The organism is Cupriavidus phytohabitans (assembly GCF_000426345.1).
Lineage (GTDB): Bacteria > Pseudomonadota > Gammaproteobacteria > Burkholderiales > Burkholderiaceae > Cupriavidus.
Window position 1 is genome coordinate 55,676 of sequence record NZ_AUFE01000001.1, and the last position, 55,271, is coordinate 110,946.

The window sequence follows — 55,271 nt, forward strand, 5'->3', positions numbered from 1 at the left end:
CATTGCACAAGCCCGGTGCCCGGATTGGCACCACGCCTGTGCCCGCAGTGCAGCAAAACTCCAACCGTTTCGATCTGTCGCGACGCGGGATGCATCTCGTGTCCAATGCCGGTGCATCGGACCGGCAATGGGGCGCCTTCATGGCGGGCGTGCCCGATGTCTCGCTGTTCCCGCACGCGACCTGGGCGCGGCTGCTGAACAAGCACTGGCGCAATCCGCGCCCGGAGTTGCTGACCTACGCCCACCACGGCGGCTATATGCCGCTGCGGCGCGTGCTGGCCGAGCACCTGCGGCTGGCGCGCGCGGTACGCTGCGAGCCCGAGCAGATCATCCTGACCACCGGCATCCACCAGGCCATCGACCTGATCGCGCGCCTGCTGGCCGATCCGGGCGACAAGGCCTGGATGGAAGATCCCGGCTACTGGGGCACGCGCAGCCTGCTGACCAATGCGGGCGTCGATGTGATTCCCGTGCCGGTGGATGACGAAGGCATCGCGCCCGACGCCGCCACGCTGCAGGATCCGCCCCGCTTTATCTTTGCGACGCCCTCGCATCAGTACCCGCTTGGCACCGTGATGAGCCTGACGCGCCGGCGCATGCTGCTGGAATACGCGCGGCAGCGCGGCGCGTGGATCGTCGAGGACGACTACGACAGCGAGTTCCGCTTCGAGGGGCGGCCGCTGGCATCGCTGCAGGGCCTGGATGAGCACGACCGGGTGATCTACATGGGCACCTTCTCCAAGACGCTCTTTCCCGGGCTGCGCATGGGCTTCATGGTGCTGCCCAAGCCGCTGGCTCCGCATTTCGCCACCGGCCTGTCGGAACTGTTCCGCGAGGGACAGCTGATGCAGCAGGCGGTGCTGGCGGACTTTATCGAGGAAGGCCACTACGCCACGCACCTGCGCCGCATGCGCCAGCGCTATGCGCAGCGCCAGGGCCTGCTGCGCGAGGCCATCGCCAAGCGCTTCGGCCAGGACTGGCCCACCTCCACGCATGAGGCCGGGCTGCACCTGGTGATGCATCTGCCGCCGGGCGCCGACGATCTCGGCATCAGCATGGCGGCGCGAACGCAGGGCCTGTCGGCACGTCCGCTGTCGCGTTACTACAGCAACGAGCAGCGGGCGCGGCAGGGGCTGCTGCTGGGCTACGCCTGCGTGCCGGAGGACGACATCGGCCCCGCCTTCAACAAGCTGGCCGAAGTCATCGAGCCGGCCATGGAGCACCTGGCCCGCACGCGCCAGCCGCCACGCGAATTCAGCGCGCGCATCAACCACGAAGCATGGAGCGGTGCGTGACGAGGCAGGATGGCGCGCGGCGTGGTGCCACCGCGCCGGCGCCGATTGGCTCTTATCATCGTGCGCGGCCTTGCCCTAGCATTCGTGGCTGCGCATAAGCGCGCTGCCCGCTCTCTTTCGCTCCACCGACTCCCTTAACCGGAAAGACCCCGATGGCACCCGTGCAAGACCCCTCAGCCCTGCTGGCCGAACTGGCCGGCGTCCTCGATCCCGCCGGCCTGCAGGCTGGCGATGCCATCGAAACCCGCTTCCGCAAGGACTGGTATGCACCGCTGGATCCGCAGCCGCCAGTTGCGGTGGCACGGCCGCGCAGCACGGCCGAGGTGTCTGCGGTGCTGGCCATCTGCAATCGCCACCGGCAGCCGGTGGTACCGCAGGGTGGGCTGACCGGCCTGGCGGGCGCCGCCACGCCCGGCGGCGGTGAACTGGTGCTGTCGCTCGAGCGCATGCGCGGCGTGGAAGAGATCGACGCGCAGGCCGGCACCATGACCGTGCTGGCCGGCACCACGCTGCAGGCCGCGCAGGACGCCGCGCGCGCGGCGGACTGGCTCTTTCCGGTGGACCTGGGCGCGCGCGGCAGCTGCCAGATCGGCGGCAATATCGCCACCAACGCGGGCGGCAACCGTGTGATCCGCTACGGCATGATGCGCGAGCAGGTGCTTGGTCTGGAGGCGGTGCTGGCCGACGGCACCGTGGTCAGCTCGCTCAACAAGATGCAGAAGAACAACGCTGGCTACGATCTGCGCCAGCTCTTCATCGGCAGCGAAGGCACGCTCGGCGTGATTACGCGCGCGGTGCTGCGCCTGGCGCCGCTGCCGAGCTGCACGCAAACCGCGCTGTGCGCGCTGCGCAGCTACGAAGACGTGGTGGCGCTGCTGCGCCATGCGCAGCGCCGGCTGTCCGGCCGGGTCTCGGCGTTCGAGGCGATGTGGGCCGATTTCTATGAACTGGTCACGACGCGCGTGCCCGGCGTGCGTGCCCCGCTGCCGGCCGGCTCGCCGTTCTACGTGCTGGTCGACCTGCAGGGCAACGACGCCGAACAGGACGGCGCGGCCTTCGAGGCCATGCTGGAAACGGCCATGGAAGCCGGCCTGATCACCGACGCCGCGGTGGCATCCAGCGAGAAGGAAGCGGAAAGCTTCTGGAAGCTGCGCGATGCGGTCGCGGAGTTCCCGGTGATGTGGGCGCCCAATGCCGCCTACGACGTGAGCCTGCCGATCGGCCAGATCGGCCGCTTCGCCGAGAGCCTGCGCGCGGCGGTGCTGGCGCGCTGGCCGCACGCCGAGCTGGTCAACTTCGGGCATGTGGGCGACAGCAACCTGCATGTCAGTGTCTATCTCCCCGGCGCGACGGCCGAGGACTTTCCCGAGCATGAGATCAGCGAGGTGCTCTACCCCAAGGTGCGCGAGTTCGACGGCAGCATTTCCGCCGAGCATGGCATCGGCACGCACAAGAAGCCCTTCCTCGGGCATTCGCGCACGCCGGAGGCGCTGGGGCTGATGCGGCTGCTCAAGCGGTCGCTGGACCCGAACGGGATTCTTTGTCCGGGGCGGGTGATTGATGTGGAGTGACAAGCTTCATGTCACGCCTCAAGCCCTAAAATTTCCCGTTTGGGTGCTCCCTCTCCCGCTTGCGGGAGAGGGAGAAAACCAAGCGGATTGGCGTAGTCAAACCGCCAGCCGCCCCGCCACCCGCTCCCGCCTGACCACCCCCAGCGAGAACATCGACACCCCCGCGATCAGCGCCGGGACGCCGACCAGCACGAACAGCGCCGGCATCCCCAGCCCCATCGACAGCATGGTGGCGCCGCCCACAGAGCCCAGCACCGAGCCGATGCGCCCCACCCCGTTTGCCCAGCTCACGCCAGTGGCACGGCAATCAGTCGGATAGAAGCTGGCCGACAACGCATTGGCCCCCACCTGCGACCCGGAGATGCAGAACCCCGCGAGGAACACCGCAAGCCCCGCGGCAACCGGCTCGGACGCAAAACTGCCCACCGCCGCGATGCACACCGCTGCCAGCGAATAGCTGGAAGCCAGCACGTAGTGCGGATTGATCCGGTCCATCAGCCAGCCCAGCGCGATGGCGCCCACGGTGCCGCCGACCTGGAACATGGTGGTCACCAGTGCTGCCGTGCGCAGCGAATGCCCGGTGCCGCGCAGCAGCGTCGGCAGCCAGCTCGACAGCAGGTAGATCACCAGCAGGCTCATGAAGAACGTCAGCCAGAACAGCAGCGTGCCGCGCAGCAGCTCGGGGCGGAACAGGTGCCGCACGGGCGAGGTGGTGGCGCGCTGCTCGCTTACGGCGAAGGTGGCGCTGCTCAGGTCTTCATGCGGGGCGATCTTCTGCAGCGTGGCGACAATGCGCTCGCGCGACTTGCCAGTCATCACCAGGTAGCGCACCGATTCCGGCAGCATCCAGACCAATGCCACCGCCAGCAGCAGCGGCAGCACGCCGCCCGCCACCAGCACCGAGCGCCAGCCGAAGGCATCGATCAGACCGGCCGAGGCCAGGCCGCCGAAGGCGGAGCCCAGCGTGAAGCCGCAGAACATGGTGGTGACGAGGAAGGAGCGCCGCTTGTCGGGGCAGAATTCGGAGGTCAGCGTGATCGCGTTGGGCATGGCGCCGCCCAGGCCCAGGCCGGTCAGGAAGCGCAGCAGCACCAGCGTCCACAGATCTTGCGACCACGCCGAAGCCAGGCTGGCCGCGCCGAAGAACAGCACCGACAGCACCAGCACGCCCTTGCGGCCGAAGCGGTCGGCGAGCGGGCCGAACAGGAAGGCGCCGGCCATCAGGCCGCCCAGCCCGGCGCCGAACAGCGGCGCGAGCTGTGCCGGCGTCAGCTGCCATTCCGCGCGGATGGCGGGCGCGATAAAGCCGATCGCGGCGGTATCGAAGCCGTCGACCGCGACGATCAGGAAGCACAGTACGACGATGGTCACCTGGAACGCCGACAGCGGCTGGCGGTCGATGAACGCGGTGACGTTGAGCGGTTGGCTGGCAGGCATGGTGTCTCCTCCTTGTTGCCAGGATCAGGGGCGAGAGAGGGCCGGCGGCTTCGTCGGCCGCCAGCTCGCTATCAGGGTTTTCAGCGCGGAGAGAACGCCGCGCTCAGCGGCTTACAGCCACGGCGTGGGACTCAGGCAGTTCTGCGCGCGCCAGCCGTGCAGCCACTGCAGCGCGTCGTAGAACTGGGACTGGCTGCGGCCGGTCCACAGGCTGTTGCGCACCAGCCGGTCGACGCCCCTGGCGTGGTAGACGCGGCCCATGTCGCGCGCGGCGTAGAGCACGCGCGCGGTGCGCGGGATGCGGGCCTGCTCGTACAGCTTGAAGGCGGCGGCGTAGTCGCCATCCGCGGCTTTCACCGCCGCGCCCAGCGTCACCGCATCTTCCAGCGCCTGGCAGGCACCTTGTGCCACGTACTGGGTCATCGGGTGCGCGGCATCGCCGAGGATGGTGGCGCGGCCGAAGCTCCAGCGCTCGACCGGGTCGCGGTCGGCGGTGGCCCAGCGCTTCCATGAGGTCGGCCGGTCCAGCATCTGGTGCGGCAGCGGGTGAATGCCCTGGAAATACGACAGCACTTCTTCCTTGCTGCCGTCGCGCACGCCCCAAGTCTCCTGTTCGCGGCTGTGGAAGGTCACCACCAGGTTGTACTGCTGGCCGCCACGCAGCGGGTAATGCACCAGGTGGCAGTTCGGGCCGGCCCACACCACCGGGGCGTTGACCTGCAGGTCCTGCGGCATGTTGGCCACGTCGACCACCGCGCGGTAGACCACGTGCCCGGTCACGCGCACTTCATCGCCGATCAGCGCCTGGCGGATCGCGGACTTGACGCCGTCGCAGCCGATCACCGCATCGCCGCGGTGGTGCTCGCCATGCTGGTCGATCACGGTCACGCCGTTGTCGTCCTGCAGCAGTTGCTCCACGCGCGTGCTGGTGCGGAAGGTGATCAGCGGATGGTCCTGCACGGCTTCCAGAATCGACAGGTGGATGTCGGCGCGGTGGATCACCGCATACGGGTTGCCGAAGCGCTCGCGGTACGGCTGCCCGACATCCACTTGCGCGATGACGCTGGTGTCGATGGCGTCGCGCAGGCTGAGGTAGTCGGTAAAGACCGCGCGGCCGCGCGCGGCCTCGCCCACTCCCAGCGCATCGAGCGCGGCGAAGGCGTTGGCGGCCAGCTGGATGCCGGCGCCGATCTCGCCGATCTGCTCGGCCTGCTCCAGCAGTTCGATGCGGATGCCCTGGCGTGCCAGCGCCAGCGCCGCGGCCAGGCCGCCGATGCCGCCGCCGATGATGAGGACCTTGCCGGTCGCGTTGTTGGTCGCGTTGTTGGTCGCGTTGTTGGTCGCGTTGTTGGTGCTGCTCATGTCTGTCTCCTGGCCTGCGCCGCTGGCGTCAGGCGGTGTAGTCTGGCTGGCGCGCGGGCGCGGCCTGGGCGAAGGCGGGATGGGTGCTGGCGTGGGCGTAGACCGCCAGCGCGCGCTCGTAGCGGCCCAGGTCGCAGCCCATGCGCAGGGCATTGGCCACCTGCGGCACCAGCGCGACATCGGCCAGCGTGGGCGCATTGCCGAAGCACCAGTTGCCGTGGCCGTGACGTGCCAGCAGCCGTTCCACGCCGGCCATGCCTTCGTCGATCCAGTGGCGGTACCAGGCGTCCTTCTGCTCTGGCGTGGCCTTCAGCGTGTCCTGCAGGTAGCGCAGCACGCGCAGGTTGTTGACCGGGTGGATATCGCATCCGACCAGCATTGACAGCTCCAGCACGCGTGCGCGCTGCACAGGATCCTGAGGCAGCAGGCGCGGCTCGGGATGGCGCGCGTCCAGGTAGTCGATGATCGCGAACGACTGGCCCAGCGTGAAGTCGCCGTCGACCAGCGCGGGCACGGAAGCGGACGGGTTGATGCCATCGACATACTCCGCCTCGCGGTGCTGGCCGGTGCGGATATTGACGCCGAGGTAGTCGTACGGCAGGCCCTTGAGGGCCAGCGCGATGCGCACCCGGTAGGAAGTCGAGCTGTTGAAGAAACTGTAGAGCTGCATGGTTCGGAGTGCCTGTGTGCTGTGCGTGGCGCGGGATCAGACCACGCGCACGGTCAGTTCGCCCAGGCCGTCGACGCCGGTGACCATGGTGTCGCCGGCTTTGACCGCGCCCACGCCTTCAGGGGTGCCGGTGAAGATGACGTCGCCCGGCTCCAGGCGGAAGAACTGCGACAGGTAGGCCACGGTCTCGGCGACCGACCAGATCAGGTGCGCCACGGTACTGCGCTGCCTGGTCTCGCCGTTGACGGTCAGCCAGAGCCCGGCCTGCTGCGGATGACCGATGTCGCTGGCGCGGTGGATCGGGCCGACCGGCGCCGACGCATCGAAGGCCTTGCCGATTTCCCAGGGGCGGCCCATCTCGCGCATCTTCATCTGCAGGTCGCGGCGGGTCATGTCGAGGCCGACAGCGTAGCCCCACACGTGCTCGAGCGCCTGCTCGACGGGGATATCCGAGCCGCCCTTGCCGATCACGGCCACCAGCTCTGCCTCGTAGTGGTAGTTCTGCGTCTGCGCCGGATACGGCAGGTCGAGCGTGGTGCCGGCCTGCACCGGGACGATGGCGTCGGCCGGCTTGCAGAAGAAGAACGGCGGCTCGCGGTCGGGATCGAAGCCCATTTCGCGGGCGTGGGCGGCGTAGTTGCGGCCGACGCAGTAGACGCGGCGCACGGCGAACTGGTCATCGCTGCCGGCAACGGGGATGGCAACGGTGGCGGGGGGCGTGAAGACGTAGGACATGGTCAAGGCTTCCAGGGATTTGTCAGGTGAGCGGCGGCCCGGCGGTGCCGGCTGGCACCGCGCGCGGCGGCTGTTGTCAGGGGTTGGCGGGCTCAGGTGCGCGACTCAGGTGCGCGACTCAGGTGCGAGACTCGCGCAGCAGGTTCAGCGCGGACAGCACCGGCCGGTCGGAATAGCTGAACAGCACGGCGTCTTCCAGCGCGCCGAGCTGCACCGGCGCCCACGACGGCGCCACGAACACGTCGCGCGGCTCGAACTGGAACTGCGCATCGCCGATGCGCACGGTGCCGCGCCCTTCCACCACGCTGTACACGGTGGCATCGGTGCTGCGGTAGGTCTTGCCCTGGAAGCCCGCCGGCAGGTACTGCATGAAGGTAGCGATGGTCGGCATCGGCCAGCCGCCGGTGGCAGGGTTGACATAGCGCAGCTTGACGCCGTCCCAGGGATCGAGTTCGCCGTTGCGGTAAAGCTGGTCCAGCGCCTCGCGCGACCGGGCGTACGGGTAGCTGAAGATCGGCGAGGTGGGATCGGTCACGCGGTGCCGCACCGGCACCATGTTGTGCCCGAAGCGGGCAAAGCTGTCGCCTTCGGCGCGGGTCACGGGCTGCTGCGACTCGGGGTAGTTCTCGGCAAAGCCGGCGTCGAACTGCTGCACCAGCGGGATATCCAGGCCGTCGAGCCATACCACCGGCTCGCCGCCGTCCTCTGCGCTCGGATTGCCATGGTCATGCCAGGTCCACGACGGCGTGATGATGAAATCGCCGGGATGCATGGTGGTGCGTTCGCCGTTGACGGCGGTCCAGGCGCCCTTGCCTTCGACGATGAAGCGCAGTGCCGACTGCGTATGGCGGTGGCTGGGGGCGATCTCGCCCGGCAGGATCAGCTGCAGGCCGGCGTACAGCGTCGAAGTGATGCTGGACTTGCCGGGGATGCCCGGGTTCTCCAGCACCAGCACGCGGCGCACCGCTTCCTCGGCGCTGATGACACCGCCAGCCTGCATCACCAGCGGGCGGATCTGCGCGTACTTCCAGATGGCGGGAACGATCTGCGGCCGCGGCTGCGACGGGACCAGGGCGTGCAGCGACTCCCACAGCGGGGTCATGTGGCTGCGGCCGATTTCTTCGTAGTAGGCCACGCGGGCCGGGTCTGGGGTGTGCTCGGACATGCTGTCTCCGTAACTTCGTACAGGGCTTTCGAGAGCGCTTTGGGTGGGTGCCTGGATCACTGCGCACCGTCTGTGTTGTCGTTATACGCGGCGCCCTATAAGATTTGAAATGAACATTTCATCTTATCGATACGATTTACCGTATAGGTCACCCAATGGATTGGACCCAGAGACTGCGCCTGCGCAACCTGCAGATGCTCCTGAGCCTGGCCGAGACCGGCAACATGAGCCAGTCCGCCGCCATGCTGAACACCACCCAGCCCGGCCTCTCCAAGTGGCTGAAAGACCTTGAGGACGATATCGGCCTGCCGTTGTTCGAGCGCCAGGCACGTGGCCTGCGCCCCACGCCCTATGGCGAGTCGCTGATCGAGCACGCACGGCGGATCGAGGCCCAGCTCGATACCGCCCGCGACGACCTGCAGGCCATGCGCGACGGCGGCAGCGGGCTGGTGGTGGTAGGCACCTCCGGCGCCTCGGCGGCGGACACGGTACCGCTGGCCGCGCTGCAATTGCTGCAGCAGATGCCGCGCGCCAGCGTGCGGCTGCTGGAAACCACCATGGACCGGCTGATGGGGCAGCTCGCGCGCAGCGAGCTGGATATCGTGGTGGGCCGGTCGGCGCCGGAACTGCAGGATGCGCAAATGCGGACCGAATCGCTCTACATGGAGCCGATCCACTTCGTCGCCCGGCCGCGGCACCCGCTGCTGCAGGGCGGCAAGGTGGCCTGGGACGACCTGTACCGCCACCGCTGGGTGGTCTGGCCGCGCGGCACGCCGATCCGCAATGCGCTGGAAGGGGCACTGGCCAGCGCCGGGCGGGCGTTGCCGGCGGACTGCGTAGAAAGCAACTCGACCGTGCTCAACCTGACCCTGTTCAATAACAGCGACATGGTGGGGCTGGCCTCGCACCGCACCGCGCGGCGGCTCGAAGAGCTGGGCGCGCTGCGCATCGTGCCGCTGCGGCTGGCGGGGTTCGGCTCGGTGTCGATGTACTGGCGCGCGGATGGCGAGTCGCGCGCGGCGGTGGCGGCGATGCTGGATTGCCTGCGGCGGGCGGCCGGAGCGCAGCACGTGCCGGCGGAGGCGCCGCTGCCTTAGCGGCGGGGGGAAGTGCTCCCCTCTCCCTCTGGGAGAGGGGCGGGGGACAGGGCAGGCGCCCGCAGCATCAGGCGAGGCTTGAACGCGCCGGTCGCGTTTTATGGGCATCGGCATAGCGGGCTGTCACAGCTTTTGCGCGCGCTTGCCCTCTCCCCCCGGCCCCTCTCCCGCAAGCGGGAGAGGGGAGCAAACAAGCGGTCATTGGAGGCTTGTGGTTCCAGGCCTGACGACGGCCGGTCAGCGGCCCGAGGCGCGATGGACCGCCAGCGCGGCGGCCACCAGGGCTTCGGACGACTCCAGCGCGCGAGCGGATTCGTCGCGCTGGCGCACGCCGGCGGCACTGGTCGGGCGCGCGGCGTTGTCCGGGCTGGCTGACAGCTTCACCACAGTCAGGCCGATGCGCGGATTGATATAGATTTTCTGCCCGAAGCGCCCACTGGCCTCGATGCCGCCATCGCCGTCATTGCGATGGAACCAGTAGTTGCGGTAGCTGTAGCCCGCGCGGCCCGCCGCGAGGTTGCCTCGGGCAAAGCGCGCCTGGTTGCTGGCGGGCTGCAGTGCAATGCGCGCGGCGCCGGGCGAGATCCCGGCCGACGCATCCCCTGCCGCGGCCCGGCGCACCGCCTCCGCAAAGCGCGCCGCGTCGCGCAGCGTTGAATTCAGTCCGCCGCTGGCCATCTCGGTGCCTTGCCGGTCGATATGGGTGTACGCATCGTCCTCGGCAAAGCGGGACCAGAGCCGTTCGGTGACGAGCTGCGACCAGCTCTTGCCGGTGATGCGCCGAATGGCCCAGGCGACGGCTTCCGGCGATCCGTTCTGGTAATACCAGGTGCCGCCCTCGCCCCCGTCGCGGGTCGCATGGACCGTCTTCAGGAAGTCATAGATGTTGTCCGGCGCGTCCGCCTTGCGCGGCACCACGCCCACCGCGCCAAACAAGCCGAGGTCAGGGGGCAGCGACTCCGCGTAGCCGACCTGCACCTCCATGTCCAGGTTCTGCTGCACCGTGGCCTCGCCGAACGGGTTGCCCGCCAGTTCGGGCACATACTGCGCCAGTCGGGTCTGCGGATCGAGCTTACCCTCCTCCACCAGCATCGCCGCCAGCAGGCCTGTCACCGACTTGGTCATCGACGCCCAGATATGCGGCTGGTACGGCCCGAAGCCGCCGAAGTAGCGCTCGTACACGATGCGGCCCTGATGCAGCACGATAAAGCCATCGGTGTGGGTATCGCGCAGGTAGTCGGCCAGCCGCACGGTATTGCCCGCCACGCGGAACGTGGCGCCATCCAGGCCGTCGCCCGCCGCCCCGGCCAGCGCCATGGGGTGCGTGGCATGCCGGATGCCGGCCGTCGGCGACATCTCGCGCGCGTGGCTCAGAGCCCAGCGCATGAACGGCGGACGCAGGCCGTTGCCGCGGCTGACCTGCTTGTCGGGCGGCGGCGGGAAGCCTTGCATGATGCCGTCCCCGGCCGCGGCATGCTGCGCCAGCAACCCGCCCGAAGGCAGCGCCAGCGCCATCGCCGCCACCCATGCCCGACCCAGCCCGAATCCCGTCTTGCGCCATGCCGATTGCGCTCGCATGCTGTCTCCTGTCTTGTTGGGGCGTCCGCACGCACGGTCCGGCGCCGCTGTTTGCGTCGATACGGACCCGCGTGAGGCAATCCGCGGGCGCCATATTGCGCGCGGCAAGTCATGGCCACAATGACGTATCCGGCATAGCGCCATAACCCATTGGAATGTCGCCGGCGCCCAAGGTGCTCAAGGCGCTCAAGGTTGGCCGGCCAGGACCGTCATTGGGTGTTGGCGGCAGTTCCGTCCTGCCGTCTCCCCCAACCTTCATCAAGGAAACGCTTCATGGAAATTTCCAACGTCACCCCCCGCCTGGCGGGCGATCCGGGCGCCGATCCGGTGAGCCTGCTGATGCTGCGCAAGTCGCTGGACATGCAGGCACAAGGCGTGGCTGCACTGCTGCAGGCCATGCCCCAGCCGGTTGCGGCCAGCAACCCGCTGCACCTGGGCCAGACCATCGACATAAAGGTCTGATCTCGCGCGGCGCAAGGCCTGCCGTGACGGCAGCGCCCGCGCCGCCACGGCGGACACATGGGCCCCCGCCGACGCATAATGTCAGCACCTGCCTTCTCCGGTGTCCGCCATGCAGCTTCTCGACGCCCGCGTCCGCGACCTGCTCCGTCATCCGGGGCGCTTCCTGTGGCGCACGCTGGTCCAGTTTCGTGCCAACCAGGGCCTGCTGCTGGCCGGCGCGGTCGCGTATTACGCGCTGCTGTCGATCGTGCCGTTGCTGATCCTGATGGTCATCGGGCTGTCGCACGTGATCGACCCGCGGCTGTTGCTGTCGACGCTGGCGCGCTACCTGGAGTGGGTCGTGCCGGGACAGTCCAGGGCGCTGGTGCCCGAGCTGGCGTCGTTCCTGCGCAGCCGCGCCACGGTCGGCTGGGTGCTGCTGGGCACGATGTTGTTTTTCAGTTCGCTGGCGTTCACCGTGCTGGAAAACGCCATGTCAGTGATCTTCGTCCATCGCGTAGCAATCCGGCGCCGCCATTTCCTGATCTCGGCGGTGCTGCCTTACTGCTATATCGCGGTGCTGAGCGTGGGGCTGCTGCTGGTGACAGTGGTCTCGGGCGGGCTGATTGCCATTGGCGAGCGGCACGTGGAAGTGCTGGGCCATGACTGGTCGCTCGACCGGCTTTCCACCACGCTCCTTTACCTGCTCGGCTTCCTGGGCGAGATCCTGCTGCTGACGTCGATCTACATGGTGATGCCAGTCGGCCGGTTGTCTTTGCGGCATGCGCTGTGCGGCGCGGTGCTTGCCGCGGTGCTGTGGGAAATCTCGCGCCACGCGCTGGTGTGGTACTTCACCACGCTGTCGCAGGTGGGGCGCGTCTATGGCTCGCTGACCACCGCGATCGTGGTGCTGCTGAGCCTGGAGATCGCGGCAACGCTCTTGTTGCTCGGCGCGCAGGTGATCGCGGAATTCGAGCGCAGCGGCTGGGAGCAGCCACCTGCTTCGGACGGCCCCGCCGGCGAGTTCCATACCTGACGCTTGCCGCTTCAGGCCAGTGCGGACGCCATGCAGGCGCGGATGGAATCGGCCCCGGCGGCATCAAAGGCGCCGATGAAGACCAGCGCCGATTCGCCGGCCCCGCCGTGCGCCAGGGGCCGCATTCGCATCCTGCCCCCGACCACGTGTACCTCGTGCAGCCGCGGATCGGCCGCCAGCCGGACCAGTCCCTTGGCGCGCAGCAGGCGCACGGGCAGCGTCGACAGTGCATGCCGCAGCCGCGCCTTGTCGAAGCCGCGGCCGGTCTGGTAGGCGATGCTGCGGATGCCGGTGTGCGGCGTGGAACGATGCCAGCCTGAATGCGATTGCAGCAGGCCGGTGCCTGTCGGCGCCGGCATGGCTGCGTCGATAAAGACTGACAGCGGCATGTGGCCATCGCGCGCTGCCAGCACCGTGGCGCGCGGCGCAATCGTACCGACAGCCTCGGCTACTGCGGCTGCGCCGCCGGCATCGCAGAGATCAGTCTTGGTCACCGCCACCACCGAAGCCCCGGCGATCTGCTGCCGCACCATCTCGCCTACCAGCGGGTCGCGCAGGCTGTCGTGCACGGCAGCGGCATCCACCGCCACCAGCACCGCGTTGAGCCGGAACGCCGGGTCCAGCAATCCGATCTGCGCGATGCGCTGCGGATCCGACACGCCGCTGGCCTCGATCACCAGCAGGTCGGGCCGCGCGTCGCGGTCGGCGATCGCCACCAGGGCCTCTGCCAGCCGGCCGCCGATGGAACAGCACACGCAACCGTTCTCGAGCTGGATCACATCGTCGCTGCGGGCCCGAATCAGCGCGGCGTCGATATTGATCTCGCCGAAGTCGTTCACCAGCACGGCAATGCGCAGCCCCTGCGCATTGGCCAGCAGCCGGTTCAGCAGCGTGGTCTTGCCTGCGCCGAGGTAGCCGCCGACGACGACCAGCGGGATCGGAGGCCGGGCGTTCATCGGGAAGGCGCCTCGAACACGCGGCCGCCCAGCACCGTGCCCCACACGCGTACGTCCTTGAGCTGCGCCGGATCCACGGTGGCGGGATCGCCTTCCAGCACCGCGAAGTCGGCCAGCTTGCCGGGCGCGATGCTGCCGATGCGATGGTCGAGTCCGAGCGTGTAAGCCGCGCCCATCGTGACCGCATAAAGCGCGTCGGCCACCGTCAGCCGTTCGGCCTCGCCCATGTCACGGCCCGAGGCGCTCTGGCGCTGTACCGCGCACCAGGCGGTGAAGAGCGGGTTCAGCGGCGTGATCGGCGCATCGGAATGGATCGCGAACGGAATGCCGAGGCGCCGCGCGGTGCCCGCCGGGTTCATGCGCGCGGCACGCGCCGGGCCCACGGTCTGCGTGGCATGGGCATCGCCCCAATAGTAAAGATGGTTGGCGAAGAAGTTGATGCACAGCCCGAGGCGCTTCGCCCGCGCCAGCTGCGCCGCATCGGCGAGCTGGCAGTGCTGCAGCGTATGGCGATGATCGGCGCGCGGATGGCGCGACAGCAGCGCTTCCAGCGTGTCGAGCACCACCTCGGTGGCTTCGTCGCCGTTGGTGTGGATATGCAGCGGCAGGCCGGCGAGGTGGAACGGCGTGAACGCATCCAGCAACTGCTCGGGCGGGATCAGCCACAGGCCGTTGGGCTGGCCGCCGGCGTAGCCGGGCGCGCGCAGCCGCGCGGTAAACCCCTGGATCGAGCCGTCGACGATGAACTTGACCGGGCCGAAGTGGAGCTTGCCGGAGCCGGCCGCTGCAGCCTGCCGCACGCGCTCCGGCCCGCCCTGCGCGTCACGCTGCGGCGCGAACGCGGGCACGATGCGCAGCGGGAAGCTGTCGTCCGACGTCACGGCGTGCAGCGTTTCCAGCCCCCTGGCCGACAGGTCGTTGACCAGGTCGGTCGCCGTGGTCACGCCCGCCAGTTGCGCCACGCGCCCGAAGCGACGCACCGCCTCAGCGTCCTCCGCCGCAGCCAGCGACAGGCCGCGGCCGATCACGCGCTGCACCGGGAACATCGCCGCAAACTCCTGCAGCTCGCCGGTGGGCTTGCCATCCGCGTCCTTGTGCACGCCGTCGATGTCGGTGTCTTCATCGATGCCGGCCAGCGCCAGCATCGCCGAATTGACGTTCATCAGATGCACGCTGGCATGCATCACCACGACCGGCCGCGTCGCCGATACGCGATCCAGCTCGCGCACCGACAGCCGCGCGCTGCCGAAATAGATGGGATCGAAACCCCACGCCAGCAGCGGCGTGCAGGAGTCTTGCAGCTTGCCGGCGGCATCGGCAAGGCGCTCGATGACTTCGTCCATCGTGCGCAGCCCGCGCCAGAGCCTGCCATCGGGATCGCGGCGGTCGAAGTAGCCGACGTAGACCGCGTCCCACATCGCGCCTTCCATCAAATGGCAATGGCCTTCGACCATGCCGGGCATCAATACCTTGTCGCGGAAGGTGTCGACCACCACCGCGTCGGGCCATGGCGCCATTTCCGCCGCGCCGCCGACCGCAAGGACCTGGCCGTCGCGTACCGCGACATGGGTCGCTTCCGGCTGCGCCGCTTCCATCGTGAGAATCTTGCGCGCGACGAATACCTGCGTGCGCGCTGTGTCGTTCTGGGTCATCGCTGGTTGCATGAGTCGTAAGGATCAGGCCGGCTGCACGCGCGCCAGGCGCGGCGCGTAGTTCGCCACCACGGTCACCAGCAGGTTGACCGCAAGGCTGACCAGGCCGAGGTTGATGCCGCCGAAGTCGGCCTGCTGTGCGTACAGGGCAATCGCCAGCCCCTGCCCGCTCAGGATGCCGAGCGCAATCGCCATCGGCCGCACCTTCAGCGAGAACAGGATCACGATGACGCCGGGGAAGAACTGCGTCACGCCGTAGTAAGTGGTGTTGATCAGCGTCAGCATCAGGTTGGGCGTGGCCAGCGTCATCGCGATCGACAGCACCAGGTACACCACGATCACCACCTTGGCCCCCTGCTTCTGGCGCTGCTCGGGCATGCCCGGCAGCAGGTTGCGCGTGACGATCGGGCCGATCGCCAGGCAGATGCCGGCCAGCACCAGCAGCCCCGACAGCGCCGCGCCGGCGGTCACCAGCCCTAGCAGCCAGTCAGGCAGCAGCCGCACCGCCGCCGCGAAAAACGCTTCGTTGGGCGAGGCCAGCTGCAGGTTCTGGCTGATCGCGTAGTACGACGCCAGCACCAGGAACGGGTACATCAGCATGTACAGCGGCATTGCCACCTGCGTGCGGCGGATGGTGTTGGCGCTCCTGGCGGTAAAGAAGTTCTGCACCGCGAACGGCATCACGTAGAAGCCCAGCGCCTGGAACAGCATGGTGCTCATCGAGAAGCGCAGCTGCGTGTCGTTCATCTGGTTGCTGACCTGCAGGCTGGCGGCATGGAAGACATCGCCCACGCCGGCCTTCCAGCCAACCGCGACGCCGGTGGCGACGATCGCCACCACCATCAGGATGTCCTTCAGGATGGCGATGTAGGCCGACGCGCGCACGCCGGAGATGGCGATATAGGTAAAGGCCAGCGCCGCCGAGATCAGCACCAGGTACACGGGATCGAACTCCCAGCCCAGCCCCTTGAGCGCGGCCACCAGCCCGGTGAACTGCAACTGGCCCCACGGCAGCAGGAACAGGATGGAAGAACCGGCGACGATCAGTTCCAGCGCACGGCTGCCGTAATGGCCCTTGAACAGGTCGGGCAGCGTGATCGCGTTGTAGCGCGCGCCCGCCTGCCAGATCTTTGGCCCAAGGAAATAGCCAAGCGGGTAAGCCAGCAGGATGTAGCCGAGGAACCAGACGCCATAGGTCGGCCCCTTGGCATAGATGCCGCCGGGAAAGCCCACCATGGTGCCGATGCTGTAGATCTCGCCGGCCGCCAGGAAGAACACCAGGTAGGCGCCGAACTGCCGCGACGCGACAAAGAAGTCATGGACGCTCTGCGCGCCGTGCCCCTTCCTGGAGCGAATGGCGAGATAGAGCGAGAAGACGATAAAGCCGAGGAATACCGCTGTGGTCATGGCTGGTCTCCCTCACGCTTCATGCGCGGCTTCGGCGGCATGGCGGTCGAACAGCAGCCAGCAGGCCAGCATGCAGCCCGAGGTCAGCACGAACCAGGCAAAGATCCAGGCATAGATAAAGGGCACGCCGAGCACGAAACGCTCGACCGAAGCCACCCAGGGCAAGAGCCCGATCACCCCGATATACGGGATGCCGAGGCCGATGAACAGCTTGAGCATGTGTTGTCTCCGATGTTTTCCGATAAACGGTGCGCGGTGCCTGCCGCATGGGGCCCGCGCTGGTTTCCGGTCATCATAGGGAGCACCGATGTATGATTCAAATGCAAATATCTAACCGCTTCCATAACCAATCCGCATGGATTCCGCATGGACACCCAGAAACTTCTGCACCTGCTCGCCATCGTCGAGCACGGCACCTTCTCCGAGGCCGCACGCGCCGTGCACCTGACCCAGCCCGCGCTGAGCCGCAGCATCCGCGCGCTGGAGCACGAACTGAAAGCGCCGCTGTTCGACCGCGGCGCGCGGCGCGCGCGCCTGACCGTGTTCGGCGAGCTGGTGGCCGACCGGGCGCGCCGCATGCGGCTGGAAGAACGCCAGTTGCGCCGCGACCTGGAACTGCTGCGCGGCGGCGAGGAAGGCTCGCTGACGATCGGCGTGGCGCCCGCGCCCGCCGCGCTGCTGCTGACGCCGTTCCTGATCCACATGGCGCAGGCGCACCCGCGCATCAAGGTCCGCACCGAAACCGGCGCCACCAGCGCGCTGCTCGACGCGCTGCGGCGCGAGACCATCGACGCCATCGTCGGCGACGCCTACGTACTGCGCGCCGCCGACGACATCGAACTGGAGCCGCTGGGTGAGCTGCCCGCCGGGCTGGTGTGCCGCGCCGGCCATCCGATCCTGCGCAAGCGCCGCATCGATATCGAGACGATCCGCGCCTATCCGGTGGCGACCACCACGCTGAGCACCATCGTCAGCCGCCAGCTGGCCGAGCTATGGGGCCCCGAGGCCGCCCCCGACAAGCTTTTTACCCTGCACTGCGACAACCTTGACATGTTGCGCAGCGTGACGCTTGCCACCGACACGCTGCTGTTCGGCGTGCTGTCGATCACGCGGCAGGAGCGCGCCGCGGGGCTGATGGCGGAAGTGCCGATGCCGCCCGACCCGCGCCGCTGCGGCCGCTACGGCATCGCGCGCATGGCCGCACGCTCGCTGTCGCCGGCGCTGGAGGCGCTCTACGCATTTACGCGCGAGCATTGGAAGGAGTTGTCGTCGGCGCCAGCCAGGCAAGGCGCGCGCCGCTGACCTGACCGACCTTCGCTTGGCCTTGATGTATGCTCCGGCTGATCCCCAGCTCAAACCCGGCATGACCGATTCCACGCCAGACCGCCCCCGCCGCCTCACCATCCACGACGTCGCCCGCGCCGCCGGCGTATCGCTGACCACGGTCTCGCACGCGCTGAACGACCGCGGCGTGCTGGACCCGGCCACGCGCGCACGGGTCAAGCGCATCGCGGCGGAACTGGGCTACCGGCCCAGCGTGCGCGCGCAGCGGCTGCAGTCGGGGCGCGCCAACTGCATCGCGCTGCTGTCGTCGATGCCGTTCGCGGTGGCGGGCGGCACCTCGCGGCTGGGTTTCATGATGGAAGTGGCCGCGATCGCGGCGGAAGCGGCGATGGGCCGCGGACTCGGCGTGGTGCTGGTGCCGCCGCTGGAAGGCGCGGGCGGATTGCTCGATACGCTCGATATCGACGGCGCCATCGTGATCGAGCCGATTGCCGGTGACCCGCATATCGCACGGCTGCGCGAGCGCGGCGTCAGCATCGTCTCGATCGGACGCGAACCGCTGACCGAAACGCCGGTGCCTTGCGTCGACCTGCAATCGGCCGAAACAGCGCGACTGCTGCTGGAACACCTGCACGGCCATGGCCGCCGGCATATCGGCCTGATGATCGGCGCCGCCGCGCGCCAGTCGTACGTGGAAACCGAGCGCGCCTATCGCGAGTTCACGCAGGCGGCCGGCCTGCCCTGCCATATCGTCAAGGCGCCCGAGGAGCGCGGCGAAGCCGGCGGTGCCGATGCCTGCGCGCAGCTGCTGGCGCAGATGCCGCAGCTCGATGCGCTGTGCGCGCCGGTGGATGCGTTCGCGGTGGGCGCGATGGCTCACCTGCAAAGCCTGGGCAAGCGCGTGCCCGACGACGTGCTGGTGGTCACGCGCTACGACGGCATCCGCGCCCGCGGCGCGCAGCCGCCGATCACCGCGGTCAACCTGCACCTGGAACGGGTGGCGTCGCTGGCTGTGGAGCTGCTGTTTGCCCATCTGTCCGGCGACCGCAGCCGCACGGTGATAGCCGGGCCCGCCCCTGAACTGGTGGTGCGGGCCTCGTCTACGCCAACTGCCTGACTTCCTAGCCGCGCAGCAGCACCACCGCGCCCGACACCAGCGCGAACACCAGCACGCCGATGCGCAGCATGCGCTGGTTGATGCGCCGGTGCACCAGGTGGCTGGCGACCATGCCGGCGCCCAGCACCGGCAGCAGGCCGGCGGCGTAGAACACCTGCTCCAGGCCGAGCTTGCCGCTCAGCGCCAGCACCACCAGCGAGATCACTTCGCCGACCAGGAAGCACAGCGCCACGGTCGCGCGCAGCGTCGCCACCGGTGCGTGCTGGTAGGCCAGCGCCAGCGGCGGCCCGCCCACGCCGGTGGCGGTCTCGGTGACGCCGGTGATGAGCCCGGTCGAGGCAAAGGTCAGCCGCCCCGGCGTAAAGGCCGGCGCCAGCAGCAACGCCAGCGCGGCGGCGATGGTGCTGCCCCCGACCAGCGCGTTGAGCCACGCCATCGGCATCGCCACCAGCACCCACAGCCCGCCGAAGGTGCCCGCCAGCCGCCCGGCGCTGATCCAGCCCGCGCCGCGCAGGTCGATGGCATGGCGCTCGCGCCAGGCCACGTAGGCATTGAGCGGCAGCATCGCCAGCAGCAATGCGCCCGGCAGCATCGCCGGCGCGGCCAGCGCCAGCACCGGCACCACGATCAGCGCGAAGCCCATGCCTGTCGCGCCCTGCACCAGCGCGCCGGTGAAGACCGCCACGCCGACACTGAACCACGTCATGTCCATCGTCACGCTGCCTCGCCGGTTGCGGTGGTGGCACCGGCGTGGCGCGCACGGTGCACGTCGGCCGCTTCGTGCAGCTTGCGGATCGGGGCATTGGCGACGGTGTCGGCGGCCATCGCGTGGATGGCCTGCATCAGCGCGCGGGCATCCCAGTCGGTGGGCCAGCCTTGCCACAGCCGCAGGCTGCCGTCGACAAAGACCGCGCGGATCTGGTCGCGGTTGGCCAGCCGCACCAGCTCCCAGGTCAGGTCCCATGACGGCGCCAGCTCGGGCACGTCAAGGTCGACCAGCAGGAAGTCGGCGCGCTTGCCCGCGGCGATCTCGCCGGTCAAGGCGCCCAGTCCCGCGACGTCGGCGGCATCGTGCGTGGCCATGTCGACCCAGCGCCAGCCGGCGCCGCACGACGAATCGCCCACGCCGATGCCGAAGGCAAAGCGTTGCGCCGACTCGGCGTAGTCGAGCAGGCGGAAAGCGTCGCTGCGGGTGCCGTCGGTACCCAGGCCAAGGCGCACGCCGAAGGTCGCCATGGTTTCGGCGGGCGCCACGGCGTTGCCCTTCCAGGCACTGGCCACGGGGTTGTAGGCCACGGCCGCGCCGGTATCGGCCAGCAGGCGGATCTCGTGCGGCGTCACCAGCGTGGCATGCGCCAGCAGCGCCGCCGGGCCCAGCGCGCCGACCGCCGCCAGGTGTTCGATGGGACGGCGGCCGCAGGCGTTGAGCGAGCGCTCCACCGCCACCAGGTGCTCGTTGGCGTGGGTCTGGAAGATGCGGCCGGATTCTGCGCAGAGCTGGTAGACGTGGTGCAGCATCGCGTCGGAGGCGACCTCGGGGATCGAGATCGCCAGCGACGGCGCCACCAGCGGGTCGCCGGCGTACTTGTCGAGGTGCGCGGCGGCGCGGCGCAGGATCGGCGCGGCGTCGAGCGTTTCGGCGCCCGGCTTGTCATTGCAGATCAGCCCCAGCACGCAGCGCACGCCGGCATCGGTGACCGCGCGCGCGATCGCATCCAGCCCGGCGTCGCTGCGCGTGCCGGCGTCGACCACGGTGGTGAAGCCGCCGCGCAGCGCTTCCAGCGCCGCCAGCCTGGACGACAGGTACAGGTGCTCCGCCGTCAGGCTGCCCTCCAGCAGCACCCAGACGCGGCGGAAGATCTCCGACGGCTCGCCGAACACCAGCGACTTGCCGAACGACTGGGTCAGGTGGTGGTGCGTGTCGATCATGCCCGGCATCAGCAGCATGCGCGGCAGCGGCAGGGTTTCAAGCCCCGGGAAACGCCCCCTCACCTCATCGGCGCTGCCCACGGCGGTGAAACGGCCATCCTCCACGACCACGGCATGCCCGCGCACCGCGCCCTGGCGCAGCAGCGTCCATTCCGGCAGCAGGATGCGGGGTTGCCTGAACAGCTCCGGTTGCAGTGCCGGAGTATTTTCGCCGGGCCAGGCCGGCAGGATTGCATCGTGTCGAGTCATTGCGATTCAGGAAACGGGATCAGTGCGTGGCGGCGGCATCGTCGCCGACCGCCGGGGCCGGTGCCGCGGCACGCAGGCCCGTGTGGAAAAACAGGAAGTTGAGCAGCGCGGCGGTGATGGCGCCCATGGCCACGCCGTTGCCGACCAGGATGCGCAGGTTGGCCGGCAGGCCGCCGTAGATGCCGGGCACCAGGATCGGCAGCAGGCCCACGGCCAGCGCCACCGCCACGACATACATGTTGGCGTGATGGCGCAGGTCGACCTTGCGCAGCATGTCGATGCCCATGGTGCCGACGATGCAGAACACCACCAGGCCGGTGCCACCGACCACCGCCTCGGGGATCGCGCTGATCAGCGACGACACCGGCACCAGCAGCCCGAACACCACCAGGATCGCGCCCGACACCGCGGTGACGAAGCGCGAGCGCACGCCGGTCGCACGGACAATCCCGATGTTTTCGCCGCTGGTGATGACCAGCGAGGTGCCGAACATCCCGCCCACCAGCGAGGTGAGCGCATCCGCGCGGATGGTGCGCGGCACGTCGCGCTGCTGGTCCACCGGCTTGCCAACCGCATCGCTGATCGCCAGCGTCTGGCCGGTGGCCTCCACCATCGAGATCACTGCAAACACCATCAGCGGGATCGCGGCCACCACGTCGAAGGTCGGCATGCCAAATGGGAACGGCGTGGGCAGCGCGATCACCGGCGTCATCGACACATGGCCGACATGGAAGGCACCGGTCAGCACCGCCACCAGCGCGCCGCCCAGCAATCCCAGCAGGATCGCCAGCTGCGCCAGCATCCCCGTCAGCAAGCGCGAGGCAGCCACCGTGCAGGCGATGGTGGCAAACGCCAGCAGCAGGTTGAGCGGATCGACCGTGGCGCCCGCGGCAGGATGGCCGGCGACCAGCCGTCCCGACACCTGCGCCAGGTTGATCGCCACCAGCAGCAGCATCGTCCCCACCACCACCGGCGGGAAATAGCGCAGGCAGCGCCGGAACACGGGCAGCACACAGAAGTAGAAGACGCCGGTCAGGATCACGGCGCCGGCGGCGGTCTGCACGTCGGTCTGCTGCGCGATCAGGATGAACAGCACGATCGGCGCGCCGCCGGGCAGCATCACGAACGGCAGCCTGGCGCCGATGCCTCGCTTGCCCAGCGACTGCAGCAGCGTGCCCAGCCCGCAGATCACGAAGGTGGCGCTGAGCAGCTGCACCGCCAGCGCCGGCGGGAAGTCGAGCGCCTTGCTCATCAGGAACACGGACGCGATCGGCGACGCGGCCATGACAAGGACATGCTGGAGGCCGAAAACGAACAGGCGCCGCCATGGCAGCAGTTCGTCCACCGGCGCGGGGGCGGCGTGGGACATAAATAGGCTCCTCGTTTGGTGTGCCGGGCGTTGTGCGGTGGCCGAAGACCAGCCGCTGCGTCTGTGCGCAGTTCGCCTCAGATGTGATGAAATTCCGCTAACAAAAACGTTTTGGTAAGTCTAGGGAAAGCGAATCTTTGGCGCAAGCGGTTTCTACCGGCGCCAACAGCGGAGTTTCCCCTATATCGATCAAATCGATAACTGCTAGCAGGAAAACCCGTTTCACAAGCTAACGCCGTGGGTGCAAAGTGAGCGCCACACCGCATCGCGCACGCCCCGCGAGCGCCAAGGAGACGCCCCATGCGAGACAAGAACACACCCGCCGACCTTGCCGGCAGCCCCCAGCCTGCCCCCGCCCGCCGCCGCTTTGTCCGGCATGTTGGCGGGCTGGCGCTGGCCGCCTCACCGCTCGGCGCCCTCGCGGCAAAGGCAACCGACGGCGTCACGCTCGCCGACGGCCCGCGTCCGCTGGTGCGCTATCCGGGCAAGCGCCCGCTGGTGCGCGTCAGCACCCGCCCGCCGCACCTGGAAACGCCCTTCTCCACCTTCAATGAAGGGCCGATCACGGCCAACGACGCCTTCTTCGTGCGCTACCACCTGGCCAATATTCCACTGTCGGTGGACCTGAACACGTACCGGCTGAGTGTGGGCGGCCATGTCGGCAAGCCGCTGCGCCTGTCGCTGGACGAACTCAAGAAGCTGGCCGACCCGGTCGAGGTGGTCGCGGTGAACCAGTGCTCGGGCAACAGCCGCGGCTTTTCCGAACCGCGCGTGTTCGGCGCGCAGCTGGCCAATGGCGCGATGGGCAATGCGCGCTGGACCGGCGTGCCACTGCGCAAGGTGCTGGAGCATGCGGACATCAAGGCCAGCGCCAAGGTGGTGACCTTCAACGGCATGGATACGCCGGTGCTGCCGAGCACGCCGGATTTCCGCAAGTCGCTCGATATCGCGCACGCCATGAACGGCGAGCCGCTGCTGGCCTGGGGCATGAACGGCGAAGACCTGCCGCTGCTCAACGGCTACCCGCTCAAGCTGGTGGTGCCCGGGTATTTCGGCACCTACTGGATCAAGCACCTGTCCGAGATTGAAGTGCTCGACCACCCGTTCGAGGGTCATGACGCGTTCTTCATGACCAAGGGCTACCGCGTGCCGGACAACGATTGCCAGTGCGTGGCCCCCGGCACGCCGGCCGCCAGGACGCGGCCGATCTCGACGCTGGCCGTGCGCAGCTTTATCACAAGCGTGGAGAGCGGCGGCAGGCTGCCGGCCGGCCGCACGGTGGCGCTGAAGGGCATCGCCTTCGATGGCGGCTCCGGCATCCGCACGGTCGAGGTTTCCGTCGATGGCGGGCAGAACTGGCAGGCCGCAACGCTCGGCGAGGACCTGGGCCGCTTTTCATTCCGCGCGTGGCACTTGCCGGTGAAGTTCGACCGCAAGGGTCCCGCCGTACTGATGGTGCGCGCGACCAGCAACAAGGGCGAGACCCAGCCAGCCAAGGCCAGCTGGAACCCCGCCGGCTACCGCCGCAATGTCATCGAAGCCACGCCGGTCACCATCGCCTGAGGAACGCGCCATGAAAGCAACCATCGCCCCCGCGCTGCTGGCGCTCGCCTTGCTCGGTGCCGGCAACGCCAGCGCCGCACCGCAGGACATCAAGCTGCCCGCGGAAAACGTCAAGCTCAAACCCGCCAAGCTGCCGGGCTATGGCATCGCCATGCAGAAATGCGCGATCTGCCATTCGGCCGACTACGTCTCCTACCAGCCGCCCGGGCTGAGCCTGGCGCAGTGGACTGCCGAGATGAAGAAGATGCAGCAGGCCTATGGCGCGCCGATCGACGACGCCGAGGTCGAGCAGCTCGGTGCCTACCTGGCCGTGGCCTATGGCTCGGCCAAGGCGAAGGACCCCGAGATCGTCGCGATCGCGCAGAAGGCGGGCAAACCGGCGGTGCCTGCCTCCGCCGCTCCCGGCGTCGACGTGCAGGGACTGCTGGCGAAGAATGCCTGCCTGAGCTGCCACGGCGTGACGCAGAAGGTCGTCGGGCCGGCCTACCATGAGGTCGCCGTGCGCTACAAGAACGACGCGCAGGCCCAGGCAAAGCTCGAAGCCAGTATCCGCGGCGGCAGCAACGGCAAGTGGGGCGCGGCGCCAATGCCGCCATTTGCCAGCCTGAAGCCGGAAGAAGTGCGCGCGTTGGCGACATACGTGCGCCAGCAATAATTTTCCACGGCAACCAGCGCCCCGGCTCTTCGCCGGGGCGTTTGCATTTCTCCTTGCCACGCGCGACGTGCCCCCTATACTTAGCCACATGGCTAACCATCATGCCGCGCTTCCTGCGGTTCCCGAGCTGTCCGACGTCTTCTACGCGCTGGCCGATCCCACCCGCCGCGCCGTCGTCACCATGCTCGGGCGCGGTCCGGAAACGGTCTCGGCACTGGCGGCGCCGTTCGCGATGGCGCTGCCCTCGTTCCTGAAGCACCTCCAGGTGCTGGAGCGCAGCGGCCTGATCCGCTCGCGCAAGATGGGGCGCGTGCGCACCTGCGAGCTGGTGCCGCAGCCGCTGAGCGAAGCGCGGCAATGGCTGGCCGATCAACACGCGCTTTGGGAGGCCCGCACCGACCGACTCGCCACCTTCGTCGAAGCGCTTCACCAGGAGGAACTGTCCGATGCCGAACGGAAACAACGCAAGCCCTGAAGCCACCCAGGACCTGGTCATCTCGCGCCTGCTCAAGGCCCCGCGCGCCAAGGTCTGGCGCGCGTGGAGCGATCCGGAGCTGCTCAAGCAATGGTGGTGCCCCAAGCCCTGGACCACCGAGGTGCGCGCCTTCGACATGCGCCCGGGCGGCGCCTTCCATACCGTCATGCAGGGCCCCGACGGCGGCACCAGCGACAATCCCGGCTGCTTCCTGGAGGTGGTGCCGATGGAGCGCATCGTCTCCACCTCGGCGCTGGTGGCGGGCTATCGGCCGGCCACGCCCTGGCTGTCGATGACCGCGGTCATCACCATGGAAGACGAAGGCGACGGCACGCGCTACACCGCGCGCGTGATGCATCCGGACGAAGCCACGCGCAAGCGGCACGAAGAACTGGGCTTCCACGAGGGCTGGAATATCTGCATCACGCAGCTGGAGGAATTCGCCTCGCAGCTGAAATAACACACGCCATTGCGCCCCGGCGCGTGGTGTTCAGTGCGAGAACAGCACCGGCACGGTCATCGACTGCAGCAGCACGCGGGTCACGCCGCCAAGGACCAGTTCGCGCAGCCGGCCATGGCCGTAGGCGCCCATCACGATCAGGTCGGCGCCAAAGTCCGCGGCGCGCGACAGGATCAGTTCGCCGATGGTCATGTCGGCGCCCCCAGGGCCATGCTCGATCTCGACCGAGGCACCCTGCCTCTCAAGCACCCGCACCGCGTGTCCGAGCGGCGTGGCATCGGCGCGCAACTCCCTGGCGGCGGTATGGGCGCCGAGTATGCGGACTTGCGCGCCAGCCAGCAGAGGCAGCGCGTCGTGCAGCGCGCGCGCGGCCTCTCGACTGCCGTTCCAGGCCAGCAGCACGCGTGTGCCGATGATGCTGAACTCGCCGGCGCACGGGACCACCAGCAAGGGCCGGCCAGATTCCAGCAGCAGCGCTTCCAGCAACTGTCTGGCAACCGGGCCTTCGACGTTGTCGCCATCGTACTGGCCGGACACGATCAGCCCGGCCTCGCGCGCTTCGCGCAGTGCCAGCGTGACGGGGTCGCGATCGACCGCACGCCATTCGGCCACGACCCCCAGTTCGCGGGTGGCGGCCTCGAAGGCGCAATGCATGTTTTCGCGCTGCAGCCGGCGGCGCTCCTGGTCTTCGGCCAGGCAGCGCTGGGCATTGTCCATGCGGTAGGACCAGGCGGGGTCGGGCACGCGCCCGGCCAGCAGGCCGATCAAGGGGCAGCAGGCAGCGCTGGCGAGGCGGCCGGCAAGGTGCAGACGGCGGGAGGACTGAGGATTGCCGTCCAGGTGGACCAGGATGCTGTCGTAGGCCATGATGCCCTCGCTTCGGTCTTGGTTGCAGGTTGCATCCAGTCTAGGCCGCAAGACCGATTGGGCCTTGACCCGCGTCAAGGCGGCCGGAGCCCGCGCTTCATCCGGCCGGCACGAAAAGGGACAAGAAATGCGACAAGAAACGGACGACAGGCGCCATTCGCCGCCAGCATCACTCAATCGTCGTGGTCTTCGTGCCAGTGGCGCCATTCACGCTCGCGCCGCTTCTGTTCGCGCCATTCGCGCTCGCGCCACTTGCGCTCCCGCCATCGCTGTTCGCGCCAGTCGTCGTAATAGCCCGGCGCCACGACCACCGGCTGTGGCGGGGCCACGTAGACCGGCGCCGGCTCGTAGTAGACCGGGGGCGGCGCCACGGCATAGCCGGGAATGCCGATGCCGATATCGACGTTGACGCGGGCCTGGGCGGTGCCCGGGCCCATGACTGCGATGCCTGCCAGAGCGCAGGCGGCCAGAATGCTTCGCATGGTGATGTCCTCCTGGCCGGCAATGTAGCGGCGCCCCGCGGCGGCAGGTGTTCGCAGAAGGTTAGGCACGTAGCAACGTGTAACCGCACCGGCGCTTTTGCTGCGCTGGTGCTTGCCCTTGCTGTCGGCCTTTCTGCGTCCGCTGCCCGGCGCTGCTCCAGGAACTGCATCGGCGCACTGCCCGCGCGCGCCGTGCGCCCACGCCGGACGGGCACCAGCAAGGCCACCGACGCGCTGTCGCAACTCCAGTCGGCCAGCACTCGCGCTTCGGGCTCAAGGTGGAGGTGGAGGTCGGCGTGGAAGCGGTGGCACAGCCATCGCGCGCGTAATTAACCCGCTCACGCGTGCTTGGCAAGACTGGTAAATCACCGTTGCAAAAACAAACAGAATGTCAGGTGCCTCGGCGCTAAAGTGGTCTTTCCCATGCCTGAAGGCTATTTTGGAGGTACACGCATGAAGCAACATCTGGCGAAATCCCTGTTGATGGCTGGCGCGATGGTCGCGTCCTACCCGCTGTTCGCACAGCAGGCCCAGCCCCTTCAACCGGCCCAGCCGATGCAAGCCACGCAACCGATGCCAGCCACTCAGCCGGCGCCGTCCGCGCAGCCGATGCAAGCCATGCCGGGCGCTGCGCCGTCTGCCCAGGTCGCGCAGGCCCCGGGCGCAGCCAGCCCGTACGCACCGGCAGGCCAGCCCGCTCAGCCGGGCATGGCACCCGCCCCTGTCGATCCGATGCAGGCAAGCGCGCCTGGCAGCGCCGTCGACCCCGCCAGCATGAGCCTGGCCCCCGATGCGCTCGGCACCCGCCTGGGCCTGCGCAGCGCGTTCCTCGACGGCGCCTGACGCCAGCCCCCCGCGCGTCAACGGCGGGCGCAAGCTGTGGTAGCGTAGCGCCCTGCCGATTTGACGCCACCATGACTCCGTTCGATTCCGACGCACTGAAGCGGCTGGTCATCGTCACCATGCCCTACGGCAAGTACAAGGGCACGGTGATCGCCGACCTGCCAGGCAACTACCTGAACTGGTTCGCCCGCGAAGGCTTCCCGCCAGGGGAGATTGGCGGGCTGCTGGCGCTGATGCACGAGCTCGACCACAACGGGCTGTCGCACCTGCTCAAGCCGTTGCGCGGACGCGGCTAGCACCGCGCCGGCTACAGTCCCAGCGCGCGGCCGTCGCTGCGCGGGTCGTGCGCGCCGGCAAGCTGCCCTTGCGAACCGATCCGGATCGCGCCCGGATGCCCGGCCAGCTGGCTCTGCGCCGGGATCGGGCTCAGCTGGTGGCCACGCGCCGCCAGTTCACTGAACACCTGCCGGCCGGCGTCCTGCTCCAGCTTGAGGCTGTCGCGGCTGTCGGAGAAGGTCTTGCCCAGCAGGAAGCGCGGCCGGCCGAGCGCGGTCAGCGGATCCATGCCGTAGTCGATCATCCGCGTCAGCACCGCCGCCAACGTCTGCGGCTGCCCGTCGGCGCCCTGCGTCCCGTACAGCAGCCGAGGTCGGCCGTTCTTCAGGTAGATACCCGGATTCAGCGTGTGAAAAGGCCGCTTGCCGCCCCGCAGCACGTTGGGGCTGGCGGGATCGAGGCTGAACGACGCGCCGCGGTTGTGCCAGAGCACGCCCGTGTCGCCCACCACCACGCCGCTGCCCCAGTCGAAATACACCGTCTGCAGCATGCTGACGCAGCGGCCCTCGCGGTCGGCCGCGCCGATATACACGGTATCGCCGGGTTGGTAGACATGCGGCCACGGCATGGCGCGCGCCATGCGGATGCGTTGCGCCTGCGCATCCAGGTGCCGGCGCGACAGCAGCCGGTCCACCGGCACGTCGACAAAATCGGGGTCGGCAACGTAGCGGTTTCGATCGAGGAACGCCAGCTTCACGGCTTCGACCAGCAGGTGGTAGTAGTCGGCACTGCCTTCGGGCACGGCCGACAGGTCGAAGCGGTCGAGGATCCCCATGATCTCCAGCGTCGTCACGCCCTGCGTGGGCGGACGCAGGCCCAGCAGTTCGCCGCCACGGTAGGCAACGCGCAGCGGCACTTCCTCGCGCGCCTGGCAGCGTGCCAGGTCGCTGGCGCGCAACGGCGAGCCGGCCTGCGCCAGCCCTGCCGCGAGCCTGCCGGCGATGTCGCCCTCATAGAACTCCCGTCCGCCCTGCGTTGCCAGCCGGTCCAGCGTGCGCGCCAGTTCGGGCTGGCGGAACATTGCGCCCGGCTTCGGCATGCGTCCGTCCGGGGCAAACACGCGGCCGAAACCGCCCCAGGCCGGCAGGTCCGCGGCGCGGAACTCCTGCCAGAAGCATTGCGACGGCGTGACCGGGAACCCGTTGGCGGCGTACTCGCTGGCGCGCCCCAGCAGGCTCGACCATGACTGGGTACCGCCCCACTGGCTCTTGCTGAAGGCAAAGGCACGGTCCCAGATCGCGACCGTCGCGGCCGCGGTCAGCGCGGCGCCCGGCCCGCGCAACGGGATGGCGCCGCTGTAGCCCGATGTCTCGGCGGCGGCCTGCCCGATCCCCGAGAACGAGCGCACATTGCCGTCGCGGTCGCTGATCACCAGGAAGGCATCGCCGCCCAGCCCGGTGAAATGCGGATAGGTCACGCTCAGCACCGCGCCGATCGCAATTGCGGCCTCGATCGCATTGCCGCCAGCCTTCAGCACTTCCAGCCCGGCCTGGCTGGCGAGCCCATGCGGGCTGGTGACCATGCCCGCATCCGAATGCGCCAGTCCGCTGCGCGCCGCGGGCGCGGCGTCCTGCGCCGCCTCGGCGCTTGCCGGCGCGAGGATCGTGCTGCCCGCCAGCGCTGCGGAACTTGCCAGGAAAGCCCTGCGCGAGGTGCCGCCGCAGGGATCGGCTTCAATCATATGTTCCATGTCCACTCCCCCGAATCGGCTGCGCCGTGCTGTCGCCGCGCGGGCAGCCGCGATGATGATGACGATGCGATGGCGGCTCAGGCCTCGCGCTTGCGCGCCTGCCATGGGCGCTCGACCAGGCTTTCCGGCGCCGAGTAGCGCGCCTTGATCCAGGCATAGGCGGGGCCCATTGCATTCATGGCGACGACGGCACCGAGCGCGGCGACCGGATCGCCCGGCGCGGGCCCGAAGCCGCCGAACAGCGTGGCGAAGTACGAGGCGAAGCCGAAGAACATCCCGGGGATAAAGCGCAGCGTGTAAAAGACGCGCGCCAGGAACATCATGCTGGCGTTGAGCATGAACAGGATCACCATCTCCGCCGCGATCAGCGCCGGCCCCGAGAACTGCTCGGCCGCCTGCCTGAAGCACAGCACGATCACGAACGCGAACAGCGACCCCACCGGCAAGGTCGGCCAGATCTTCTTCAGGTTCTCCGGCGTGGGCCCGCCCATGGCAAAGGTCGCGGCCCAGCTGATAAAGATGGCCCACGGCGGCAGGTGCGAGGCATGCGCGGCAATGGGAACGGTGGTGATGGCCAGCAGCGAGGCCACGACTTCGGCAGGCAGCTTCTTCATGATCGTCTCCTTGTGGGTTGGGGCGGTTCAGTGCGCGCAGCAGCGGTGCCGGCGGATGTCGCAGCGGTGCTGCGTCACCACCGTGATCCGCCCGCGCTTGACCACCCACAGGCGCGGCGGAATGTCGATCAGCGCGTCCGCTACCTTGAAGGTGTCGAGGATCACGATATCGGCCTGCCGGCCCACTTCGAGGCCATAGCTGTCGTGCAGCCCGATCGCGCGCGCGGCGTTGTGCGTGCCCATGCCGAGCACCGCGAGCTGGTGCTCCGGCACGCCGAACTGCGCCACGTGCGCAAGCATGTTGCCGATCTGCAGCATGTCGGCCTTGCCGAACGGCGTGAAGGCATTGCGGATGTTGTTGGACGAATACGCCACGTTGACCCCGCCGTGATGCAGCGCCTTCACCGGCGTCAGCCCGCGGCGCTGGTTCTGCTGGTCCTTGCGCCCGCCCAGGTACAGGTCGGTCGCCGGCAGGGTCACGATGCTGATGCCGGCCTCGCGCAATTGCGCCACCAGCGGCTCCAGCTGCGCCGTGTCGAGCGCGCCCAGGCTGGTCACATGCCCGAGCGAGACGCGGCCCTGGTAGCCGCATTCAATGGTCTTTTGTGCGATGTAGTCCACCGCGGCAAAGCGCTGGTCGGCGGTGTCGTCGGCAAAATCGGCATGCATGTCGACCGGCGCGTCATAGCGTTGCGCCAGCTCGAACACCATGTCGATATGGCGCACGGTATCGGCCCAGCTCAGCTCGTTGTACGGGCAGCCGCCGACCACGTCCGCGCCCATGTCCATGGCCTCGATCATCAGCTCGCGCGTGCCCTGCGACTTCAGGATGCCCTCCTGCGGGAAGGCCACGATCTGCAGGTCGAGCAGGTCCTGGTACTCCGCCTTGAGTTCCAGCAGCGTCTCCACCCCGACCAGCCCCTGGATCAGGTCGACGTCGGGATGGGCGCGGATCGCCACGGTGCCATGCCTGACCGCCATGTCCAGCACCTGGCGCGAGCGGTCCAGCACATCGTGCCGCTGCTGCTTGCTCTTCAGGATGCCGGTGACGCGGATGGCCTCGTCCAGCGTGCCCAGCCGGGCGGGCAGCCGGCGATGCAGCAGCGCCTTGTCCAGGTGCAGGTGCGGTTCCACCAGGCCCGGGATGGCGACGCGGCCGCCGGCTTCGATCACTTCGTGCGCCGGCGCGTCGATGCCCGGCTCGATGGCGGCAATGCGCCCGTCGCGGATGGCGATATCGGTCAGGGGCGCGTCGTCGCGGACGCACGCATCCCGGATCAGCAGGTCCAGCTGCATGGCGTGTCTCCTTCAGGTCTTGTCGTTCTGCCGGAGCCGCTGCTCCGTGACCTGAAGCGTAGGTGCCGGCGTGCGCCGGCTGCATCAGGATCGGCTGAATTCGACCTAAGGATCGGCCTAGCTGCGCTGCACAAACCTATGGGATCTCGCTCACCTCACCTGCTTCTCCCGCTTCCGCCAGCATCCCGTGCCGGATGGCGTAGTGCACCAGCCCCGCGGTCGAAGAGAGTTCCAGCTTGGCCATGATGTTGGCCTTGTGCGTACTGACCGTCTTGCCGCTGAGCGACAGCGTCGACGCAATCTCATTGATGCCTTGCCCTTCGGCCAGCATCTGGAACACCTGCAGTTCGCGCGCGGTCAGCCGCGCATGCGGCAAGGCTGCCAGCGGCTGGCGCGCCTGTCCGATCAGCTTGTCGGCGATCGCGGCCGACACCGCGGTGCCGCCGCGCGCCACCTTCCGGATGGCGCCGATCAGCTGGTCCGATTCGACATTCTTGGTGAGATACCCGGCAGCGCCGGCGCGGATCGCCTGCACCGCGTACTGCGACTCGCGGTACATGCTCAGCACCAGCACGGGCAGCGCGGGATAGCTGGCCTGCAGTTGCTGGATCAGCACGATGCCGCTGCGGCCCGGCATCGACATGTCGAGCAGCAGCACGTCCGGCAGGCCGGCGCGCAGCAGTGCGAGCAGTTCATTGCCGTCGGCGGCCTCAGCCACCACCTGCATGTCCGGCACGGTGGAAAGGATCTTCTTCAACCCGTCGCGGATGATGGTGTGGTCGTCGGCCAGCAGGATGCGGATCATCTGGCATCTCCCCCCGTCGCCTCGGCAACGCCGGCATCGCGCGGGATCAGCGCCTCGATCCGCGTTCCGTGGCCCTTGCCGCTGGTCACCACCAGCTTGCCGCCCAGCATCAGCGCGCGCTCGCGCATGCCGAGCAAACCCAGGCTGCGGCGGCGGCCGGTCACGGAGGCATCGATGCCGCAGCCGTTGTCGGCGACCACCAGCCGCACGATGCCGCCCGTCTCGCCCAGTTCGACGCGCACGCGGTCGGCCTGGCCGTGGCGGCAGGCATTGGTCAGCGCCTCCTGGGCGATCCGGAAAACCGCGGTACTGACTTCGGCGCCGAGGCCTGCCACAGGCTGGAGCGCCTTCTCGCAGGCAATGCCACTGCGCTCCGACATCGACTCGACCAGCCACTCGATCGCCGAGGCCAGCCCCAGCTCGTCCAGAAGGGGCGGGCGCAGGTCCGCGGCAATGCGCTGCACGGCTTCCACCGTCGAGTCGGCGATCTCCTTGAGCATCTGCACGTGCTTGCGATACGCATCGTCGGCGGCCGGGCCCTGCTGTGCCTCGATGAAGCTCAGTCCCAGGCGTAACGCCGTCAGCGACTGCCCCAGCTCATCGTGCAATTCGCGCGAGATACGGGTGCGTTCGGCCTCGCGCACGGATTGCAGGTGCGCTGACAGCTCGCGCAGTTGCGCGCGCGAAGCCAGCAGCTCCTCTTCGGAGCGCTTGCGGTCGGTGATATCGCGCGAGATCCCTACCGTGCCGACGACCTCGCCGCGCGGGTTGCGGATCGGCATCTTGATGGTGTCGAACCAGCGCACGCCGCCGTCCGTGCCATGCCGGCTTTCCTCGTAGCGGCGGCGCACGCCGCTGTTGACCACCGCCCTGTCGGTATCGAGGTAGACCTGGCCCCATTCCGCGGACCAGACCTGGTCGGGCGTGCTGCCCAGGATCTCGGCCTCGGTCCGTCCGCACGCGGCCATGAAGGCGTCGTTGACCAGCACGTAGCGCGAGCTCGCGTCCTTGAGCCAGGCCTGGTCCGGAATGTTGTTCAATATGGCGCGCTGCAGTTCGACATCCATGCCTCCCCCCCGCAGGGCTGCCCACCGCCCTGCCGTTCCAGACTTCCTGATTGATTCGGGGCGCGCATGCATGCATGCCGATCGCGCATAAGTTGCGTGGATTACGCAAGCGGCGCGCTGGGCAAGCCCCGGCCCCCCGCAGACTATAGCCAGCGGCGGGCGGCTGCGCCCTTGTCGTTTTCCTGAATGGGCGAGATCGCCGGATGCAGTCGGGGCGTCTTTGCCGCGCGCCCTATGCCAGCACCGCGCGCGCAATCACCGTGCGCTGGATCTCCGACGAGCCTTCATAGATGCGCAGGATGCGCGCATCCCGCACCAGCCGCTCCAGCGGCATTTCGCGTGTGAAGCCGTAGCCACCGTGGATCTGCAATGCGGTATCGGTAACGAAGGCTACTGTCTCCGAAGCATAGAGCTTGGCCATCGATGCATGCTCGGTGAAAGGCTCGCCGTCGCGGCGCCGCACCGCAGCCTGCAGCGTCAGCAGCCATGCCGCTTCCAGCCGCGTGCGCATGTCCGCGAACATCCACTGCAGGCCCTGCTTGCGCGCCAGCGGCTCGCCGCCGACCTGGCGCTGCCTGGCCCAGTCGACCGCGCACGCGAGCGCCGCCTCGCTGATGCCGAGGCTGGTGGCGGCCACGTCGAGGCGGCTGTTGTCGAGCACCTTCATCGCGGTGCGGAAGCCGCTGCCTTCCGGTCCCAGCCGGTTGGCGGCGGGGACGAAGCAGTCCAGCGCCACCTCGTGCGCCGGTGCGCCGCGGATGCCCATCAGCTTCTCGGCGGGCGCGACGTCCACGCCGGCGCTGTGCCGATCCACCACGAAGGCGCTGATGCCGCGCGTGCCGGCCGCGGGATCGGTCTTGGCGTAGACGACGATAAAGTCGGCGGCGGCGGCGTTGGAGATGAAATGCTTGACGCCGCGCAGGCGGTAGCCATCGCCTTCCGGCGTGGCGCGCGTGGCCATGTCGGCGGGGTTGGAACCGGCGCGGGGCTCGGTCAGCGCGAACGCGCCCAGCTTGCGGCCGGCGGCGGCATCCGGCAGGTAGCGTTCACGCAGGCTGTCGTCGCCGCCGATCAGGATGGAGTCGGTGGCCAGGTAGTGCGCGCCGATCATCGACGAGGTCGAAGCGCAGGCCTTCGCGACTTCGGCCAGCGACAGGATCAGCGCGACCGGCGAGGTTTCGGTGCCGCCCCAGCGTTCGGGCAGGTTCATGCCCATCAGGCCGAGCTCGGCAAGCTGCGGCACGTAGCGCGTGGTGGAGGTTTCGTCGCGATCCACTTCGGCGGCGTTCGGGGCCAGTTCGCTCTGCGCGAAGCGGCCGATCGCATCGGCGATCTCCAGGTCTTCCGCTTCGACGCCCATTCGCTTATGCATGTTGCTTCTCCTTGTCGAAATCGTGCGCGGCCAGGATGGCCTTGGTGTGCTGGCCCAGTGCCGGCGCGGGCGTCACGCGGTTGGCGCCGTAGGCAGAGAACTTGACCGGCTGCGACGGCAGGCGCACCGTGCCGCCGCCCGTGTCGGGCACCTCGGTCAACAGGCGGCGATGCGCCGCGTGCTCGCTCTCCAGCGCTTCCTTGACATTGCGGATCGGGGCGACCGGGATGCCGGCGGCGCCGAGCACTGCGTTCACCTCCGCGACGGTGCGCGCAGCCGACCAGCTTTCCAGCATGGCGCGCAAGTCCGACTCGAAGCGGCACCGCGTCTCGTCATCGGCAAAACGCGGGTCGTGCGCCATCGCAGGCTGGCCGATGGCGTCGGCGAGCGCCTGGAACAGCTTGTTGTTCAGCACCGCCACCACGTAGAAGCCATCCGCGGCGCGATACGCGCCAAACGGCGCCGACGACGGATGGCGGTTGCCGACGCGCCGCGGCGCCAGCCCGGTGGCCGCGTAGCGCGCGACCAGCGTGGCGCTGAGGCTCAGCGTGGCATCGAACATCGACACATCGACATGCGTGCCGCGCCCCGTCTTCTCGCGCGCCAGCAGCGCGGCCAGCACGCCCCACGAGGCGAACAGGCCGCTGACGGCGTCGGACACGGCCTCGCCGAGCATGGTCGGCGCGCCGTCGGGCGCGCCGGTGGCGTCCATCAGCCCGCACATCGCCTGCAGGATGATGTCGTAGGCCGGGCGGTGCGATTCCGGGCCGGTCTGGCCGAAGCCAGACACGCTGGCGTACACCAGCGACGGGTTCAGTTCGCGCAGCGCGGCGTAGCCGATGCCGAGCTTGTCGGCCACGCCGGGGCGGAAATTTTCCACCACCACGTCGGCACCGCGGCACAGCGCGCGGGCGACATCCAGGCCGTCCTGCGTCTTCAGGTCGATCACGATGCTCTGCTTGTTGCGGTTCATCGCGGAGAACAGGCCGCTCTTGCCGTCGGCGAAGGGGCCGACCGCGCGATAGTCGTCGCCGCCGGGCGGCTCGACCTTTATCACCTCGGCGCCGAGGTCGCCGAGCAGCGCGGTGCAATAGGGGCCGGCGAGCACGCGCGAGAAATCGATCACGCGCAGGCCGGCTAGCGGGAGATCGGGCAAATCAGGCAGGTTGGATTGCGTCATGGTCTTGCTCCTCCAGGGCTTGTGGGCCGATTCTGCGCAGCGCAGGCTATCAAGTAAAATATTGATTTCGAGTAGCGCCTATAGGATTTCCTAATGACATCGCAGCAGTCTTCGCCGCGCTCCTCGCGCATCTCGCTGCGCCTGTTGCGCTACTTCGCCGCCACAGCGGAAACCGGCAGCACCACGGCCGCGGCACGGCTGCTGAACGTCTCGCAGCCTTCCATCTCGGTCGCCATCCGCGAGCTCGAAGCCCTGTTCGACGAAGCCCTGTTCGCCCGCGATGCGGGCGCAAGGCTGGCCCTGACCCGCTTCGGGGCACGCAAGCTGGCGGAAGCGCGCCGGATCCTGGGCGCGGCAACGGCATTCGAGATTGACAAGCGCGGCGACGGCGACGCCGGCGAGGTGCGCATCGGCGTGTTCCGCACGCTGGCGCCGGCCTACCTGCCGGCGGTGCTGCGCGTGGCGCGCGAGCGCTATCCCAGGCTGGCCGTGCGTTTTGTCGAAGGCGACCTGGCGCAACTCGAAGACTGGCTGCACGGCGGCCAGATCGAACTGGCCCTGACCTACGACGTGGGGCTGCCTGCCGAGATCGGCCGCGAAGTGCTGGCCGAACTGCGGCCCTACGGGCTGGTGCCGGCCGGATCGAAGCTTGCCCGCGGCAAGGCCGCAATCTCGCTGCACGCGCTGGCGCGCGAGCCGCTGATCCTGATCGACCTGCCTCACAGCCGCGAATTCCTGATGGCGCCGTTCTGGCAATTCGGCCTGCAGCCGGAGGTACGCTACCGCGCCACGTCGCTGGAACTGGCGCGCAGCATGGTAGCGAACGGACTGGGATGCGCGCTGCTGATCACGCAGGCGCCCGCCTCTGGCCAGTCGGCCAGCGTGGTGGAAAAGCCGATCCTGGAGGAAACGGTGCGCCAGCCGCTGGTGATCGCGCAGGCCGGTATTGGCCAGACGCGCGCGGCGGCGCTGCTGGCCGAATGCGTACGTGAAGCCGTCAGTGAAACCATGGCGGCGCGGGCGATCCCCAGGAAATCCGGTACTGCGCCAGCGCGAAAACTAAGGTAGAAAGCAAGCCAGGGGCGCGCATTGCCTGCGACCCCCGACCAAAACGCCACGACCAGCATGTCCAAGCCCCAGATCCTGACGTATGTCGATGCCGGCGCCTCCGACTGGACCGCCTGCCTGATGCGCACCATCGGCCACCAGCTGCAGGCCGGCGCCTACGAAATCCGCGCGGTCATGGCCGACGATATCCGCCACGACCCCACGCTGTTCGACGACGCGGTGATGTTCGTGATGCCCGGCGGCGCCGACCTGCCCTACTGCGCGGCGCTCAATGGCGCACCCAACGCGCGCATCCGCAGCTTCGTCGAACGGGGCGGCGTCTACCTCGGCATCTGCGCCGGCGCCTACTACGCCTGCCGCGAACTTGCCTTTCACGCCGGCACTTCAGGAGCGATCTGCGGCAAGCGCGAGTTGCGCTTTGTCGACGCGGTGGCGGTCGGCTCGTTGCCGGACCTCACCGGCGGACGCCTGTACGACGGCACGCCGCGCACCGCCGCCGCCGTGGAGATCCGCACCACCAACCACCTGACGCAAGCGCCGGTGTCGCTCTACACGCATTACCACGGCGGCTGCCTGTTCGATTTCGGGGGCGAGCCCGGCCCCGATACGCAGGTCCTGGCGGTCTACACGGGCATGGCCGGCACCCCGCCCGCCATCGTGGCGGCGCGCGTCGGCTACGGGCGCGCCATCCTGACGGGGGTCCACCTGGAGATTTCCGAGCGCGAGTGCAAGGACGCGCTGCGCGGCCACAGCGACATGGATGCCCACGTCCACGTGTGCCACCGGCTGGCCGAGACCGGTGAAAGCCAGCTGGCAGTGTTCCGCCAGCTGCTCGCGCATGGCGGGCTGGCGCTGGGATAGAACGCGGCGCCTGGATCAGATAGCGTTGCTGCGCACGGCGCGCGGCTGGTCGAGCAGTTCGATCATCAGCCACGCGTACAGCGTGACGCCGATAAACAGCCCCATGCGCACGATGAAGGCGGTATAGACGTCCTTGCCGGCCGCGCTGTCCTGCACCGACTGCCCCAGCAGGATGACCAGCGTCACCAGCGTATTGAGCCAGAAGCCCGGCGCCAGGCGCGTGGGGCTGAGTCCGTAGAGCTTGCGCGCCACCAGCAGCGCGAACAGCAGCATCCACAGGAAATACATCCACAGGTGCACGAACAGGCTGAGCGCGCCCCAGAACGCGATCGCCAGCAGGCCGCCGAGCAGGGTCGAGCCGAGCAGCTCGCGGCCCGCGTTGCGCGCGGAGGTGGTGCAGCTCTGCCGGCCCAGGCTGACCGCCTTCATGATGATCGGCATGTAGGCGGTGGGATCGGTCATGGTGAGCAGGAAGGCGGGCATCACCACCAGCGCCGCGCGCAGCGCCACCCACGCCGCCAGGTCGTCCGGCAGCGCGCTGGCCGGGGGCGCCGGCGGCACGCCTGCTGGCTCGGGAAAGAGCCAGTGCCCGAGCGCCAGCGCCAGCACGGCGAGCAGCAATCCCTTGACCAGCGCGGCAATGACCGTCACGGCCAGGCCGAAGTCGAAGGTTCCTGCCGACGAGATCATGGTCAGGCCGACCACCAGGAAGGTCGACACCAGGTTGTTGCCGCCGCGCAGCCCATAGCGGAATGCCAGGAACAGGCACAGGCCGGTCAGCAGCACGCCGCTCGCCGGGTAGTGGCGCAGCAAGGGAATCAGCAGCAGGCCGCTGCCGGTGGTCAGCATCGTCACCAGCGCCAGGCCCACGCCCGCCTTGAAGGCCAGCGGACGGTTCATGCTTGCCAGCAGAAATATGGCCAGCACGGGGGCGAGCATCGGGATCGGCAGGCCCAGCCCGAAGCTGGCCGCCAGGCACAGCGCGGTGCCGCTGGCCAGGCGCAGCGCGCGCCGTGCGCGTGGCGAAGGCGGCGGCCGCGGTGTCGGCGCGGGGCTGTCAGTAGACATACGACAGCCAGCTCATCAGGTACAGGAAGGCGCGGCCGAGCGGGTTGAGCGGGTTGCCCTCCGTCGGGAACGCCATGACTTCGGCCTGCCCGCCCACGCGCACGCCGCGCAGCGACGACAGCTGCCCCGGATCGAACTCCACCGTCACCGGGAAACGCTGGGCCGGGCGCAGCCAGTCGCGGCTGTTCTGCACTGTCGGCAGGCTGCCGGGCTGCGTGGGGGGCCCGCCGATACTGACGCCGTAGCCGACGCTGCGCACGCGCCCGGTGAAGATGCGGCCCGGCAGCGAATCCAGCACGATCGCCACCGGCGTGCCGGGCACCACGTGGCCAAGGTTGTTCTCGGTCATCTCCGCGTTGATCCACACGTCGTGGATGGTGATCAGCGTCATGACCGGATTGCCCGCGGCGGCAAACTGGCCGGTCTCGGTGCGCAGGTCGGTGACCAGCCCGGCCGAGCGCGCGCGCACGCTGGTATTGGCCAGGTCCAGCTCGGCCTTTTCCAGCGCGGCGGCGGCGCTGCGCAGCTTGGCGTTGTCTTCCGCGCTGCCGCCCTCCTGCTCGCGCGCGCGCTGGACCTCGGCGCGTGCCGCGGCCACCTGCGCGGTAGCCGCTTCCAGGCTGGCACGCGCGATCTCGAGCCGGCGCAGCGAGATGGTGCCCGGATCCTCGCGGTACAGGCGCTCCAGGCGTTCGCTGTCCTGGCGCGCCTTGACCTCGTTGGCGCGCGCCGCGCGCAGCGCCGCCTGCGCCGATTCGATGCCGGCGGTGCTGGCGCCGATCTGCCGGCGCGTCGACTCCAGGTCGGCGCGCGCGCGGTCGGCGGCGATCCGGTAGTGCTGCGGATCGACCTCGAACAACACCGTGCCGGCCGCCACGTCCTGGTTGTTGCGCACGTGCACGCGGGTCACGCGCCCCGCCACCTCGGATGCCACCGGCACCACGAAGGCCTGCACGCGCGCCTGCTGCGTATAGGGCGTGAGCCGGTCGGCCAGCAGATACCACACCAGGCTGACGGCAATCAGCACGAGCACCCAGCGGATGCCTTTCTTTGCCGGATCGGCGGCCGGCGCTGGCGGGGGCGGAACGGCTGCGGGCTGCGGCGTGTCGCTCATCGGGCCTCCACATTGGATACCTGCCGTGGTGTCGCAGGAACACCGGCGCCGGCAGGCACGGCCGGCCGCCCGGCTTCGTCGAACAGGTCGCCCCAGTTGGTGCGCTGCTGCATCTGCTGGCGCGTCGCCGGGTCCACCAGCGGCAACTCGCTGTGCCAGCCGCCGCCCAGCGCCTTGTACAGCGCGATCAGGTTGCTCACGGCGCTGCTGCGGTTGAGCACATAGGCGTCCTGCTGGGCCGCCAGTGCGCGCTGGGCGTCCAGCACGCGCTGGAAGTCGGAATAGCCCTCGCGGTAGAGCGAGTTGGCCAGCGACAGCGAGCGGTTGGCGGCGACGGTGCCTTCGCGCAGGATCTGTTCGCGTTCCAGCGACTTGAGCAGGCCGCTGGCGGCATCGTCCGCTTCGCGCGCGGCCTGCCGCACCGCGTCCTGGTAGGCCACGATCAGCTGCTGCAAACGCGCATCCTGCACCCGCACGTTGTTGCGGATGCGGCCATAGTCGAATACGTTCCAGCGCAGGCTTGGCCCGCCGACCAGCGCCAGCGTGTTGGGCGTGCCGGCCAGCGTGCCGGCGGACCAGACGATGCTGCCCAGCAGCGACAGCGACGGGTAGAGATCGGCCTCGGCCACGCCGATCAGCGCGGACTGCGCCGCGATCTGCAGCTCGGCGGCGCGCACATCCGGACGGCGCACCAGCAGGCTGGCCGGCACGTCCTGCACCACGGCGCGGTCGATCAGCGGGAGCGCCCCTTCCCGCTCCGCGAGGTCGGGCAGCTCCGGCAGCGCGCCGGGAGGGTGGCCCGCCAGCACCGCGAGCGCATTGCGCGTGCGCAGGATCTGGCCCTCGAACTCGGGAATGCTGCTGAGCGTGCCCAGGTACTGCGTCTTGGCTTGCTGCAGGTCGAGTTCGTCGGTCTCGCCGCTGCGGAACAGGCGTTCGGTGATTTCATAGCTGCGCTGCTGCAGCCGGGCATTGTCGCGGGCGATGCGCAGCCGCGCCTCGGCGGTGCGCAGCGCGAAGTAGGTTTCGGCCATCTGGGCGCGCAGCAGGACCAGCACATCCTCGTGGTTGGCGCGGGCGGCAAAATACGCGGCATCGGCCGACACGATGGCGCGGCTGAAGCGCCCCCAGAAGTCCAGCTCCCAGCCGATGTCGAAGCCCGCGCTGAACTGCCAGAAGCGGCTGTTCTGCGGATTGCGCCCGCCGGCCTGGCGGGTGGAGGTGTACAGCGCATCGGTGCTCACCTGCTGCAGCTGCGGGTAGCGGCCGCTCTGGGCGATGCCGAGCTGCGCGCGCGCCTCCATCACGCGCAGGCCGGCGATGCGCAGTCCGGCGTTGTTGGCATCGGCCTCGGCGATCAGGCGCTCCAGCGTCGGGTCGCCGAATATCTGCCACCATTGCCGCAGGTCGGGGGCGGGGCGCTGCTCGGTGGCGGCCTGCAGCGCAGGGCTGTCCCATGTGGGCGTCCACGCCTCGCGCTGCGGCTGGAAGTCGGGCCCCACCCGCGCGCATGCGCCCAGGCACAGCACGCCGGCCAGCAGCATTCCGTTCGGCCGGTTGCGGACGGGCATGAGGCGAACGCCTGCACTATTCCGCGGTCTGCTCGATCGATTCGTGCACCGGCTGGGCAGGCTGCGGTGGCGGCTGGTCTTCGACCCACTGCCAGAACAGCCGGTAGGCCACGGCCAGCATCACGGGGCCGATAAACAGCCCGATGACGCCGCCTGTCACCATCCCGCCCAGCGCGCCGATCAGCACCACCGGCATCGGCACGTCCACGCCGCGGCCGAGCATCAGCGGCTTGAGCACGTTGTCGGCCAGTCCGGCGATAAAGGTGTAGACGGCAAATACCACGGTCGCCCCGGTGGCACCCTCGGCGGCAAAGACAAGGATAATCACCGGGATAGTGATCAGCGTCGCGGGCAGCTGCATGATACCGAGCAGCAGCACCGCCAGCGCCAGCAGGCCGGCGCCGGGAATGCCCTTGATCACGAAGGCGACGCCGATCAGCAGCATCTGGATGAAGGCGATGCCCACGACGCCCTGCGCCACCGCGCGGATAGTGGCGGTGCACAGGTCGGCCAGCCGGGGGCCGCGCTCCTGGCCAAACACGCGCGAGGCGATCTGCCTGGCGCTGCGCGTCCCTTCCTCGCCATAGGCCATGATGATGCCGGCGATGATCAGCGCGAACAGCAGGACCAGCAGGGCCACGCCGACGCCGGCGAGCTTGCCCAGCAGCGCCAGGCTGAAGCCCTTGAGTTGGGGCATCAGCTTTTCCATCACCGCGGCCATGTCGGTGGAGGCCTGCAGCCAGAAGTCGTATAGCCGCTCCCCGACGAATGGCCAGGCGGCGACCGACTCCGCCGGCATCGGGATATGCACGCGGTCGTCCCTGACCATGGCGATGGCGTTCTCCACGGACTCGACCAGGGCGTTGCCCAGCAGGTAGGTCGGCACCAGGATGATGGCGAGGACCAGCACCACGATCAGCGTGGCGACGCGCCCGTCATGGCCGCCCAGCCGCGCGCGCAGCCTGACCTGCAGCGGGTACATGGTGACCGCCAGGATCACCGACCACAGCAGCAGGTCGACGAACGGGTGGAAGATCTGGAAGCAGAAAACCGCCAGGACGGCGATCAGCCCGGCGCGGATCAGGACGTCAAGCAAGCCGCGGGACAGCGCCTTCTCGGATATGGGCGTAGGCAACATCGATCGACTCCCCCGGGTGCAAGCCGCAAAGGTTCACATCGGTACGCCAGCCTTGTACTCAGCGCCGGCCGCAATCCAGTCTAGGCGAGCCAGGGGGCTCGGGCAACCTTTTCGTCACCCGGACCACAGGCGTGCCCGCCCGGGCACGCACGGGCTTACGGTTGTCCGGGCTTGCGCAGCATCTTCTCGACCTCGCCGGCGTGCAGTTCCTCCAGCTGGATCGACTCGCGCGCATATTCTTCCAGCGCCACCGAGCGGCCCTCGACCAGGGCCAGCAGCTGGCGGTACAGCTCCAGCGCCTGCCGCTCGGTCGCCAGCGATTCGCGCAGGATGGTGCCGATGTCGGTGGTGTGGCTGTCCAGCAGCGCGGCGATGCCGAGCGAGGGATACGCGCCCAGGGTGGTGATCCACTCCCCGGCCTGCTGCGCATGGAGCAACGATTCGCTGGCCTGTTCGCGCAGCCAGGACACCACGGGGATGCGGCCGAAGCCGAACACCAGGAAAGAATAGTGCGTATAGCGCACGACCCCGGCGAGTTCGGCTTCCAGTATCTGGTTCAGCACCCCGACGACCTTGTCTTTCTCGATTTCCGCCATGGCATCTTCCTCACGGGTTGCAGGGACAAAAGCAGGCTGATTCATTCTAGTCGGCGCCGCGCCACACCTGAGCGTTCGCGCCTGGCGGCAAACGCGTGCGGGGCAGCAATCCGGCATTGGAATTCCTATCATGCAGACGTGGCGCGCGCCTGAGGTAGCCGGGCGCGGCCCGCCCCGGAAAACTGACAACATCGCCGGTGATGCAAAAGGATCCAGGTTCGCCAGCCGACCAATGCGACGGCGCCGTGATGTTCGCGGACATCTGCGACAGCACGCGGCTCTATGACAAGGCCGGCGACGCGGTGGCACTCGCCGCGATCCGCCATTGCCTGGGGCTGATGAAGACGCGCGCCGCGCTGGCGCAGGGGCGCGTGGTCAAGACCATCGGCGACGAGATCATGGTGCTGTTCCCCGCCGCCGACCAGGCGATGCAGGCGGCACTCGACATGCAGGAAGGCGTGGCCGGGCTGGCGCCGATCGCCGGCATTGCCCTGTCAATCCATATCGGCTTCCACCATGGCCCGATCCTGTCGGACGAAGGCGGCGACGTGTTCGGCGACACGGTCAACCTGGCCGCGCGGCTGGTCAAGCTGGCCTCGCGCGGGCAGATCATCACCAGCAAGCATGCCGTCGAGCAGCTGTCGGCACCGCTGCGGCAGATGACGCGAGCGCTGTATCCGATCCAGGTGCGCGGCAAGCACCAGCTGGTGGAGCTGTACGAGGGGATCTGGCAGCAGAACACCGAGCTGACCCTGGTCGCCCCGATGGACGTCGCCGTGCGCCGCTCGCTGTTCCTGTCGCTGCGCTACCGCGACACCCTGTTCGAGATGGACGCCACCTCGGCGCCGCTGACCATCGGCCGCGACTCCACCATGAGCATCGTCATCCTGGACCGGCAGGTGTCGCGCTTCCAGGCCACCGTCGAGCCGCGCGGCGGCCGCTTCGTGCTGATCGACCGCAGCTCCAACGGCACCCACGTCCGCATCGACGGCGAAGACAGCCTGATGCTGCGCCGTGACGAGATCACGCTGCGGGGCCACGGCTGGATCACGTTCTCGCCGCCCGGGGACGCCCACCAGGAGGCGATCGAGTTCTTTGTCGAAGAAGACTGAGGCGGTCACCGCACAGCTGCAGGATAGCGTGGAAATTCTCCTTGACTTCAGCTGTTCCATATCCCATCATGCTTTCCATCGCATGCGATTGAAACGCTTGCGACAGATCAGCGGAAGCTGATTGTTTTTTGCCTATATATATCGTATGCGATGCAATCGCATACGATTATGAAGGCCAACCCACCGAGAGGAACCCCACCATGAGCAAGATCGCCAAAGTCCTGGCCAGCGGCAAGACCTACACCACATTCAGCGCCGCCGGCAACACGCCCCGCGGACATGACGGCACCGTCGACATGCGGCTGTCGTCGCCCGGCACCGAGGCCAACCCGACCCATGTCTTCGATGGCAGCGACGCGCATCCCACCGCCGAGCGGCTGTTCGCCGGTGCGTGGTCGGCGTGCTACATCAGCGCGGTGGCACTTGCGGCCAAGACGCACAAGCTGACGCTGCCCTCGGACCTTGCCGTCGAGATCGAGGTTGACCTGGGCCAGACCGGCCGCGAGTACCTGCTGCAGGCCCGCCTGAACGTGCGCATGCCTGGCGTGCCGCACGACGTGGCGACGGCGGTGGCCCATGCCGCCGATGAAATCTGCCCGTACTCCAAGGCCACGCGCGGCAACATCGACGTGGCGATCAACGTCATCACCGGCTGACGCAGGCGCCCATGGGTCCGAGCCGGTTATCGCATCCCCGATACAATCGCATACGACCTATAATTTCCCGCAGCGTCACATCCAGACACGGGAGCCAGACCATGAAAGCCACCGACAAGGCCGCTGCCGCGGACCCCAAGCTGTCCGATTTCCTCTGCTTCGCCGTCTATTCCGCCAACCTGGCGTTCGGCAAGGCGTACAAGCCCGTCCTCGAACAGCTGGGCCTGACCTACACGCAATACATCACCATCGTGGCGTTGTGGGAGGAAGACAACCAGACCGTGGGCAGCCTGGGCGAAAAGCTCTTCCTGGAATCGAACACGCTGACGCCGATCCTGAAGAAGCTGGAAGCCATGGGCTACGTCGAGCGGCAGCGCGATCCCGAGGACGAGCGCCAGGTGCGGGTCAGCCTGACCCGCAACGGGCGGCGCCTGCGCGAAAAGCGCCTCGAAGGCAGCCTGGCGGGCGCCACCGGCCTGGCGCCGGACGAGTTCGCACGCCTGCAGAAGGCGGTGGCGACGCTGCGCAACAACCTGATCCGGTCGGTCAGGTCCGGCGACTGAAAATGCGCCGGCGACCGCCCTGCTTTGCGAGCTACTGACATGAACCACGCATCCACCCCGTACATCCCGATCAGCTGCGAATTCCACGATCGGCTCGAAGCGCTGGCCACCGTGCGCCGGCCCGCCGTGATCCGTTATCGCGACCATGATGGCGCTGCGCAACAAGTGACGGCCACGATCACCGATATCTTCAGCCGCGAGCGGGCGGAGTTTGTCTCGCTCAGCTCGGGCGAGGCGCTGCGGCTTGACCAGCTCGTCGAGGTCAACGGCGACAAGCTCAGCGACGACTGAGCCCCTCCCCCGGCTTTACTCCCGGCATTACGCCCGGCATTACTCCCGGCTTTACCCCGTCCTTGCCCTATCCTTCCAAGGAAAACACCGGGCAAGGTGGGCCGCATGCGCGCATTGATCTTCTGCTCCGTGCAGTTCCTGCTGGCGGTCACGTGGACCCTCTACGTCGCGTTCCTGCCGCAGCTGGCCACACAGGCCGGCATCCCGCGCGCGCACGTGGCGTGGATCCTGGTGATGGACCAGGTGATCTTCGTCGCCATGGACCTGGCGCTGGGCATCGCCGCCGACCGTGTCGCCAACGGCATGCGCCGGCTCGGCGGCTGGATCCTGGCGCTGTCGGTGGTTTCCGCGCTGGCGTTCGTGCTGCTGCCTTCGGCTTCCTCGCCTGTGCTGCTGCTTGCCCTGACCGCGTTATGGGCCGCCACCTCTTCGGCCTTGCGCGCGCCGCCCATGGTCATCATCGCGCGGCGGCTGCAGGGATCGGCTTCGTCCTTCCTCGTGTTAGCGTCGCTGCTCGGCATCGGCCTGGCCGGCGCGGTCGCACCAGTGCTGACGGCGCGGCTGCGCGAGGCTTCGCCGCTGATCCCCTTCGCCGCGGCCAGTGCGGCGCTGGTGCTGGCCGTGGCCGCCCTGCGCTGGGTTGAACTGCCGCCGGCAAGCCAGCGTGCCGACGCGGCGCCGACTGCCAGCGCCGGCCCGCGGCGCCTGTGGCTGCTGTTCGCGGCGGTCTGGCTGCTCGCGCTGGGCTTCCAGGTCCACACCGCGATCAATTCGGGGCCGGCCTACCTGCGCTTCGTTGCCAGCGCCGAGCTGGTGCGGGTGATGCCGGCGTTCTGGATCGGCTTCGCCCTGTGCGTGCTGCTGCCCGAGACGCCATGGCTGCGGCGCTTTCCTGCCTGCGTGCTGCTGCTCGCCGCATCGGTGCTGGGCACGCTGGCTTTGTCCGGCTTCATTGGCGCCGCTTCGCTGCAGGCGGTGCTGGCCGCGCAATGCCTGGCCGGCGGCATGTGGGGCATCATGTTCGGCGCGGCGGCCAATGCCGCGCTCGATGCCGGGCATGTGGGCCGCGAAGGCAGGCTTGCCGGGCTGGTGTTTGCCGTGCTTGCCATGGCCGCTTTCCTGCGCATCGCCATGGTGGCGTCCGGCGCCGCCAGGGGCGCGATGCTGGCCAGCCTGATGCCGTGGGTGCCGGCGCTCGCATGGAGCGCGGGCGCGCTGCTGCTGGCGTTCTTCGTCACGGCAAACCTGCCCTATCTCGCCGCCCGCACTCGCAACTTGCGCCAGCAGGCACGCTCCGGCTAGCGTGGCCGGCGACCGTTCACGGGCGCCATGGCAGTTCGACCACATGGCCGCGCAGCAAGCGGCCCGGGGCGGACTGGCAGCAAGGCCACCGGCGTGCCGCCGCAGCAAGGCCCCGATCGACGCCGCGGCTATGCCCCTTCCGCGTAGCCTCGCAGCCCGGCCACCAGCGCGGCAAAGGTCACCGCGCAGCGCGCACTGCCGCGCAAGTCCTCATGCATCGCCACCCAGGTATCCATCGCCACGGAAAACTCGCTGCGCAACACCCTGGCCAGCCGCGGGTCGCGCGCCGCCAGCGCGGTCTGGCACACGCCGATGCCGAAGCCGGCGCGGATCGCGCCCAGTTGCGCCAGGTCGCTGTCGGCGCGAAAGGCCGGGCGCTGGCGCGACAAAGCCGGAAAGCGCTCCAGCAAGCGGCGGATGAACGGCGTCTCCCGGTCGAAGCCGATTACGGCAAACCCGGCCAGTTCCTCCAGCGACTGCGGCGCCCCGTGCACGGCCAGGTAGCGCTCATGCGCATGCAGCCCCAGTTCGATGCCGCCGACACGCTGGGCCACCAGCGCGTCCTGCTCCGGCCGGAACATCCGCACGGCGATATCGGCTTCACGATGCAGCAGGTCGTCGACGCGATTCGACAGCACCAGCTCGATCTCCAGCGCCGGGTGGGCTTCGCGCAGTGCCGCGAGGATCGGCGGCAGGACTTCGACGCCGACGATTTCGCTCGCAGACAGCCGCACCGTGCCGCGCACGCCGTCGCCATGCCCGCTGGCGGCGCGCCGCATGGCCGCGGCCGTGGCGGCGAGTCCGGCGGCATAGGGCCGCAGTGTGTGCGCGGCGTCGGTGGGGGCGAAGCCGTCGAAGGAGCGCGTGAAGAGCTTGAGACCCAGCGCGGCCTCAAGACTGTCGATATGACGGCCGACGGTCGGCTGCGTCAGCCCCATCGCGCGCCCGGCGGCCGACAGCGAGCCGGTTTCCAGCACGTGGAGGAAGGTGCGGTACCACTCCCAGTTCGGTTCGCCGGCCATGCTATGCATTTTTGTTTAGCCACCAGCCGATTATAGGTAATTTTATTTTTGCTCAGATCACCGCAAACTGGCCTGCATCAGACCACGGCAGTACCCATGCAAAGGAGAATCCCATGTCCAGGATCGCGCTCTTTGGCGCCGCCGGCGCCATCGGCCACAGCATCGCCGCCGCGCTGGCAAGCGGGGGCGAGCCGTACCGCGTGGTCGGCCGCGATGCGACGCGCCTGCGCCAGGCCTTCGGGGCCGACCCGATCGCCGAGATCGTCATGTGGGATCCCGACTCGCCGGCCTCCGTCCAGGCCGCGGCGAACGGCATCGACACACTGGTCTACATGGTCGGCGTCGACTACTGGCGCTTCGAGCTGCACCCGGAACTGCTGCGCAAGACACTGGATGGCGCGCTCGCAGCGGGCGTCAGGCAATTCATCCTGATCGGCACCGTCTACCCATATGGGCGCGTCCAGGGCGGCAATCCGGTCAGCGAGAACCACCCGCGCGCGCCGCATACCTTCAAGGGCCGCATGCGCAAGGCGCAGGAAGACCTGCTGATGCAGGCCGACGCCGCCGGCCGCATCCGCGCCACGGTGCTGCGGCTGCCCGACTTCTACGGCCCGGGCGTGCAAGCCAGCCTGCTGCACCGCGCGGCGCAGGCTGCCGCATGTGGCGGCACCGCGGACCTGATCGGGCCGATCGATGCGCCGCACGAGTTCATCTATGTGCCGGACGTCGGGCCGGTGGTGACGCGGCTGGCCGATACGCCCGCGGCCTTCGGCAGGATCTGGCATCTGGCCGGCGCCGGCGTCACGACACAGCGCGAACTGGTGTCGGAAATGGAAAGGCAGACCGGCCGCCAGCTCAAGCTGCGCATCGCCGGCAAGGGCATGCTGCGCCTGCTCGGGCTGTTCAACCCGTTCATGCGCGAACTGGTCGAGATGCACTACCTGATGACCGATCCGCTCATCCTGGACGATGCCGCGCTGCAGCGGCTGATCGGACCGATCCGCAAGACGCCGTACGCCGAGGGCATCCGGCAGACGCTGGCGGCATGCCACCCAGGCCGGCCCGCCCCTAACCTGCCTGCTGGCGAAACGCCCAGCGCCCCGCCAGCACGGTGAAGCTGGCCACCAGCGCCACCAGCACCCAGAAGCCGTGCGGGTGCCCGGCCAGCGGGACGCCGCCGACGTTCATGCCGCCGAGGCCGCCCAGCGCACCGGCCGCGCCGGCTTTCGCCCCGTGCCGGTCCGCTCAGCGCTGACCCGCATCGAAGGCCTTCCGCCAGACATCGTGGTCCGGCGGATACACCGCGTCGAAATGCTCGCGCAGCGCGGCGATCTCCTGCACGATCGCGAACGAAAAGCCCTGGCGGCCGCCGCGGTCGTCGAACTGCAGGCCGTTCAGGTAGTCCCGGCACCCGACCGCATCGAACCACCTGGCGGCGACGGTATTGATGATCCGGGGGAAGGCCCGCCCGAGTTCTACCGGACGGACGGCTTCGGGCAACTCGGCCATCCAGCGGATGGCCTCGCGGTGCAGCGTCAGGTCATCGTCGGTGGCGGTCTTGCGGTGGAAGGCTGGGTCTTGCGTCAAGGGAGTCTCCGGGTGCAGCCGGGAGGATAGCCGATTGTGGCCGGACCATGCCAGGCCCGGCCAGCCGGGCTTTCCCCCGGTTGCACGCCGGCAAGGCTCAGGCCGCGGCCCGGCGTGCCGCCCCGCGATACTGCGCCAGCAGCGCTTCGCGGCGCGCGGCCGCTGCCTGCATGCTGGCTTCCTTGACGTGGCCGTAGCCACGGATGTCGTCGGGCAACGCAGCCAGCGCCAGCGCGGTGTCGAGCTTGCCGGCGCTCAGCGACGCTGCGAACTCGTCGACCATCGCCAGGTAGTCGGCCACCAGCGCGCGCTCGGCGCGACGCTCGGCGGTCTTGCCGAACAGGTCGAAGGCGGTGCCGCGCAGGCCTTTCAGGCGGGCCAGCAGGCGGAAGGCTGTCAGCGTGCGCGGGCCGAAGCGGCGCTTCACGGGATGGCCCTTGCTGTCAGTCTTGCCCGCATTCGTCAGCGTCGGCGGGGCCAGCCAGAAGTTGAGCTGGTAGTCGCGGCCGGGCTCGCCTTCGAACTGCGCGCGCAGCTTGTCGAGGAACGCCGGATCGGCATACAGGCGTGCCACCTCGTACTCGTCCTTGTACGCCATCAGCTTGGCCAGGTTGCGCGCCACCGCTTCGGTCAGCGGCAGCTTGCGGTCGGCGCCCAGCTCCTGCTCGGCGGCGCGGATGCGCTCGACCGCGTCCAGGTAGCGCCGGGCGTACGCGGCGTCCTGGTAGTCCGTCAGCATTGCCTCGCGCTTGCGGATCAGCGTGTCGAGCGTCTGCGGCAACGCCACCACCTGGGCAGCCGGCGCACTTGGCGCATTCGGCAGCAGCGCCTTGACCGAGGCCTCGCCGTGGTGCGCCAGGTACCGGCCCCATTCGAACGCCTGCCGGTTCTTGTCGATCGACACGCCATTGAGTTCGATCGCGCGCAGCAGGCTGGCATGCTGCAGCGGGATCCATCCCTTCTGCCAGGCAAAACCGAGCAGCAGCGGATTGGAGTAGATGGCATCCGCCAGCAGCGTGACGGCCCAGGCGCTGGCGTCGATAAAGGCGCTGGCCTCGCCCACGCTGTTGCGCAGGTCCTGCTCGGCGCTGGCGCCGGGAAATTTCCACTTCGGGTTCTTGATGAACTCGGCGGTCGGGGTGTTGGCGCTGTTGACCACCGCAGCGGTCACGCCGTGCCGGGTCTTGGACAGCACCTCGGCCGAGGCCGAGACGATGGCGTCGCCGCCGATCACCAGCCGCGCTTCGCCGGTGGCGATACGCGTGGCATGCAGGTCGTGCGGCGCCGGTGCGATCTGCACGTGGCTGATCACCGCCCCGCCCTTCTGCGCCAGGCCCGCCATGTCGAGCACGGTGACGCCCTTGCGTTCCAGGTGCGCGGCCATGCCCAGCAGGCCGCCGATGGTCACCACGCCGGTGCCCCCCACACCCGTCACCAGTACGCCATACGGCCGTTCCAGCGCGGGCAGCGAAGGCATCGGCAGCGCCTCGAAATCGGCGCCGGCGCCCTTGCCGCCCGCCGCCGCCGGCTTGCGCACCTGGGCGCCCTCGGCGGTGACGAAGCTGGGGCAGAAGCCGTTGACGCAGGAGAAATCCTTGTTGCACGACGACTGGTTGATCCGGCGCTTGGTGCCCAGTTCGGTCTCCAGCGGCTCCACCGACAGGCAGTTGGACTTGGCCGAGCAGTCGCCGCAGCCCTCGCAGACCGCATCGTTGATAAAGGCGCGCTTTGCCGGATCCGGATACGTGCCGCGCTTGCGGCGCCGGCGCTTTTCTGTGGCGCAGGTCTGGTCGTAGATCAGGATGGTGACGCCTTCGGTGTCGCGCAGCTCCAGCTGCACGGCATCGAGCTGGTCGCGATGGAACACGGTCACGCCGGACGGCAGCATGCTGCCGTCGCCATACTTCTGCGGCTCGTCGGTAACGACGACCAGCTTCTTCGCGCCCTCGGCCAGCACCTGGTGGGCGATCTGCGGCACGGTCAGCACGCCGTCGATGGGCTGGCCGCCGGTCATCGCCACCGCGTCATTGAACAGGATCTTGTAGGTGATGTTGGCCTTGGCCGCGATCGAGGCGCGGATCGCCAGCAGGCCCGAGTGGAAATACGTGCCGTCGCCCAGGTTGGCGAACACGTGCTTGTCGCTGGTGAAATGCATCTGGCCAGTCCACGCCACCCCTTCGCCGCCCATCTGGCTGAAGGTGTCGGTATTGCGGTCCATCCACAAGGTCATGTAGTGGCAGCCGATGCCGGCCAGCGCGCGCGAGCCTTCCGGCACGCGCGTGGAGGTGTTGTGCGGGCAGCCCGAGCAGAACCAGGGCTTGCGCTCGGCCGAGATGCGCGGCTGCATGGCCTCGCGCTCCTTGGCCTCGATCACCGCGACGCGCGCGGCAATGCGGGCACGCACGGCTTCCGGCAGGTCGAGGCGCTCCAGCCGCCGGGCGATGGCCTTGGCGATCAGCGCCGGCGACAGCTCGTAGTGCGCCGGCAGCAGCCAGTTGCCGCGCGGCACCGACCATTCGCCGCCGTCGTTGCCGCGCTGGTCGAACTTGCCGAACACCTTGGGCCGCACGTCCTCGCGCCAGTTGTACAGCTCTTCCTTGAGCGCGTATTCCAGGATCTGGCGCTTCTCTTCCACCACCAGGATTTCTTCCAGGCCGGTGGCGAATTCGCGCGCCCCGTGGGCCTCCAGCGGCCACACGCAGCCCACCTTGTAGACGCGGATGCCGATGCGGGCACAGGTCTCGTCATCGAGGCCAAGGTCCACCAGTGCCTGGCGCACGTCCAGGTACGCCTTGCCCGCCGTCATGATGCCGAAGCGCGCGTTGGGCGAATCGAGCACCACGCGGTTCAGGCGGTTGGCGCGGATATAGGCGAGCGCCGCATACCACTTGTGGTCGAGCAGCCGCGCTTCCTGTTCCAGCGGGGTATCGGGCCAGCGGATATTGAGGCCGCCGGCCGGCATGGCAAAGTCTTGCGGCAGCACTACCTGCACGCGGTCGGGGTCGATCTCGACCGAGGCGGTCGACTCGACCACGTCGGTGACGCACTTCATCGACACCCACAGGCCGGAATAGCGGCTCATGGCCCAGCCGTGCAGGCCGTAGTCGAGGTATTCCTGCACGTTGGCCGGATACAGCACCGGGATGCCGGCGGCCTGCAGCACATGCTCGGACTGGTGCGCGACGGTGGAAGACTTGGCGGCATGGTCGTCGCCGGCCAGCAGCAGCACGCCGCCGTGGCGCGACGAGCCGGCGGAATTGGCATGCTTGAGCACGTCGATGGACCGGTCCACGCCGGGGCCCTTGCCATACCACATCGAGAACACGCCGTCGCGCGAGGCGTTGGGAAACAGGTTGACCTGCTGCGAACCCCACACCGCGGTGGCGGCCAGGTCTTCGTTGACCCCGGGCTGGAACACCACGTCGCTGGCCGCGAGGTGCTGCTTGGCCTTCCACAGCGCCTGGTCGACGCCGCCCAGCGGCGAGCCGCGGTAGCCGGAGATAAAGCCGGCCGTGTTCAGGCCGGCGGCGCGGTCGCGCACCTTCTGCAGCATCGGCAGCCGGACCAGCGCCTGGACGCCGCTCATGTAGACGCGGCCTTTTTCCAGGGTGTACTTGTCGTCCAGGCTGGCGCTGGCCAGGGTGTCGAGCAGGGCGTGGGGTAGCGGTGCGTTCACGATGTCTCCGTGCTTGAAGTTCTGATGTCCGGAGCAGTGTAGGAATCCCGGCGGCTATCGTAAAATCAAGAATTCCTACACCTGATATCCGCAAAACGGATACCCAAAAGACAATCATGGCGAAAGCGCGCGAGGTCTCGGAGAGATTTGCCAAGGAAATCACATTGCGGCAGTTCCGCTACTTCGTCGCGGCCGCGGAAACCGGACAGTTCTCGATGGCGGCAACCGCCGAGCATGTGTCGCAGTCGGCGGTCACCAACGCCGTGCTGGCGCTAGAGCAGCGGCTGGCGGTGCGCCTGTTCGAGCGGCGCCCGCACGGCGTGACGCTGACGGCGGAAGGCCACCTGTTCTACCAGCATGCGCGCCAGATCCTGGATTCGGTCGAGGACGCGCTGCGCGAGCCGCGCTTCCAGGTGCACGGCCTGCAGGGCAGCGTGCGGCTGGCCGCCTCCTATACCGTGCTCGGCTACTTCCTGCCGGGCCTGCTGGCGCGCTTTCGCACCAACTACCCGGATATCGAACTGGACCTGCTCGACATGGACCGGCCGGATATCGAGCGCGCCGTGCTGGCGGGCGAGATCGAGCTGGGGATCGCGCTGCTGTCCAACCTGGAACGGCCGCAGCGCTTCAAGCGCCACACGCTGATGCGCTCCCGCCGCCAGCTGTGGACCTCGGCCAGCCATCCGCTGCTGGAAGTCGAGCGGCCGTCGCTGCGCGACATCGCGGCCTACCCGTACATCCTGATCACCGTCGACGAGGCCGAGGAATCGACCATGCGCTACTGGCGCAGCCTCAGGCTCTCGCCCAATATCGCCTTCCGCACCGGGTCGATGGAGGCCCTGCGCGGGCTGGTCGCGCACGGCTTCGGCGTCACCGTGCTTTCCGACATGGTGTACCGCCCGTGGTCGCTGGAGGGCAAGCAGATCGAAGCCCGGCCGATTGCCAACGCGGTGCCGGACATGGAGGTGGGCATGCTGTGGCAGCCGGGGCGCAAGCTGGACAAGCCGGCCGATGCGCTACGGGAATTCCTGATCCATGCGTGCGGCAGCTGATGGGGCATCCATGCGCCGACTGCCGCCCCGCATCACGCGCGCGTCGCGCGATTCCAGGCTAGAACGGCCCGGCGCCCGCGCCTAGAATAGGCCTGACACGCCCGGTACGGGCGCCGGTGCCATTCCGGATCGAGTTCCCGACAGAACGGAGGCGCACATGATGAAGCCACAACCCTTTGTGGTAACGCCGGACAAGTATGCGCGCGCGCTCAATGTGGTCGGCGAGAAGATCACCGTACTCGCCTCCAACGCCGCCACGCAGGGCTATGAAGTCTTCCTGCAGCAGGGCGACGAGGGCACCGGCCCACCGCCGCATTGCCACGACTGGGACGAATCGTTCTTCGTGACCCGCGGGACGCTCGAGATCGGCTACGGCGGGCAGGCGGTCCAGGCGGCAGCCGGCACCTTTGTCCACGTGCCGGCGGGCACGGTACATTACTTCCGCTTCGGCGCCGGGGGCGGCGAAATGGTTTCGGTCACCAGCCACAACGGCAAGGCGTCGCGCCTGTTCACGCAACTGGATGAGGAGATCCCGCCTG

53 protein-coding genes and 1 pseudogene (2 of these 54 running past the window's edge) are annotated in these 55,271 nt (G+C 68.7%); 23 read left to right on the top strand and 31 right to left on the bottom strand.

The genetic code is table 11. The annotated features are described in order from the left end of the window. Both pdxR and K309_RS0100290 read left to right on the top strand, forming a co-directional pair. Positions 1–1,295: the 3' portion of a MocR-like pyridoxine biosynthesis transcription factor PdxR gene (pdxR, locus tag K309_RS0100285; RefSeq protein WP_029044541.1), read on the top strand. Its footprint begins 301 nt before the window's first position; 1,295 of the gene's 1,596 nt are visible here — the last part of the coding sequence; the start codon falls outside the window, past its left edge; it ends in the stop codon at positions 1,293–1,295. 152 nt (positions 1,296–1,447) lie between these two features. After that, positions 1,448–2,866, top strand: coding sequence for an FAD-binding oxidoreductase (locus K309_RS0100290; RefSeq protein WP_029044542.1), 1,419 nt, complete (start codon positions 1,448–1,450; stop codon positions 2,864–2,866). 96 nt (positions 2,867–2,962) lie between these two features. On the opposite strand, the gene K309_RS0100295 is transcribed toward K309_RS0100290, so the two are convergent. From K309_RS0100295 to gtdA, 5 genes are all read right to left on the bottom strand, one after another. Further along, complete coding sequence (locus K309_RS0100295) at positions 2,963–4,303, bottom strand: MFS transporter (RefSeq protein WP_029044543.1); 1,341 nt, start codon at positions 4,301–4,303, stop codon at positions 2,963–2,965. 111 nt (positions 4,304–4,414) lie between these two features. Then, positions 4,415–5,665 (bottom strand): 3-hydroxybenzoate 6-monooxygenase, encoded by a 1,251-nt coding sequence (locus K309_RS0100300; protein WP_084402317.1) that lies wholly within the window; start codon positions 5,663–5,665, stop codon positions 4,415–4,417. A gap of 28 nt (positions 5,666–5,693) precedes the next feature. Beyond that, entirely contained in the window at positions 5,694–6,335 is a 642-nt protein-coding gene (gene maiA, locus K309_RS0100305; RefSeq protein WP_029044545.1) for a maleylacetoacetate isomerase, read from the bottom strand. Positions 6,336–6,371: 36 nt separating this feature from the next. Next, entirely contained in the window at positions 6,372–7,070 is a 699-nt protein-coding gene (locus tag K309_RS0100310) for a fumarylacetoacetate hydrolase family protein (RefSeq protein ID WP_029044546.1), read from the bottom strand. Positions 7,071–7,188: 118 nt separating this feature from the next. Then, positions 7,189–8,235, bottom strand: coding sequence for a gentisate 1,2-dioxygenase (gene gtdA, locus K309_RS0100315; RefSeq protein ID WP_029044547.1), 1,047 nt, complete (start codon positions 8,233–8,235; stop codon positions 7,189–7,191). A 155-nt stretch (positions 8,236–8,390) separates the two neighbouring features. Between gtdA and K309_RS0100320 the strand changes: the two genes are divergently transcribed. After that, entirely contained in the window at positions 8,391–9,332 is a 942-nt protein-coding gene (locus K309_RS0100320; RefSeq protein ID WP_029044548.1) for a LysR family transcriptional regulator, read from the top strand. Positions 9,333–9,569: 237 nt separating this feature from the next. On the opposite strand, the gene K309_RS0100325 is transcribed toward K309_RS0100320, so the two are convergent. Then, positions 9,570–10,910 carry a serine hydrolase domain-containing protein gene (locus K309_RS0100325; protein WP_029044549.1) on the bottom strand — a complete coding sequence of 447 codons (1,341 nt, stop codon included), beginning with the start codon at positions 10,908–10,910 and terminating at the stop codon, positions 9,570–9,572. Between the two features lie 273 nt (positions 10,911–11,183). Between K309_RS0100325 and K309_RS0100330 the strand changes: the two genes are divergently transcribed. Continuing rightward, positions 11,184–11,372 carry a YjfB family protein gene (locus K309_RS0100330; RefSeq protein ID WP_029044550.1) on the top strand — a complete coding sequence of 63 codons (189 nt, stop codon included), beginning with the start codon at positions 11,184–11,186 and terminating at the stop codon, positions 11,370–11,372. 109 nt (positions 11,373–11,481) lie between these two features. Beyond that, a complete protein-coding gene (locus K309_RS0100335) occupies positions 11,482–12,387 on the top strand; it encodes a YihY/virulence factor BrkB family protein (RefSeq protein ID WP_029044551.1) in 906 nt (301 codons plus the stop codon). 11 nt (positions 12,388–12,398) lie between these two features. On the opposite strand, the gene K309_RS0100340 is transcribed toward K309_RS0100335, so the two are convergent. From K309_RS0100340 to K309_RS0100355, 4 genes are read right to left on the bottom strand one after another with little or no spacing between them, the layout of a single operon-like run. Further along, entirely contained in the window at positions 12,399–13,343 is a 945-nt protein-coding gene (locus tag K309_RS0100340) for a CobW family GTP-binding protein (RefSeq protein ID WP_029044552.1), read from the bottom strand. Further along, a complete protein-coding gene (locus K309_RS0100345; RefSeq protein WP_029044553.1) occupies positions 13,340–14,995 on the bottom strand; it encodes an amidohydrolase in 1,656 nt (551 codons plus the stop codon). The genes K309_RS0100340 and K309_RS0100345 overlap by 4 nt, the downstream gene beginning before the upstream one ends. Positions 14,996–15,019: 24 nt before the next feature. Further along, on the bottom strand, positions 15,020–16,402 hold the full coding sequence (locus K309_RS0100350) for a sodium:solute symporter family protein (RefSeq protein ID WP_029044554.1): 1,383 nt from the start codon (positions 16,400–16,402) through the stop codon (positions 15,020–15,022). 12 nt (positions 16,403–16,414) lie between these two features. Beyond that, positions 16,415–16,621 carry a DUF3311 domain-containing protein gene (locus tag K309_RS0100355; protein ID WP_029044555.1) on the bottom strand — a complete coding sequence of 69 codons (207 nt, stop codon included), beginning with the start codon at positions 16,619–16,621 and terminating at the stop codon, positions 16,415–16,417. 147 nt (positions 16,622–16,768) lie between these two features. On the opposite strand from K309_RS0100355, the gene K309_RS0100360 reads away from it, so the two are divergent. Together K309_RS0100360 and K309_RS0100365 are read left to right on the top strand one after the other, a co-directional pair. Then, positions 16,769–17,704 (top strand): LysR family transcriptional regulator, encoded by a 936-nt coding sequence (locus K309_RS0100360; protein WP_029044556.1) that lies wholly within the window; start codon positions 16,769–16,771, stop codon positions 17,702–17,704. 61 nt (positions 17,705–17,765) lie between these two features. Then, positions 17,766–18,803 (top strand): LacI family DNA-binding transcriptional regulator, encoded by a 1,038-nt coding sequence (locus K309_RS0100365; protein ID WP_029044557.1) that lies wholly within the window; start codon positions 17,766–17,768, stop codon positions 18,801–18,803. 4 nt (positions 18,804–18,807) lie between these two features. Here K309_RS0100365 and K309_RS0100370 read toward each other — a convergent pair whose 3' ends face one another. The 3 genes from K309_RS0100370 to K309_RS0100380 are packed head-to-tail and all read right to left on the bottom strand — an operon-like array spanning position 18,808 to position 22,350. Continuing rightward, positions 18,808–19,515 (bottom strand): sulfite exporter TauE/SafE family protein, encoded by a 708-nt coding sequence (locus K309_RS0100370; RefSeq protein WP_029044558.1) that lies wholly within the window; start codon positions 19,513–19,515, stop codon positions 18,808–18,810. 2 nt (positions 19,516–19,517) lie between these two features. Then, the gene (locus K309_RS0100375; RefSeq protein ID WP_029044559.1) at positions 19,518–20,981 is read right to left on the bottom strand and encodes an amidohydrolase family protein; all 1,464 of its coding nucleotides are present in this window, start codon (positions 20,979–20,981) and stop codon (positions 19,518–19,520) included. Between the two features lie 19 nt (positions 20,982–21,000). Continuing rightward, positions 21,001–22,350, bottom strand: coding sequence for a uracil-xanthine permease family protein (locus K309_RS0100380; RefSeq protein WP_029044560.1), 1,350 nt, complete (start codon positions 22,348–22,350; stop codon positions 21,001–21,003). A gap of 300 nt (positions 22,351–22,650) precedes the next feature. Between K309_RS0100380 and sorA the strand changes: the two genes are divergently transcribed. The 4 genes from sorA (at position 22,651) to K309_RS0100400 (ending at position 25,503) form a co-directional block, all read left to right on the top strand. Then, the gene (sorA, locus tag K309_RS0100385) at positions 22,651–23,913 is read left to right on the top strand and encodes a SorA family sulfite dehydrogenase catalytic subunit (RefSeq protein WP_029044561.1); all 1,263 of its coding nucleotides are present in this window, start codon (positions 22,651–22,653) and stop codon (positions 23,911–23,913) included. A gap of 10 nt (positions 23,914–23,923) precedes the next feature. Further along, positions 23,924–24,568 (top strand): SorB family sulfite dehydrogenase c-type cytochrome subunit, encoded by a 645-nt coding sequence (gene sorB, locus K309_RS0100390; protein WP_029044562.1) that lies wholly within the window; start codon positions 23,924–23,926, stop codon positions 24,566–24,568. An 88-nt stretch (positions 24,569–24,656) separates the two neighbouring features. Next, positions 24,657–25,043: an ArsR/SmtB family transcription factor gene (locus tag K309_RS0100395; protein ID WP_029044563.1), complete on the top strand. Its 387-nt coding sequence runs from the start codon at positions 24,657–24,659 to the stop codon at positions 25,041–25,043. Next, positions 25,015–25,503, top strand: a complete 489-nt coding sequence (locus K309_RS0100400; protein WP_029044564.1) for an SRPBCC family protein — start codon at positions 25,015–25,017, stop codon at positions 25,501–25,503. The genes K309_RS0100395 and K309_RS0100400 overlap by 29 nt, the downstream gene beginning before the upstream one ends. A gap of 30 nt (positions 25,504–25,533) precedes the next feature. Here K309_RS0100400 and K309_RS0100405 read toward each other — a convergent pair whose 3' ends face one another. After that, positions 25,534–26,370 (bottom strand): universal stress protein, encoded by an 837-nt coding sequence (locus K309_RS0100405; protein WP_029044565.1) that lies wholly within the window; start codon positions 26,368–26,370, stop codon positions 25,534–25,536. Between the two features lie 173 nt (positions 26,371–26,543). Beyond that, positions 26,544–26,852, bottom strand: coding sequence for a hypothetical protein (locus tag K309_RS0100410; protein WP_029044566.1), 309 nt, complete (start codon positions 26,850–26,852; stop codon positions 26,544–26,546). A gap of 453 nt (positions 26,853–27,305) precedes the next feature. Here K309_RS0100410 and K309_RS0100415 point away from each other — a divergent pair, with 453 nt between their 5' ends. Together K309_RS0100415 and K309_RS0100420 are read left to right on the top strand one after the other, a co-directional pair. Beyond that, the gene (locus K309_RS0100415; protein ID WP_029044567.1) at positions 27,306–27,695 is read left to right on the top strand and encodes a hypothetical protein; all 390 of its coding nucleotides are present in this window, start codon (positions 27,306–27,308) and stop codon (positions 27,693–27,695) included. Between the two features lie 71 nt (positions 27,696–27,766). Then, entirely contained in the window at positions 27,767–27,991 is a 225-nt protein-coding gene (locus tag K309_RS0100420; protein ID WP_029044568.1) for a DUF3820 family protein, read from the top strand. Positions 27,992–28,002: 11 nt separating this feature from the next. Here the strand turns inward: K309_RS0100420 and ggt are convergent, their stop codons facing one another. The 7 genes from ggt to K309_RS0100455 form a co-directional block, all read right to left on the bottom strand. Continuing rightward, positions 28,003–29,721 (bottom strand): gamma-glutamyltransferase, encoded by a 1,719-nt coding sequence (ggt, locus tag K309_RS0100425; RefSeq protein ID WP_051320279.1) that lies wholly within the window; start codon positions 29,719–29,721, stop codon positions 28,003–28,005. Between the two features lie 77 nt (positions 29,722–29,798). Continuing rightward, the gene (locus K309_RS0100430; protein ID WP_029044570.1) at positions 29,799–30,335 is read right to left on the bottom strand and encodes a DUF1097 domain-containing protein; all 537 of its coding nucleotides are present in this window, start codon (positions 30,333–30,335) and stop codon (positions 29,799–29,801) included. Between the two features lie 27 nt (positions 30,336–30,362). After that, positions 30,363–31,631, bottom strand: a complete 1,269-nt coding sequence (locus tag K309_RS0100435) for an amidohydrolase family protein (RefSeq protein ID WP_084402318.1) — start codon at positions 31,629–31,631, stop codon at positions 30,363–30,365. 136 nt (positions 31,632–31,767) lie between these two features. After that, complete coding sequence (locus tag K309_RS0100440) at positions 31,768–32,436, bottom strand: response regulator (RefSeq protein WP_029044572.1); 669 nt, start codon at positions 32,434–32,436, stop codon at positions 31,768–31,770. Further along, a complete protein-coding gene (locus tag K309_RS0100445) occupies positions 32,433–33,503 on the bottom strand; it encodes a PAS domain-containing sensor histidine kinase (RefSeq protein WP_029044573.1) in 1,071 nt (356 codons plus the stop codon). The genes K309_RS0100440 and K309_RS0100445 overlap by 4 nt, the downstream gene beginning before the upstream one ends. 232 nt (positions 33,504–33,735) lie before the next feature. Beyond that, on the bottom strand, positions 33,736–34,875 hold the full coding sequence (locus K309_RS0100450) for an acyl-CoA dehydrogenase family protein (RefSeq protein ID WP_029044574.1): 1,140 nt from the start codon (positions 34,873–34,875) through the stop codon (positions 33,736–33,738). Next, entirely contained in the window at positions 34,868–36,055 is a 1,188-nt protein-coding gene (locus K309_RS0100455) for a CaiB/BaiF CoA transferase family protein (protein ID WP_029044575.1), read from the bottom strand. The genes K309_RS0100450 and K309_RS0100455 overlap by 8 nt, the downstream gene beginning before the upstream one ends. Before the next feature lie 93 nt (positions 36,056–36,148). On the opposite strand from K309_RS0100455, the gene K309_RS0100460 reads away from it, so the two are divergent. Together K309_RS0100460 and K309_RS0100465 are read left to right on the top strand one after the other, a co-directional pair. After that, the gene (locus tag K309_RS0100460) at positions 36,149–37,123 is read left to right on the top strand and encodes a LysR substrate-binding domain-containing protein (protein ID WP_035876459.1); all 975 of its coding nucleotides are present in this window, start codon (positions 36,149–36,151) and stop codon (positions 37,121–37,123) included. Positions 37,124–37,180: 57 nt separating this feature from the next. Next, positions 37,181–37,984, top strand: coding sequence for a BPL-N domain-containing protein (locus K309_RS0100465; RefSeq protein WP_029044577.1), 804 nt, complete (start codon positions 37,181–37,183; stop codon positions 37,982–37,984). A gap of 15 nt (positions 37,985–37,999) precedes the next feature. Here K309_RS0100465 and K309_RS0100470 read toward each other — a convergent pair whose 3' ends face one another. The 5 genes from K309_RS0100470 to K309_RS0100490 all read right to left on the bottom strand — a co-directional run bounded on the left by K309_RS0100470 (position 38,000) and on the right by K309_RS0100490 (position 43,471). After that, positions 38,000–39,052: a DUF2955 domain-containing protein gene (locus K309_RS0100470; RefSeq protein ID WP_029044578.1), complete on the bottom strand. Its 1,053-nt coding sequence runs from the start codon at positions 39,050–39,052 to the stop codon at positions 38,000–38,002. Beyond that, positions 39,042–40,166 carry an HlyD family secretion protein gene (locus tag K309_RS0100475; RefSeq protein WP_029044579.1) on the bottom strand — a complete coding sequence of 375 codons (1,125 nt, stop codon included), beginning with the start codon at positions 40,164–40,166 and terminating at the stop codon, positions 39,042–39,044. The genes K309_RS0100470 and K309_RS0100475 overlap by 11 nt, the downstream gene beginning before the upstream one ends. Beyond that, the gene (locus K309_RS0100480; protein WP_029044580.1) at positions 40,163–41,737 is read right to left on the bottom strand and encodes an efflux transporter outer membrane subunit; all 1,575 of its coding nucleotides are present in this window, start codon (positions 41,735–41,737) and stop codon (positions 40,163–40,165) included. The genes K309_RS0100475 and K309_RS0100480 overlap by 4 nt, the downstream gene beginning before the upstream one ends. A 16-nt stretch (positions 41,738–41,753) precedes the next feature. Further along, a complete protein-coding gene (locus tag K309_RS0100485) occupies positions 41,754–42,875 on the bottom strand; it encodes an AI-2E family transporter (protein WP_029044581.1) in 1,122 nt (373 codons plus the stop codon). Between the two features lie 155 nt (positions 42,876–43,030). Continuing rightward, positions 43,031–43,471 (bottom strand): ferritin-like domain-containing protein, encoded by a 441-nt coding sequence (locus tag K309_RS0100490; protein WP_029044582.1) that lies wholly within the window; start codon positions 43,469–43,471, stop codon positions 43,031–43,033. 200 nt (positions 43,472–43,671) lie between these two features. Here K309_RS0100490 and K309_RS0100495 point away from each other — a divergent pair, with 200 nt between their 5' ends. From K309_RS0100495 to K309_RS0100515, 5 genes are all read left to right on the top strand, one after another. Next, positions 43,672–44,583 (top strand): adenylate/guanylate cyclase domain-containing protein, encoded by a 912-nt coding sequence (locus tag K309_RS0100495; RefSeq protein ID WP_232232282.1) that lies wholly within the window; start codon positions 43,672–43,674, stop codon positions 44,581–44,583. A 200-nt stretch (positions 44,584–44,783) separates the two neighbouring features. After that, positions 44,784–45,239, top strand: coding sequence for an Ohr family peroxiredoxin (locus tag K309_RS0100500; RefSeq protein ID WP_029044584.1), 456 nt, complete (start codon positions 44,784–44,786; stop codon positions 45,237–45,239). A gap of 101 nt (positions 45,240–45,340) precedes the next feature. Then, entirely contained in the window at positions 45,341–45,802 is a 462-nt protein-coding gene (locus K309_RS0100505; protein WP_029044585.1) for a MarR family winged helix-turn-helix transcriptional regulator, read from the top strand. A gap of 39 nt (positions 45,803–45,841) precedes the next feature. Then, positions 45,842–46,093 (top strand): hypothetical protein, encoded by a 252-nt coding sequence (locus tag K309_RS0100510; RefSeq protein WP_029044586.1) that lies wholly within the window; start codon positions 45,842–45,844, stop codon positions 46,091–46,093. Positions 46,094–46,198: 105 nt separating this feature from the next. Further along, positions 46,199–47,395 carry an MFS transporter gene (locus tag K309_RS0100515; RefSeq protein WP_029044587.1) on the top strand — a complete coding sequence of 399 codons (1,197 nt, stop codon included), beginning with the start codon at positions 46,199–46,201 and terminating at the stop codon, positions 47,393–47,395. A 128-nt stretch (positions 47,396–47,523) separates the two neighbouring features. Here K309_RS0100515 and K309_RS0100520 read toward each other — a convergent pair whose 3' ends face one another. Beyond that, complete coding sequence (locus tag K309_RS0100520; protein WP_029044588.1) at positions 47,524–48,426, bottom strand: LysR family transcriptional regulator; 903 nt, start codon at positions 48,424–48,426, stop codon at positions 47,524–47,526. Between the two features lie 104 nt (positions 48,427–48,530). Between K309_RS0100520 and K309_RS0100525 the strand changes: the two genes are divergently transcribed. Then, positions 48,531–49,532, top strand: coding sequence for an NAD-dependent epimerase/dehydratase family protein (locus K309_RS0100525; RefSeq protein ID WP_029044589.1), 1,002 nt, complete (start codon positions 48,531–48,533; stop codon positions 49,530–49,532). Here the strand turns inward: K309_RS0100525 and K309_RS42780 are convergent. From K309_RS42780 to K309_RS0100540, 3 genes and pseudogenes are all read right to left on the bottom strand, one after another. Beyond that, positions 49,486–49,623: pseudogene (locus tag K309_RS42780) on the bottom strand (magnesium transporter CorA); the annotation flags it as partial. The gene K309_RS0100525 and the pseudogene K309_RS42780 sit on opposite strands and share 47 nt — an antisense overlap. 39 nt (positions 49,624–49,662) lie before the next feature. Next, positions 49,663–50,004 (bottom strand): hypothetical protein, encoded by a 342-nt coding sequence (locus K309_RS0100535; RefSeq protein WP_029044590.1) that lies wholly within the window; start codon positions 50,002–50,004, stop codon positions 49,663–49,665. A gap of 97 nt (positions 50,005–50,101) precedes the next feature. Beyond that, a complete protein-coding gene (locus K309_RS0100540; RefSeq protein WP_029044591.1) occupies positions 50,102–53,680 on the bottom strand; it encodes an indolepyruvate ferredoxin oxidoreductase family protein in 3,579 nt (1,192 codons plus the stop codon). Positions 53,681–53,796: 116 nt separating this feature from the next. On the opposite strand from K309_RS0100540, the gene K309_RS0100545 reads away from it, so the two are divergent. After that, entirely contained in the window at positions 53,797–54,732 is a 936-nt protein-coding gene (locus K309_RS0100545) for a LysR substrate-binding domain-containing protein (protein ID WP_029044592.1), read from the top strand. Between the two features lie 160 nt (positions 54,733–54,892). Next, positions 54,893–55,271, top strand: partial view of a cupin domain-containing protein gene (locus K309_RS0100550; RefSeq protein ID WP_029044593.1) — the 5' portion only. It continues 74 nt past the right edge of the window; only the first 379 of its 453 coding nucleotides appear in the window; the start codon lies at positions 54,893–54,895; the stop codon falls past the right edge of the window.

Excerpts from the sequence above, each read along its gene's own strand:
- K309_RS0100445 (WP_029044573.1), bottom strand. The coding sequence starts at position 33,503 with ATGGATGTCGAACTGCAGCGCGCCATATTGAACAACATTCCGGACCAG.
- K309_RS0100370 (WP_029044558.1), bottom strand. The coding sequence starts at position 19,515 with ATGGACATGACGTGGTTCAGTGTCGGCGTGGCGGTCTTCACCGGCGCG.
- ggt (WP_051320279.1), bottom strand. The coding sequence starts at position 29,721 with ATGGAACATATGATTGAAGCCGATCCCTGCGGCGGCACCTCGCGCAGG.
- K309_RS0100520 (WP_029044588.1), bottom strand. The coding sequence starts at position 48,426 with ATGCATAGCATGGCCGGCGAACCGAACTGGGAGTGGTACCGCACCTTC.
- K309_RS0100435 (WP_084402318.1), bottom strand. The coding sequence starts at position 31,631 with ATGCAGCTGGACCTGCTGATCCGGGATGCGTGCGTCCGCGACGACGCG.
- sorA (WP_029044561.1), top strand. The coding sequence starts at position 22,651 with ATGCGAGACAAGAACACACCCGCCGACCTTGCCGGCAGCCCCCAGCCT.
- K309_RS0100325 (WP_029044549.1), bottom strand. The coding sequence starts at position 10,910 with ATGCGAGCGCAATCGGCATGGCGCAAGACGGGATTCGGGCTGGGTCGG.
- K309_RS0100500 (WP_029044584.1), top strand. The coding sequence starts at position 44,784 with ATGAGCAAGATCGCCAAAGTCCTGGCCAGCGGCAAGACCTACACCACA.
- K309_RS0100350 (WP_029044554.1), bottom strand. The coding sequence starts at position 16,402 with ATGACCACAGCGGTATTCCTCGGCTTTATCGTCTTCTCGCTCTATCTC.
- K309_RS0100330 (WP_029044550.1), top strand. The coding sequence starts at position 11,184 with ATGGAAATTTCCAACGTCACCCCCCGCCTGGCGGGCGATCCGGGCGCC.
- K309_RS0100300 (WP_084402317.1), bottom strand. The coding sequence starts at position 5,665 with ATGAGCAGCACCAACAACGCGACCAACAACGCGACCAACAACGCGACC.
- K309_RS0100475 (WP_029044579.1), bottom strand. The coding sequence starts at position 40,166 with ATGAGCGACACGCCGCAGCCCGCAGCCGTTCCGCCCCCGCCAGCGCCG.
- K309_RS0100460 (WP_035876459.1), top strand. The coding sequence starts at position 36,149 with ATGACATCGCAGCAGTCTTCGCCGCGCTCCTCGCGCATCTCGCTGCGC.
- K309_RS0100510 (WP_029044586.1), top strand. The coding sequence starts at position 45,842 with ATGAACCACGCATCCACCCCGTACATCCCGATCAGCTGCGAATTCCAC.
- K309_RS0100430 (WP_029044570.1), bottom strand. The coding sequence starts at position 30,335 with ATGAAGAAGCTGCCTGCCGAAGTCGTGGCCTCGCTGCTGGCCATCACC.
- K309_RS0100485 (WP_029044581.1), bottom strand. The coding sequence starts at position 42,875 with ATGTTGCCTACGCCCATATCCGAGAAGGCGCTGTCCCGCGGCTTGCTT.
- K309_RS0100465 (WP_029044577.1), top strand. The coding sequence starts at position 37,181 with ATGTCCAAGCCCCAGATCCTGACGTATGTCGATGCCGGCGCCTCCGAC.
- K309_RS0100410 (WP_029044566.1), bottom strand. The coding sequence starts at position 26,852 with ATGCGAAGCATTCTGGCCGCCTGCGCTCTGGCAGGCATCGCAGTCATG.
- sorB (WP_029044562.1), top strand. The coding sequence starts at position 23,924 with ATGAAAGCAACCATCGCCCCCGCGCTGCTGGCGCTCGCCTTGCTCGGT.
- K309_RS0100320 (WP_029044548.1), top strand. The coding sequence starts at position 8,391 with ATGGATTGGACCCAGAGACTGCGCCTGCGCAACCTGCAGATGCTCCTG.
- K309_RS0100420 (WP_029044568.1), top strand. The coding sequence starts at position 27,767 with ATGACTCCGTTCGATTCCGACGCACTGAAGCGGCTGGTCATCGTCACC.
- K309_RS0100545 (WP_029044592.1), top strand. The coding sequence starts at position 53,797 with ATGGCGAAAGCGCGCGAGGTCTCGGAGAGATTTGCCAAGGAAATCACA.
- K309_RS0100525 (WP_029044589.1), top strand. The coding sequence starts at position 48,531 with ATGTCCAGGATCGCGCTCTTTGGCGCCGCCGGCGCCATCGGCCACAGC.
- K309_RS0100340 (WP_029044552.1), bottom strand. The coding sequence starts at position 13,343 with ATGAACGCCCGGCCTCCGATCCCGCTGGTCGTCGTCGGCGGCTACCTC.
- K309_RS0100375 (WP_029044559.1), bottom strand. The coding sequence starts at position 20,981 with ATGACTCGACACGATGCAATCCTGCCGGCCTGGCCCGGCGAAAATACT.
- K309_RS0100355 (WP_029044555.1), bottom strand. The coding sequence starts at position 16,621 with ATGCTCAAGCTGTTCATCGGCCTCGGCATCCCGTATATCGGGGTGATC.
- maiA (WP_029044545.1), bottom strand. The coding sequence starts at position 6,335 with ATGCAGCTCTACAGTTTCTTCAACAGCTCGACTTCCTACCGGGTGCGC.
- K309_RS0100440 (WP_029044572.1), bottom strand. The coding sequence starts at position 32,436 with ATGATCCGCATCCTGCTGGCCGACGACCACACCATCATCCGCGACGGG.
- K309_RS0100450 (WP_029044574.1), bottom strand. The coding sequence starts at position 34,875 with ATGCATAAGCGAATGGGCGTCGAAGCGGAAGACCTGGAGATCGCCGAT.
- K309_RS0100480 (WP_029044580.1), bottom strand. The coding sequence starts at position 41,737 with ATGCCCGTCCGCAACCGGCCGAACGGAATGCTGCTGGCCGGCGTGCTG.
- K309_RS0100490 (WP_029044582.1), bottom strand. The coding sequence starts at position 43,471 with ATGGCGGAAATCGAGAAAGACAAGGTCGTCGGGGTGCTGAACCAGATA.
- K309_RS0100415 (WP_029044567.1), top strand. The coding sequence starts at position 27,306 with ATGAAGCAACATCTGGCGAAATCCCTGTTGATGGCTGGCGCGATGGTC.
- K309_RS0100310 (WP_029044546.1), bottom strand. The coding sequence starts at position 7,070 with ATGTCCTACGTCTTCACGCCCCCCGCCACCGTTGCCATCCCCGTTGCC.
- K309_RS0100505 (WP_029044585.1), top strand. The coding sequence starts at position 45,341 with ATGAAAGCCACCGACAAGGCCGCTGCCGCGGACCCCAAGCTGTCCGAT.
- K309_RS0100360 (WP_029044556.1), top strand. The coding sequence starts at position 16,769 with ATGGACACCCAGAAACTTCTGCACCTGCTCGCCATCGTCGAGCACGGC.
- K309_RS0100455 (WP_029044575.1), bottom strand. The coding sequence starts at position 36,055 with ATGACGCAATCCAACCTGCCTGATTTGCCCGATCTCCCGCTAGCCGGC.
- K309_RS0100470 (WP_029044578.1), bottom strand. The coding sequence starts at position 39,052 with ATGTCTACTGACAGCCCCGCGCCGACACCGCGGCCGCCGCCTTCGCCA.
- K309_RS0100395 (WP_029044563.1), top strand. The coding sequence starts at position 24,657 with ATGGCTAACCATCATGCCGCGCTTCCTGCGGTTCCCGAGCTGTCCGAC.
- K309_RS0100400 (WP_029044564.1), top strand. The coding sequence starts at position 25,015 with ATGCCGAACGGAAACAACGCAAGCCCTGAAGCCACCCAGGACCTGGTC.
- K309_RS0100295 (WP_029044543.1), bottom strand. The coding sequence starts at position 4,303 with ATGCCTGCCAGCCAACCGCTCAACGTCACCGCGTTCATCGACCGCCAG.
- K309_RS0100380 (WP_029044560.1), bottom strand. The coding sequence starts at position 22,350 with ATGTCCCACGCCGCCCCCGCGCCGGTGGACGAACTGCTGCCATGGCGG.
- K309_RS0100345 (WP_029044553.1), bottom strand. The coding sequence starts at position 14,995 with ATGACCCAGAACGACACAGCGCGCACGCAGGTATTCGTCGCGCGCAAG.
- K309_RS0100495 (WP_232232282.1), top strand. The coding sequence starts at position 43,672 with ATGCAAAAGGATCCAGGTTCGCCAGCCGACCAATGCGACGGCGCCGTG.
- K309_RS0100365 (WP_029044557.1), top strand. The coding sequence starts at position 17,766 with ATGACCGATTCCACGCCAGACCGCCCCCGCCGCCTCACCATCCACGAC.
- K309_RS0100290 (WP_029044542.1), top strand. The coding sequence starts at position 1,448 with ATGGCACCCGTGCAAGACCCCTCAGCCCTGCTGGCCGAACTGGCCGGC.
- K309_RS0100335 (WP_029044551.1), top strand. The coding sequence starts at position 11,482 with ATGCAGCTTCTCGACGCCCGCGTCCGCGACCTGCTCCGTCATCCGGGG.
- gtdA (WP_029044547.1), bottom strand. The coding sequence starts at position 8,235 with ATGTCCGAGCACACCCCAGACCCGGCCCGCGTGGCCTACTACGAAGAA.
- K309_RS0100405 (WP_029044565.1), bottom strand. The coding sequence starts at position 26,370 with ATGGCCTACGACAGCATCCTGGTCCACCTGGACGGCAATCCTCAGTCC.
- K309_RS0100515 (WP_029044587.1), top strand. The coding sequence starts at position 46,199 with ATGCGCGCATTGATCTTCTGCTCCGTGCAGTTCCTGCTGGCGGTCACG.